Origin of the sequence: Streptomyces inusitatus, from assembly GCF_014651115.1 — a bacterium.
Classification (GTDB): domain Bacteria; phylum Actinomycetota; class Actinomycetes; order Streptomycetales; family Streptomycetaceae; genus Streptomyces; species Streptomyces amakusaensis.
In genome coordinates this window covers 1-55,257 of the sequence record NZ_BMWG01000014.1, presented here as the reverse complement: position 1 = coordinate 55,257, position 55,257 = coordinate 1, and the positions used below count along the sequence as shown (strand labels likewise).

General features: G+C 70.9%; 44 protein-coding genes, 1 tRNA gene and 1 pseudogene. 21 read left to right on the top strand and 25 right to left on the bottom strand.

Going from position 1 to position 55,257, the window contains the following annotated elements; genetic code table 11:
• Window positions 1–110: 110 nt before the first annotated feature.
• The gene (gene uvrA, locus IE247_RS20865) at window positions 111–3,200 is read right to left on the bottom strand and encodes an excinuclease ABC subunit UvrA (protein ID WP_190124729.1); all 3,090 of its coding nucleotides are present in this window, start codon (window positions 3,198–3,200) and stop codon (window positions 111–113) included.
• 255 nt (window positions 3,201–3,455) lie between these two features.
• On the opposite strand from uvrA, the gene IE247_RS20860 reads away from it, so the two are divergent.
• The 3 genes from IE247_RS20860 (at window position 3,456) to IE247_RS20850 (ending at window position 5,358) form a co-directional block, all read left to right on the top strand.
• Window positions 3,456–4,157, top strand: coding sequence for a maleylpyruvate isomerase family mycothiol-dependent enzyme (locus tag IE247_RS20860; protein WP_190124728.1), 702 nt, complete (start codon window positions 3,456–3,458; stop codon window positions 4,155–4,157).
• Between the two features lie 9 nt (window positions 4,158–4,166).
• Window positions 4,167–4,823, top strand: a complete 657-nt coding sequence (locus IE247_RS20855; RefSeq protein ID WP_190124727.1) for an MBL fold metallo-hydrolase — start codon at window positions 4,167–4,169, stop codon at window positions 4,821–4,823.
• A 142-nt stretch (window positions 4,824–4,965) separates the two neighbouring features.
• Window positions 4,966–5,358: a hypothetical protein gene (locus IE247_RS20850; RefSeq protein ID WP_190124726.1), complete on the top strand. Its 393-nt coding sequence runs from the start codon at window positions 4,966–4,968 to the stop codon at window positions 5,356–5,358.
• Window positions 5,359–5,441: 83 nt separating this feature from the next.
• Here the strand turns inward: IE247_RS20850 and IE247_RS20845 are convergent, their stop codons facing one another.
• The 4 genes from IE247_RS20845 to IE247_RS20830 form a co-directional block, all read right to left on the bottom strand.
• Window positions 5,442–6,473, bottom strand: coding sequence for a TerC family protein (locus tag IE247_RS20845; RefSeq protein ID WP_190124725.1), 1,032 nt, complete (start codon window positions 6,471–6,473; stop codon window positions 5,442–5,444).
• Window positions 6,474–6,887: 414 nt separating this feature from the next.
• The gene (locus IE247_RS20840) at window positions 6,888–7,505 is read right to left on the bottom strand and encodes a TerD family protein (RefSeq protein WP_190124724.1); all 618 of its coding nucleotides are present in this window, start codon (window positions 7,503–7,505) and stop codon (window positions 6,888–6,890) included.
• 61 nt (window positions 7,506–7,566) lie between these two features.
• Entirely contained in the window at window positions 7,567–9,690 is a 2,124-nt protein-coding gene (gene uvrB, locus IE247_RS20835) for an excinuclease ABC subunit UvrB (protein ID WP_190124723.1), read from the bottom strand.
• Window positions 9,691–9,813: 123 nt separating this feature from the next.
• On the bottom strand, window positions 9,814–10,782 hold the full coding sequence (locus IE247_RS20830; protein WP_190124722.1) for an MHYT domain-containing protein: 969 nt from the start codon (window positions 10,780–10,782) through the stop codon (window positions 9,814–9,816).
• A 262-nt stretch (window positions 10,783–11,044) separates the two neighbouring features.
• On the opposite strand from IE247_RS20830, the gene IE247_RS20825 reads away from it, so the two are divergent.
• From IE247_RS20825 to IE247_RS20805, 5 genes are all read left to right on the top strand, one after another.
• The gene (locus IE247_RS20825) at window positions 11,045–11,929 is read left to right on the top strand and encodes a glycerophosphodiester phosphodiesterase (RefSeq protein ID WP_190124721.1); all 885 of its coding nucleotides are present in this window, start codon (window positions 11,045–11,047) and stop codon (window positions 11,927–11,929) included.
• Window positions 11,930–11,988: 59 nt separating this feature from the next.
• Entirely contained in the window at window positions 11,989–12,519 is a 531-nt protein-coding gene (locus IE247_RS20820; protein WP_190124720.1) for a methylated-DNA--[protein]-cysteine S-methyltransferase, read from the top strand.
• 191 nt (window positions 12,520–12,710) lie between these two features.
• The gene (locus IE247_RS20815; protein WP_373305590.1) at window positions 12,711–14,012 is read left to right on the top strand and encodes an MFS transporter; all 1,302 of its coding nucleotides are present in this window, start codon (window positions 12,711–12,713) and stop codon (window positions 14,010–14,012) included.
• Window positions 14,013–14,126: 114 nt separating this feature from the next.
• Window positions 14,127–15,029: a pseudouridine-5'-phosphate glycosidase gene (locus IE247_RS20810; protein ID WP_190124719.1), complete on the top strand. Its 903-nt coding sequence runs from the start codon at window positions 14,127–14,129 to the stop codon at window positions 15,027–15,029.
• Between the two features lie 11 nt (window positions 15,030–15,040).
• Entirely contained in the window at window positions 15,041–16,093 is a 1,053-nt protein-coding gene (locus tag IE247_RS20805) for a carbohydrate kinase family protein (RefSeq protein WP_190124718.1), read from the top strand.
• Here the strand turns inward: IE247_RS20805 and IE247_RS20800 are convergent.
• The gene (locus IE247_RS20800; protein ID WP_190124717.1) at window positions 16,027–16,461 is read right to left on the bottom strand and encodes a cupin domain-containing protein; all 435 of its coding nucleotides are present in this window, start codon (window positions 16,459–16,461) and stop codon (window positions 16,027–16,029) included. The genes IE247_RS20805 and IE247_RS20800 overlap by 67 nt on opposite strands.
• 501 nt (window positions 16,462–16,962) lie before the next feature.
• Between IE247_RS20800 and kilB the strand changes: the two genes are divergently transcribed.
• Window positions 16,963–17,421, top strand: coding sequence for a plasmid transfer protein KilB (gene kilB, locus IE247_RS20795; RefSeq protein WP_190124716.1), 459 nt, complete (start codon window positions 16,963–16,965; stop codon window positions 17,419–17,421).
• Between the two features lie 26 nt (window positions 17,422–17,447).
• On the opposite strand, the gene IE247_RS34895 is transcribed toward kilB, so the two are convergent.
• The 5 genes and pseudogenes from IE247_RS34895 to IE247_RS20770 all read right to left on the bottom strand — a co-directional run.
• Window positions 17,448–18,215, bottom strand: a complete 768-nt coding sequence (locus tag IE247_RS34895) for a chaplin (protein WP_190124715.1) — start codon at window positions 18,213–18,215, stop codon at window positions 17,448–17,450.
• A gap of 305 nt (window positions 18,216–18,520) precedes the next feature.
• Entirely contained in the window at window positions 18,521–19,837 is a 1,317-nt protein-coding gene (locus tag IE247_RS20785; RefSeq protein ID WP_190124714.1) for an SWIM zinc finger family protein, read from the bottom strand.
• Window positions 19,834–22,734, bottom strand: coding sequence for an SCO1167/SCO6262 family helicase (locus tag IE247_RS20780; protein WP_190124713.1), 2,901 nt, complete (start codon window positions 22,732–22,734; stop codon window positions 19,834–19,836). The genes IE247_RS20785 and IE247_RS20780 overlap by 4 nt, the downstream gene beginning before the upstream one ends.
• 162 nt (window positions 22,735–22,896) lie before the next feature.
• Entirely contained in the window at window positions 22,897–23,916 is a 1,020-nt protein-coding gene (locus IE247_RS20775) for a slipin family protein (protein WP_190124845.1), read from the bottom strand.
• A 164-nt stretch (window positions 23,917–24,080) separates the two neighbouring features.
• A pseudogene (locus tag IE247_RS20770) lies at window positions 24,081–24,434 on the bottom strand (class I SAM-dependent methyltransferase); the annotation flags it as partial.
• Between the two features lie 120 nt (window positions 24,435–24,554).
• On the opposite strand from IE247_RS20770, the gene IE247_RS20765 reads away from it, so the two are divergent.
• Window positions 24,555–24,866, top strand: coding sequence for a DUF6343 family protein (locus IE247_RS20765; RefSeq protein ID WP_190124712.1), 312 nt, complete (start codon window positions 24,555–24,557; stop codon window positions 24,864–24,866).
• A 36-nt stretch (window positions 24,867–24,902) separates the two neighbouring features.
• Here IE247_RS20765 and IE247_RS20760 read toward each other — a convergent pair whose 3' ends face one another.
• From IE247_RS20760 to rpsA, 5 genes are all read right to left on the bottom strand, one after another.
• Entirely contained in the window at window positions 24,903–25,271 is a 369-nt protein-coding gene (locus tag IE247_RS20760) for a tetratricopeptide repeat protein (RefSeq protein WP_190124711.1), read from the bottom strand.
• Between the two features lie 117 nt (window positions 25,272–25,388).
• Window positions 25,389–25,757 (bottom strand): DUF3592 domain-containing protein, encoded by a 369-nt coding sequence (locus IE247_RS20755; RefSeq protein WP_190124710.1) that lies wholly within the window; start codon window positions 25,755–25,757, stop codon window positions 25,389–25,391.
• Between the two features lie 108 nt (window positions 25,758–25,865).
• On the bottom strand, window positions 25,866–26,465 hold the full coding sequence (coaE, locus tag IE247_RS20750; RefSeq protein WP_190124709.1) for a dephospho-CoA kinase: 600 nt from the start codon (window positions 26,463–26,465) through the stop codon (window positions 25,866–25,868).
• A 50-nt stretch (window positions 26,466–26,515) separates the two neighbouring features.
• A complete protein-coding gene (locus IE247_RS20745) occupies window positions 26,516–27,454 on the bottom strand; it encodes a PAC2 family protein (protein WP_190124708.1) in 939 nt (312 codons plus the stop codon).
• Between the two features lie 181 nt (window positions 27,455–27,635).
• A complete protein-coding gene (rpsA, locus tag IE247_RS20740) occupies window positions 27,636–29,126 on the bottom strand; it encodes a 30S ribosomal protein S1 (RefSeq protein WP_190124707.1) in 1,491 nt (496 codons plus the stop codon).
• Between the two features lie 370 nt (window positions 29,127–29,496).
• Here rpsA and IE247_RS20735 point away from each other — a divergent pair, with 370 nt between their 5' ends.
• Window positions 29,497–30,309, top strand: a complete 813-nt coding sequence (locus tag IE247_RS20735) for a class I SAM-dependent methyltransferase (RefSeq protein WP_190124843.1) — start codon at window positions 29,497–29,499, stop codon at window positions 30,307–30,309.
• Window positions 30,310–30,429: 120 nt separating this feature from the next.
• On the top strand, window positions 30,430–33,057 hold the full coding sequence (gene hrpB, locus IE247_RS20730; protein WP_190124706.1) for an ATP-dependent helicase HrpB: 2,628 nt from the start codon (window positions 30,430–30,432) through the stop codon (window positions 33,055–33,057).
• 51 nt (window positions 33,058–33,108) lie between these two features.
• Here hrpB and pgfA read toward each other — a convergent pair whose 3' ends face one another.
• From pgfA to IE247_RS20715, 3 genes are all read right to left on the bottom strand, one after another.
• Window positions 33,109–34,095 (bottom strand): cell envelope lipid trafficking protein PgfA, encoded by a 987-nt coding sequence (gene pgfA / locus IE247_RS20725; protein ID WP_190124705.1) that lies wholly within the window; start codon window positions 34,093–34,095, stop codon window positions 33,109–33,111.
• 12 nt (window positions 34,096–34,107) lie between these two features.
• Window positions 34,108–34,245: an SPW_0924 family protein gene (locus IE247_RS20720; RefSeq protein WP_190124704.1), complete on the bottom strand. Its 138-nt coding sequence runs from the start codon at window positions 34,243–34,245 to the stop codon at window positions 34,108–34,110.
• 150 nt (window positions 34,246–34,395) lie between these two features.
• A complete protein-coding gene (locus IE247_RS20715; RefSeq protein WP_190124703.1) occupies window positions 34,396–36,192 on the bottom strand; it encodes a lytic transglycosylase domain-containing protein in 1,797 nt (598 codons plus the stop codon).
• A gap of 267 nt (window positions 36,193–36,459) precedes the next feature.
• Here IE247_RS20715 and IE247_RS20710 point away from each other — a divergent pair, with 267 nt between their 5' ends.
• Window positions 36,460–37,257: a DUF4184 family protein gene (locus IE247_RS20710; RefSeq protein ID WP_190124702.1), complete on the top strand. Its 798-nt coding sequence runs from the start codon at window positions 36,460–36,462 to the stop codon at window positions 37,255–37,257.
• A gap of 72 nt (window positions 37,258–37,329) precedes the next feature.
• On the opposite strand, the gene polA is transcribed toward IE247_RS20710, so the two are convergent.
• On the bottom strand, window positions 37,330–39,984 hold the full coding sequence (gene polA, locus IE247_RS20705; RefSeq protein WP_190124701.1) for a DNA polymerase I: 2,655 nt from the start codon (window positions 39,982–39,984) through the stop codon (window positions 37,330–37,332).
• A gap of 206 nt (window positions 39,985–40,190) precedes the next feature.
• Here polA and IE247_RS20700 point away from each other — a divergent pair, with 206 nt between their 5' ends.
• A complete protein-coding gene (locus tag IE247_RS20700; RefSeq protein WP_190124700.1) occupies window positions 40,191–42,533 on the top strand; it encodes an FdhF/YdeP family oxidoreductase in 2,343 nt (780 codons plus the stop codon).
• Window positions 42,534–42,666: 133 nt separating this feature from the next.
• Entirely contained in the window at window positions 42,667–43,155 is a 489-nt protein-coding gene (locus IE247_RS20695; protein WP_190124699.1) for a PaaI family thioesterase, read from the top strand.
• 5 nt (window positions 43,156–43,160) lie between these two features.
• Here IE247_RS20695 and IE247_RS20690 read toward each other — a convergent pair whose 3' ends face one another.
• Window positions 43,161–43,748 carry a MauE/DoxX family redox-associated membrane protein gene (locus IE247_RS20690; RefSeq protein ID WP_190124698.1) on the bottom strand — a complete coding sequence of 196 codons (588 nt, stop codon included), beginning with the start codon at window positions 43,746–43,748 and terminating at the stop codon, window positions 43,161–43,163.
• A gap of 824 nt (window positions 43,749–44,572) precedes the next feature.
• On the opposite strand from IE247_RS20690, the gene IE247_RS20685 reads away from it, so the two are divergent.
• From IE247_RS20685 to IE247_RS20665, 5 genes are all read left to right on the top strand, one after another.
• Window positions 44,573–45,805, top strand: a complete 1,233-nt coding sequence (locus IE247_RS20685) for a branched-chain amino acid ABC transporter substrate-binding protein (protein ID WP_190124697.1) — start codon at window positions 44,573–44,575, stop codon at window positions 45,803–45,805.
• A gap of 103 nt (window positions 45,806–45,908) precedes the next feature.
• Window positions 45,909–46,841 (top strand): branched-chain amino acid ABC transporter permease, encoded by a 933-nt coding sequence (locus IE247_RS20680; RefSeq protein WP_190124696.1) that lies wholly within the window; start codon window positions 45,909–45,911, stop codon window positions 46,839–46,841.
• 5 nt (window positions 46,842–46,846) lie between these two features.
• Entirely contained in the window at window positions 46,847–48,598 is a 1,752-nt protein-coding gene (locus IE247_RS20675; protein WP_190124695.1) for a branched-chain amino acid ABC transporter permease, read from the top strand.
• A gap of 5 nt (window positions 48,599–48,603) precedes the next feature.
• Window positions 48,604–49,503: an ABC transporter ATP-binding protein gene (locus IE247_RS20670; protein WP_190124694.1), complete on the top strand. Its 900-nt coding sequence runs from the start codon at window positions 48,604–48,606 to the stop codon at window positions 49,501–49,503.
• Window positions 49,500–50,216, top strand: coding sequence for an ABC transporter ATP-binding protein (locus IE247_RS20665; RefSeq protein WP_190124693.1), 717 nt, complete (start codon window positions 49,500–49,502; stop codon window positions 50,214–50,216). The genes IE247_RS20670 and IE247_RS20665 overlap by 4 nt, the downstream gene beginning before the upstream one ends.
• A 77-nt stretch (window positions 50,217–50,293) precedes the next feature.
• On the opposite strand, the gene IE247_RS20660 is transcribed toward IE247_RS20665, so the two are convergent.
• Window positions 50,294–50,968, bottom strand: a complete 675-nt coding sequence (locus IE247_RS20660; RefSeq protein ID WP_190124692.1) for an ANTAR domain-containing response regulator — start codon at window positions 50,966–50,968, stop codon at window positions 50,294–50,296.
• 99 nt (window positions 50,969–51,067) lie between these two features.
• Between IE247_RS20660 and IE247_RS20655 the strand changes: the two genes are divergently transcribed.
• A tRNA-Leu gene (locus tag IE247_RS20655) sits at window positions 51,068–51,140 on the top strand.
• Between the two features lie 59 nt (window positions 51,141–51,199).
• On the opposite strand, the gene pyk is transcribed toward IE247_RS20655, so the two are convergent.
• The 3 genes from pyk to IE247_RS20640 form a co-directional block, all read right to left on the bottom strand.
• Window positions 51,200–52,633, bottom strand: a complete 1,434-nt coding sequence (gene pyk, locus IE247_RS20650) for a pyruvate kinase (RefSeq protein ID WP_190124691.1) — start codon at window positions 52,631–52,633, stop codon at window positions 51,200–51,202.
• A gap of 167 nt (window positions 52,634–52,800) precedes the next feature.
• The gene (locus IE247_RS20645) at window positions 52,801–53,532 is read right to left on the bottom strand and encodes an SIMPL domain-containing protein (protein WP_190124690.1); all 732 of its coding nucleotides are present in this window, start codon (window positions 53,530–53,532) and stop codon (window positions 52,801–52,803) included.
• Between the two features lie 64 nt (window positions 53,533–53,596).
• Window positions 53,597–55,003 carry a lysine N(6)-hydroxylase/L-ornithine N(5)-oxygenase family protein gene (locus IE247_RS20640; protein WP_190124689.1) on the bottom strand — a complete coding sequence of 469 codons (1,407 nt, stop codon included), beginning with the start codon at window positions 55,001–55,003 and terminating at the stop codon, window positions 53,597–53,599.
• Between the last annotated feature and the right edge of the window lie 254 nt (window positions 55,004–55,257).

Below are 55,257 nucleotides of genomic sequence, written 5' to 3'. Positions count from 1 at the left end.
CCGCGCAGGGCTCGGGCGCCAGGGCCCCCGGCCCCCGGGGTCGCCCCCCCCGGCCCCCGCCCCCGGAGCGGGGCCGGAGGGGGGCGGGGGAGCCGGGGAGAGGCCCGGTCTCAGGCCTTGCGGGTGCGCGCCGCCGCCGTCTTCTTGGCGGCGGCCGTCTTCCGTACGGCGGTCTTCCTGGCGGCCGCCTTCTTGACGGGCGTGTCGTTCACGGCGGTCTCGGCCGCGGCGGTCTTCTTCGCCGCCTTCTTCGCCGTCGCCGTGCCCGCCGCCGCCGCTGTCTTGCGGGCGGCGGTCTTGCGCGGGGCGGTCTTCCCCGCGGCCCGGCGGGAGGGGCCGGTGGCGTCGCTGACCCGCTCCGGGTCCAGGACGTCCCGCAGGAACTTCCCGGTGTGGCTGGCCGGGACCCCGGCGACCTCCTCGGGGGTGCCCTCGGCGATGACCAGACCACCGCCGCTGCCGCCCTCGGGACCCATGTCCACGACCCAGTCCGCGGTCTTGATCACATCGAGATTGTGCTCGATAACGATCACCGTGTTGCCCTTGTCGACCAGGCCGGAGAGCACCGTGATCAGCTTGCTGATGTCCTCGAAGTGCAGACCGGTCGTCGGCTCGTCCAGCACATAGACCGTGCGGCCGGTGGAGCGCTTCTGAAGCTCGCTCGCGAGCTTCACCCGCTGCGCCTCACCGCCGGAGAGCGTCGGGGCGGACTGGCCGAGACGGACATAGCCGAGGCCGACCTCGTTGAGCGTCCTGAGATGACGGGCGATCGTGGGGACGGCCTCGAAGAACGCCAGGCCCTCCTCGATCGGCATGTCCAGCACCTCGGCGATGGACTTGCCCTTGTAGTGGACCTCCAGGGTCTCCCGGTTGTAGCGCGCGCCGTGGCAGACCTCGCACGGGACGTACACATCCGGCAGGAAGTTCATCTCGATCTTGATGGTGCCGTCGCCGGAGCAGTTCTCGCAGCGGCCGCCCTTCACATTGAAGGAGAACCGGCCGGGGAGATAGCCGCGGACCTTGGCCTCCATCGTCTCCGCGAAGAGCTTGCGGACATGATCGAAGACGCCGGTGTAGGTGGCGGGGTTGGAGCGCGGGGTGCGGCCGATGGGCGACTGGTCGACATGGACGACCTTGTCGACCAGGTCGTCGCCGTCGACCCGGGTGTGCCGGCCGGGCACCGACTTCGCGCCGTTCAGCTCACGGGCGAGGTGGGTGTAGAGGATGTCGTTGACCAGCGTCGACTTTCCGGAGCCGGAGACCCCGGTGACGGCGGTGAGCACTCCGAGCGGGAAGGAGACGTCGATGTCCCGCAGATTGTTCTCCCGGGCGCCGTGGACGGTGAGCAGCCGGCCGGGGTCGGCGGGCCGCCGGAGCTCGGGCGTCGGGATGGACTTCTTTCCGGAGAGGTACTGCCCGGTCATCGACTCCTCGTTGGTGAGCAGCTCCTTCAAGGGGCCCGAGTGGACCACCTTGCCGCCGTGCTCGCCCGCGCCGGGGCCGATGTCCACGACCCAGTCGGCGATCTTGATGGTGTCCTCGTCGTGCTCCACGACGATGAGCGTGTTGCCCATGTCCCGGAGGCGTACGAGGGTCTCGATGAGCCGGTGGTTGTCGCGCTGGTGCAGTCCGATGGACGGCTCGTCCAGGACGTAGAGCACGCCGACGAGACCGGAGCCGATCTGGGTGGCGAGCCGGATGCGCTGGGCCTCGCCGCCGGAGAGGGTGCCGGCCGCGCGGTTGAGCGAGAGATAGTCCAGGCCGACGTCGACCAGGAACCTCAGCCGCTCGTTGACCTCCTTGAGCACCCGCTCGGCGATCTTCTTGTCACGGGCGTTGAGCTTCAGCCGGCCGAGGAACTCGGCGCACTCGCTGATGGACATGGCGGAGACATCGGCGATGGACCTGTCCATCACCGTGACCGCGAGGACGATGGGCTTGAGCCGGCTGCCCTGGCAGGTGGGGCAGGGCACCTCGCGCATATAGCCCTCGAAGCGCTCCCTGCTGGAGTCGCTCTCGGCCTCCTGGTGCCGCCTGCGGACGAACTGGACGGCTCCTTCGAAGGCGGGGGTGGTGTAGGCCCGCTCCCTGCCGTACCGATTGCGGTAGCGGACCTCGACCTGGGTCTTGTGGCCGTACAGCAGGGCCTTCCGGGCGCGCTGGGGCAGTCCGGCCCAGGCCATGTCGGTGGAGAAGCCGAGCGCCTGGGCGAGCCCGCCGATCAGCCGCCCGAAGTACTCCTTGGTGTGTCCGTGGGACCAGGGGTGGATCGCGCCCTCGTCGAGGGACTTCTCCTCGTCGGGCACGATCAGCTCGGCGTCGACCTCCATCCGGGTGCCGATGCCGGTGCAGTCGGGGCAGGCTCCGAAGGGCGAGTTGAAGGAGAAGGAGCGGGGCTCCAGCTCCTCGAAGGAGAGATCGTCGTAGGGGCAGTAGAGATGCTCCGAGTACATCCGCTCGCGCTCGGGGTCGTCCTCGGGGAGATCCACGAAGTCGAGCACGACCATGCCGCCGGAGAGGCCGAGCGCGGTCTCGACCGAGTCGGTCAGCCTGCGCTTGGCGCCGCTCTTGACGGTGAGGCGGTCGACGACCACCTCGATGGTGTGCTTCTCCTGCTTCTTCAGTGCGGGCGGCTCGGCGAGCTGGATGGTCTGCCCGTCCACCCGTGCCCGGCTGTACCCCTTGGTCTGGAGGTCGGCGAAGAGATCGACGAACTCTCCCTTGCGCTCGCGCACCAGCGGCGAGAGCACCTGGAAGCGGCTGCCCTCGGGCAGCTCCAGCACCTTGTCCACGATCGCCTGGGGCGACTGGCGGGAGATCGGACGGCGGCACTCGGGGCAGTGCGGCTTGCCGATCCGGGCGAAGAGGAGCCTGAGGTAGTCGTACACCTCGGTGATGGTGCCGACCGTGGAGCGCGGGTTGCGCGAGGTCGACTTCTGGTCGATGGAGACGGCCGGGGAGAGGCCCTCGATGAAGTCGACGTCCGGCTTGTCCATCTGCCCCAGGAACTGGCGGGCGTACGAGGACAGCGATTCCACATAACGGCGCTGGCCCTCGGCGAAGATCGTGTCGAAGGCGAGCGAGGACTTGCCCGACCCGGAGAGCCCCGTGAACACGATGAGCGAGTCACGGGGGAGGTCGAGCGAGACGTTCTTGAGATTGTGCTCACGAGCGCCACGAACGATGAGACGGTCGGCCACGCCGGGTCCGCACCTTTCTTTCAGATTCTTGAGGGAGTGAGGACCCTGTTGAAGTCTGAGGGTCGGGTCCTGACAGTCCTGGGATTCCTGCGGTTCTGCGGTTCTGGAGTCCTGCGTCCTGAAGACGGCTGGGCTTGGCGGGGAGAGGCCCCGACAACCAAGGATGCCTCGCTCCAGGCTATAGCACGTACATTCGAATTACGGCGATCGGCAACCACCTTCACCCGAACGTGTGGCGCGACTATCGTCGGCCGCATGATCGACCACCAGCGTGACCTGGCCTCACTGCACAAGGCCACCGAACGGCTGCTCACCGCGGTCGCTTCCCTTGACAACGCACGGCTGGCCGCGCCGTCACGGCTCCCGGGCTGGTCCCGGGGACATGTGCTGGCCCATCTCTCCCGTAACGCCGACGCGCTCGCGAATGTTCTCCAGGGCCGCCCGATGTATCCGAGCGCCGAGGCGCGCGACGAGGACATCGAGCGCGGCGCGGGCCGCCCGCTCGACGTCCAGCTCGCCGATCTGCGCGACAGCGACGCCCGGCTCCGGGCCGTGGCCGCCCTGCCCGCCGACTGGAGCCGCGCGGTCGCCCTGCGCAACGGGGTCACCGACACGGCGGCCCGTCTCCCGTTCCGCAGACTCGTGGAGATCGAGCTGCACCATGTCGACCTGGACATCGGCTACGAGCTGGAGGACCTCCCCCAGGACTTTCTGCTGCGCGAGATCGACTTCCTGGCCCAGCGGTTCGCCGGGCACGCCGGCACCCCGCCGACCAGCCTCGTCGCCGACGGCGGTCTCGGCCGCTGGTCCACCGGCGGCGACCGGGGCACGCCCCTGACGGTCGGCGGCCCCGCGCCCGAGCTGGTCGGCTGGCTCGCCGGCCGCCGCCCGGGGACGGATCTGCTGGTCCGCGCCGAGGCCCCGGAACCCCTGCTGCCCACGCTGCCGCCGCTATAGGCTTCCCCCATGACGTACAGCGGAGTGGTGACCACCGGCGGCCCCGCGGACGCGCACGAGCTGACCGACCTGATCATCTCCAAGGTCTCGGTCGGCCCGATGGACAACAACGCCTATCTGCTGCGCTGCCGGGCCACCGGTGAGCAGCTGCTGATCGACGCGGCCAACGACGCGCCGACACTGCTGACCCTGATCGGCGCGGACTCCGTCGCCTCCGTCGTCACCACCCACCGCCACGGCGACCACTGGCAGGCGCTCGCCGAAGTGGTCGCCGCCACCGGCGCGCGCACCTACGCGGGGGCGTACGACGCCGAGGGCATTCCGGTGCCGACGGATGTGCCGGTCCACGACGGCGATGTGATCCGGGTGGGCCGGGTGGAGCTGACCGCGCGCCGTCTCGTGGGCCACACCCCCGGCTCGATCGTGCTGATCTTCGACGATCCTCACGGTCACCCCCATGTCTTCACCGGCGACTGTCTCTTTCCGGGCGGGGTCGGCAACACCCACGCCGACCCCGTGGCCTTCGCCGAGCTGATCGGCGGCGTGCAGACCAAGCTCTTCGACGCCCTGCCGGACGAGACCTGGGTCTACCCCGGACACGGCAAGGACACCACCCTGGGCGCCGAGCGCCCGCAGCTGCCCGAATGGCGCGCCCGCGGCTGGTGACCGCCGCCCTCCGCGCCGGAGCCGCCGGGGAGCGCCGCCGAGGCGCCCCCCGGTTCCATGGAAACCACGCGGAAACCACTCACTGCGTTGCATCACTCCCGAGCGGCCGGAATCCCACCGGCCCCGCGAGGAGAAGACGACGATGCGCATACGCACCCGTACCGCCCTGACGGCGCTGCCGCTGACGCTGACGGCAGCTTTGACCGTGACCCTGACCGGCTGCGGAGCCGACGGCGGCGAACAGGAGAAGCCCGCCCCGGCCACCGGGCGCACGGAACCCGGAGGGAAGAGTTCCGGGAGCGCGCGGGCCGGCGCGGAGCCGAGCCGGGATCCTCAGGAGATGGCCGTGCTGTTCGCCCGGTGCATGCGGGAGCACGGGGTGGAGGTGGCGGACCCGGTGAAGGGCCGGGTGACGATCAAGCAGCGGAAGCGGGCCGGCGGCCGGAGCGCCCTGGAGAAGGCCATGAAGGCGTGCCGTGAGCACCGGCCTCGGGGTGTCGGCCCGCAGTCCTCCGCAGGGGCCGGGAAGCCATGACCGTGCCGGGGCGGGGCGGGGCGCGAAAGAGGGCGGGGGCGGACGGCAAGTGCCGTCCGCCCCCGCCCGGGGAACGCGGTGCGTCAGGCTTCGACGCTGTCCTTGTCCTTGGGAGTGTCGCCGGGGCCCTCGCCGCCGTCGCCGCTCTCAGCCGCCTCGGCGGCTTCGCGCTGCGCCTGCTTCTTGGAGGCGATGAGGCTGGTGATCGTGGTGATGACCAGAACACCGCCGATGACCGAGAGCGAGAACGGAATCGAGATCTCGGGGACGCTGACCCCGCTCTCGTGCAGTGCGTGCAGCACCAGCTTGACGCCGATGAAGCCGAGGATGACCGAGAGGCCGTAGCTGAGGTGGACCAGCTTCTTGAGCAGTCCGCCGATGAGGAAGTACAGCTGACGCAGACCCATCAGGGCGAAGGCGTTGGCCGTGAAGACGATGTACGGGTCCTGGGTGAGGCCGAAGATCGCCGGGATGGAGTCCAGCGCGAACAGCACATCGGTGGTGCCGATGGCGAGCATGACCACCATCAGCGGGGTCATGATGCGCTTGCCGTTCTTCTGGATGAACAGCTTGGTGCCGTGGTACTGGTCGGCGACGCCGAACTTCTTCTCGACGGACTTGAGGAGACGGTTCTCCTCCCAGTCGTCCTCCTCGTCGCCGGCGCGCGCCTCCTGGACGAGCTTCCAGGCGGTGTAGATCAGGAACGCGCCGAAGATGTAGAAGACCCACGAGAAGTTGGCGATGATCGCCGCGCCGGCCGCGATGAAGATGGCCCGCAGGACCAGGGCGATCAGCACACCGATCAGCAGCACCCGCTGCTGAAGGTGGGAGGGCACCGAGAACTTCGCCATGATCAGAACGAAGACGAAGAGATTGTCCACGCTGAGTGACTTCTCGGTGATGAAGCCCGCGAAGAACTCTCCGGATGCCTGGCTGGTGCCGAAGACCGCCAGGCCGATGCCGAAGAGCACGGCCAGCACGATCCAGACGATCGTCCAGATTCCGGCTTCCTTGATCGACACATCATGGGGCTTCCGCCCGATGAAGAAGTCGGCTCCGATGAGGGCGCTCAAACCGAGAATGGTGAGCACCCAAAGGGTCAATGAAACGTCCACTGCGCCTCCGGCGTCGTACGGCTCTTTGATCAGCGTCGTCGCTGCCGGAGGTCTCTTCCACCCGGGCGGTCCTAGCCGCTCGGGCCGACGCCCCGGGACCAATGGTGGTCCGTACTGACGAGTACGTCGCAGTCGGGAATACTCCCCTCCGCTGTGGTGAGCGTACAGGAGGACCCAAGCAAAGATAAAGAGCTTGGCAAAGAGATATTCAAATCTCCTGGTCAACCGAGCTTTTTAGGGCCTCTCAAGCGTTGACGCCGGAGCGGGTCTCAGACCCTCAAGCGCCCCGGGCACGCCGGGCGGCGGCGACCCGGGACAGCGGCATCGCCGGGCGGCGCGGCGCCCGGCGGCATCGGCGGGGGCCGATACCTCCACGCGTGGCGCACCCGGGGTCGGCCGGGCGTGAGCGGTGGCCTACAGATGCGGCAGGATCGACGGGATGAGGTCCTGGAAGGTGCGGCCCTTGGCGGGGATGCCGAGGGCGGTCATCCGCCAGCCGCCGGGGCTGGGCTCCTTGCTGTAGCCCCGCGGCTCGCCGTCCATGCCCCGGTGCACCTTGGCCATGATCTGCGCGGTGCAGTCGCCGCCGCCGTCGAGCGTGTAGCGAGCCGTCTCCTGGCCGGTGGTCTCGTCGACGATGCGGCAGAAGGCGTTCTTGACCTGCTGGAACGTCTGGCCGGTGAAGGAGTTCACGGTAAAGACGATCTGGTCGACATGGGAGGGCACCCGGGAGAGGTCCACGAGGATCGCCTCGTCGTCGCCGCCCGAGCCGGCCCCGCCGACCAGATTGTCGCCGGTGTGCTTCACCGAGCCGTCGTCGCTGACGAGGTGGCGGAAGAAGACCACGTCGACCGGCTGCTCGCCTGCGAAGAGCACCGCCGAGGCGTCGAGGTCGATCTGCCTGGCGCGCCGGCCGAACAGACCCCGGCGGGTCGCCGCCTGCCAGCCGAGCCCCATCCGTACGGCCGTGAGGGTGTTCCCGTCGCTCTTCCGCAGGCTGATGGCCTGGCCCTTGGTCATATTGACCGTCACGCACTGTCCCCTTACGTCTTCATCTTCATCGCTGAGGTGCCGCCGCCCGCCGGGGAGGGCCTCAGGCGAGGCCCGCCTCCTTCATCTGCCGCAGTTCCTTCTTGAGTTCGCCGACCTCGTCCCGGAGGCGTGCGGCGACCTCGAACTGGAGATCAGCGGCGGCGGCCCGCATCCGCGCGGTCATCTCCTCGATGATCGCGGCCAGTTCGGCGGCGGGGCGGTCGGTCGGTTCGGCCCCCTCGCCCCGGCGGGCCTTGCCGCCCAGCGCGGGCACCGGCGCCTTGCCGCCCTTGCCGGGCTTCTCCGCTTTCGGCTTGCGGTAGTCGGTGCCGAGCAGCTCCTCGGTGTCGATCTCCTCGCGCGCGATGGTGGCGACGATGTCGTTGATCTTCTTACGGAGGGGCTGGGGGTCGATGCCCCTCTCCGTGTTGTAGGCGATCTGCTTCTCGCGGCGGCGGTTGGTCTCCTCGATCGCCTTCTCCATCGCCGCGGTGATCTTGTCCGCGTACATATGGACCTGGCCGGAGACGTTTCGCGCGGCACGGCCGATGGTCTGGATCAGGGAGGTGCCCGAGCGGAGGAACCCCTCCTTGTCGGCGTCGAGGATCGCCACCAGGGACACCTCGGGCAGGTCGAGGCCCTCTCGCAGCAGGTTGATGCCGACCAGGACGTCGTACTCGCCGGCGCGCAGCTCCCTCAGCAGCTCGATCCGGCGCAGGGTGTCGACGTCGCTGTGGAGATAGCGGACCTGGATGCCCAGCTCAAGGAAGTAGTCGGTGAGATCCTCGGCCATCTTCTTGGTGAGGGTGGTGACGAGCACCCGCTCGTCCTTCTCGGTGCGCAGCCGGATCTCGTGCACCAGGTCGTCGATCTGCCCCTCGGTGGGCTTGACGACGACCTCGGGGTCGACCAGGCCGGTGGGGCGGATGATCTGCTCCACGAAACCGTCGCCCCGGGACAGCTCGTACTTCCCCGGAGTGGCGGACAGATAGACCGTCTGTCCGATCCTCTCGGTGAACTCCTCCCACTTCAGCGGCCGGTTGTCGAGTGCGGACGGCAGCCGGAAGCCGTGGTCGACCAGGGTCCGCTTGCGCGAGGCGTCGCCTTCGTACATCGCGCCGATCTGCGGGACGGTGACATGGGACTCGTCGATGACCAGCAGGAAGTCCTCGGGGAAGTAGTCGAGGAGAGTGTTCGGGGGCGAGCCGGGGTCGCGGTCGTCGAAGTGCATGGAGTAGTTCTCGATGCCGGAGCAGGAGCCGATCTGCCGCATCATCTCGATGTCGTACGTGGTGCGCATCCGCAGCCGCTGGGACTCCAGGAGCTTGCCCTGCTTGTCCAGCTCGGCCAGGCGCTGCTCCAGCTCCGCCTCGATGCCGTTGACCGCCTTCTCCAGGCGCTCCGGGCCGGCGACGTAATGGCTGGCGGGGAAGACGTACAGCGACTGGTCCTCGCTCAGGATCTCGCCGGTGAGGGGATGGAGGGTGGAGAGGGCCTCGATCTCGTCGCCGAACATCTCGATGCGGACGGCCAGCTCCTCGTAGACCGGGAAGATCTCGATGGTGTCGCCGCGGACCCGGAAGGTGCCGCGTGAGAACGCCGTGTCATTGCGGGTGTACTGGATGTCGACGAAGCGGCGCAGCAGCTGGTCGCGGTCGATCTCGTCGCCGACCTTGAGCGGCACCATCCGGTCGACGTACTCCTGGGGGGTGCCCAGTCCGTAGATGCAGGAGACGGAGGCGACCACGATCACATCGCGCCGGGTCAGCAGGGAGTTCGTCGCGGAGTGGCGCAGCCGCTCGACCTCCTCGTTGATCGAGGAGTCCTTCTCGATGTAGGTGTCGGACTGCGGGACATACGCCTCGGGCTGGTAGTAGTCGTAGTACGAGACGAAGTACTCGACGGCGTTGTTGGGCAGCAGCTCGCGGAACTCGTTGGCCAGCTGCGCGGCGAGGGTCTTGTTCGGCGCCATGACCAGGGTGGGGCGCTGGAGCTTCTCGATCATCCAGGCGGTGGTCGCCGACTTTCCGGTGCCGGTCGCGCCGAGCAGGACCACGTCCTTCTCGCCCGCGCGGATGCGCCGCTCCAGGTCGGCGATGGCCGTGGGCTGATCGCCGCTGGGCTGGTAGGAGCTGACGACCTCGAAAGGCGCCACCGTACGTTCGATCTTGGAAACGGGCCGCATGGAACCACCGTACGACCCCGCACTGACAACCGTGCGCCGCACGGGTTCGAAGGCCGTGCCCCCAGAGCGGACCAGGCCCGCCGCCGGTTGGCATCGGGCCTGGTCAGAGGGGGAGGGGTGGGGTTACCAGCCGTCGGAATAGGGCTGGTCGCGGCGCGGGGGCGGCTCGGGGAACCAGTCCGCGGACTGCTGCCCGTGGCCTCCGGGCCGCTGCCCGTACAGCGGAGCCTGCTGTCCGTACAGCGGGGCCTGCTGTCCATAGAGCGGGGCCGCCTGGGGCTGCTGCCCGTACAGCGGGCCCTGCTGGGCCGGGATGCCGGGCTGCGGGGGTGTGGCGTGGCCGGTCTTCTCCCACTCGGGCTCGCCCATCACCAGCAGCGGGTCGAACATGACCACCACTCCGGCGAGCAGCATGAAGACGGTGGGGCCGAGCAGCATCGGCGCGAGCAGGCTGGTCGGCGAGTCGCCGCCGCCGAAGCCGACGGTGCCGTGCAGATGGACGCTGACCGAGGCCATGCCGGTGTAGTGCATTCCGGTCACCGCGACGCCCATCACCAGGCTCGCGCCGAGACTGGCGAGGAAGCCGTGGATGGAGACGGCCGCCCAGAGCGCGGCGGTGGCGGCGACGACGGCGATCACCACGGAGAGGATGACGATCGGGGTGCTGTAGTCGACGCGGCCCTGGAAGCGCATCCCGGCCATGCCGAGGTAGTGCATGGAGGCGACGCCGAGGCCCGTGATGGTGCCGCCGGTGCCGAGCGCCATCATGGTGGCGCCCCGGTAGCCCACGATGAAGATTCCGATGCCGACCATGACGATCGCGACGCCGAGGCTGGCGAAGGTGATCGGCCGGTCGTAGGTGATGGGGGCCTCGTTGATGCTGAACCCCATCATGGCGATGAAGTGCATCGTCCAGATGCCCGAGCCGATCGAGATCGCGCCGAGGGCCAGCCAGCCGGGCTTGAACGAACCGGTGGTCCGTACCGATCTCGTGGTGCAGCGGAGGCCGAGGGCCGCGCCCAGACACGCCATCACAAAGGCCGCCACCGGGGTGACAAGGCCGTAGGTGAAGCCGTCGAGGGTTCCTTGCATGCCGTACGTCCTTCGTCCCGTGATCCTGCGGTCCCCTGGCGGTGACACCGTTGACCGCTGGTGGAACGTCTGTTCAGTGGGCGAGAGTACGACCTGCACACGATTTGTCAAAGATTTGGCCGACGCTCTATCTATGCAGAAACCATCACCTGAGGCGATCTGGTGTGATCTGTGCGTATTTTGACGACAGTTTCCGCAGGCATTCGACTCATCAGAAATGTCACTCTCACCACATCTTCGGCCGAAAAGGCCCCGAGGAGTCATGGTGTACGCACATCCTCTCGCGGCGGCCGCCACCGCTCTCGGAGCCGCTGTCGCGCTGCTGTCGGGCCCCTCCGTCCAGGCCTCCGAACGGCCTCCCGGCGCGGTGAGAACCACCCCCGTGGTGATCGCCCACCGGGGCGCGTCCGGCTACGCGCCCGAGAACACCCTCGCGGCCGCCGACCTCGCCGACCGGATGGGCTTCACCTGGGTCGAGACCGACGTCCAGCGCACCAGCGACGGCGAACTGGTCGTCGTCCACGACGAGACCCTGGCGCGCACCACCGATGCCGAACAGCGCTTCCCGGAACGCGCGCCCTGGCGGGTCGGGGACTTCACGGCGGCCGAGATCGCCACCCTGGACGCGGGCGGTTGGTTCGGCCCCCGCTGGGCCGGCGAGCGGGTGCCGACCCTCCGGCGGTATCTGAGCCGGGTCGAGCGCAACGGCCAGCGGCTGCTCCTGGAGATCAAGCGCCCGGAGCTGTACCCGGGCATCGAGAGGGACACCCTGCTGACTTTGGACGAGGAGGGCTGGCTCGACCGCTCCCACACCCGGCGCAGACTGGTCGTCCAGAGCTTCGGGGCGGACAGCGTACGGGCCGTGCACCGGCAGCGCCCGGACGTCGTCACCGGTCTCCTGGGGAATCCGGCGGTCGCGGAACTGCCCTCGTACGCGGCGTTCACCGATCAGATCAACCCCTCGCACACCAGGATCACCGCCGACTACGTGGCCGCGGTGCGACGGCTCAGGGGGGCGCACGGCAAACCGCTCCGGGTGCACGTCTGGACCGTCAACGACGCGGCGGGCGCGCAGCGCGCCGAGAGGTTCGGCGTGGACGGGATCATCACCGACAGACCCGATGTGGTGCGCGACGCCGTGCGCTGAACCCGCGGGGCGGCCCCGCGCGCGGGGTGTTGTCAGTGCCCGGCCGTACGCTGGTTCACATGAACAGCTTCGTGTGGACCGTCGTGCCCGCGGATGTCGGGCCGCTGTTTCTCGCCGCCACCGACAAGGGCCTGGTCACCGTCGCCTTCCACGCCGAACCGGCCGTCCGGGACAGAGAGCTGCGCCGGCTCGCCGAGCGCCTCGGCGGCGAGGGCGCGCGGGACGCGTCCGGCCCGCTCGCCGAGCCGATACGCCAGCTCGCGGCGTATTTCGAGGGCGAGCTGCGCGATTTCACGCTGCCGCTCGACTGGTCGCTGTCGGGCGGGTTCAACCGCGAGGTGCTCCGGGAGCTGGCCGCCACGGTGCCGTACGGCACCCTGGTGGGATACGGCGATCTGGCGGCCCGCGTGGGCCGGCCGGGCGCGGCACAGGCCGTGGGGGCGGCGATGGGCGCCAACCCCCTGCCGGTGGTGGTGCCGTGCCATCGCGTGGTGGAGACGGGCGGAAAGCTGGGGGGTTTCAGCAGTGGACTGGACACCAAGCGGAAGCTGCTGGCGCTGGAGGGGGTGCTTCCGGAGCCACTGTTCTGAGCCGTCCGCGCCGTCCCCGCCGTCCCTGCCCTGCCCGCCGTCAGGTCGGTCCGCCTGGGGCTCACGGGGCGGACGAGACCGGCACGGGTCGAGTCGGGACGGGGTCGGGGCGGGTCGGGGAAAGCGCTTTGGCCCAGGTGCCCGAGCTGAGACAGACTGCGCGAGTGAGCATCAGATCCGAGCCGACCGGTATACCCGACGCCCGCGAGGCGGACGGCCCTTCGACCCCGGCCCGGGGGCCGGCCGGGCCGGCCCCGACCGGGACACCGGCGGCCGGAGACGAACTGTCCGCGCTGCGCCGCCGTGTCACCGCGGTCCTCGTGGTGAGCCAGATCCTCGGCGGACTGGGGGTCGCGATCGGCATCGCGCTGGCCGCCGTGCTGGCGGAGCGGGTCAGCGGTTCGGCGGGGCTGTCCGGGCTCGCGCCCACCGCGATGGTCACCGGCACGGCCCTGCTCAGCGTGCCGCTCGCCTCGGTGATGAACACTCGCGGCCGGCGTCCCGGGCTGGTGCTCGCCTATCTGATCGGGGCGCTGGGAGCGGCCCTGGTGGTGTTCGGGGCCGTCGTCGAGAGCTTTCCCCTGCTGCTCGCGGGCATGGCCGCGTTCGGCGCCGGTTCCCTGGCGACCCTTCAGGCGCGGTTCGCCGCCGCCGATCTCGCCGTGCCCGAGCGGCGTGGTCGGACGATCTCGCTGGTCGTCTGGGCGACCACCATCGGTGCCGTGCTCGGACCCAATATCGCCGCTCCGGCCGGCCGTACCGTCTCCGGTCTGGGCGTTCCGACGGAGGCCGGGCCGTTCGTCTGGGCGGCCGGAGTCTTCCTGGTCTCCGCCGCGGTGGTGCAGTCGCTGCTGCGTCCCGACCCGCTGATCACTGCCCGCGCCCTGGCCCCCGGCGACCACCGCCCCGAGGGCCGCTCACTGCGGGCCGGGGCACGGGCCGTGCGCGCGTCGCCGATGGCCCGGCTCGCGGTGGTCACCCTCGCCGTGTCGCACGCCGCGATGGTGGCCATCATGTCGATGACCCCGCTGGCGCTCAGTCACCACGGCGCGGGCATCGAGCTGATCGGCCTGGTCATCAGCGGCCATATCGCCGGCATGTACGCGTTCTCGCCACTGATGGGATGGCTGGCGGACCGGATCGGGCGACTGGCGGTGATCGGGCTCGCGGCGGGGCTGCTCTCGGTGTCCGCGCTGCTCGCCGGTACGGCGGGGCCCAGCCACGCCCAGGTCGCCGCCGGGCTGTTTCTGCTGGGGCTCGGCTGGTCGGCCGGGGTGGTGGCCGGTTCGGCGCTGCTCACCGACTCGGTGCCGCCGCCCGCCCGCGCCGCCGCGCAGGGCCTGTCCGACCTGGCCATGAACACGGCGGCAGGCGTCGGCGGCGTACTGGCCGGGCTGATCGTCGCCCAGGCGGGTTATGGCTGGCTCAATCTGGCCGGTGCTCTGCTTCTGCTGCCGATGGCCGCGCTCACGGTCCGCCGGGCGGTGGGCTGACCCGGCGAGGCCCGTCCGAAGGGGCCGCCGCACGGCCGGGCCGGGCCGACCGGTCTCCGCCACAGCCGTGGGAAGCGGGGTTTGGGCGTCCCGCCGCCGTGCCAAGGATGGGACATGCCGCTCACCGAGGTGTCCGAGGAAGTACGGGAGGCGCTCGCCGCGCACCGGCCCGTCGTGGCCCTGGAGTCGACGATCATCGCCCACGGTCTGCCGCGCCCCCGCAATCTGACCGTCGCGCTGGAGCTGGAGGGGTGCGTACGGTCCAACGGCGCGGTGCCCGCCACGATCGCCGTCCTCGACGGCCGGGTCCGCATCGGCCTGGAAAGACGGCAGCTGGAGCGGATCGCCGAGGACGCGGGCGTACGGAAGCTCGGCCGTCGTGACCTCGCCCCAGCGCTGGCGCAGCGGGTGAGCGGGGCGACGACCGTGTCGGCGACCGCCTTCCTCGCGGCACGGGCCGGGATCCGGGTCTTCGCGACCGGCGGAATCGGCGGAGTCCATCGGGAGTGGACCCATGAACAGGACGAGTCGGCCGATCTCCGGGTGCTGGCGGAGACCGGGATCACGGTGGTGTGCGCGGGGGTGAAGTCGGTCCTGGACGTCCCCGCGACACTGCAACGCCTGGAGACGCTGGGGGTGGGAGTCGTCGGATACCGGACGGACCGCTTCCCCGGTTTCTATCTGACCTCGTCCGGGGAGTCCGTGGACTGGACGGCGCACAGCCCGGAGGAGGTGGCCGAGATGATCCGCGCCCGGGAGGCGCTGGGCCCTCCGGAGTCGGCGCTGATCGTCGCCCTGCCGGTGCCGGAGTCGGAGCAGCTCGCCCCGGAGCTGCACGACCGGGTGCTCGGCGAGGCGCTGGACGAGTGCCGTGAGCGGGGCATCACGGGGCAGTCCGTGACCCCGTTCCTGCTGGAGTCGCTGACCCGGCGGACCGGAGGAGCCTCGCTGGAAGCGAATGTGGCGGCGGTGCGCGGCAACGCCCGCCTCGCGGCGCGGGTCGCGGCCGCGCTGTGAGTGGCGGGACGGTGAACGGCAGGCTCCCGAACCGGGTTTCGGCCACCGGGGCGGAGGCCGGGGCGGGGCGGGAGGGAGGCCCGGCCGCGCTGCTCGTCATCGGTGAGGTGGTGACCGATGTGATCGCCCGGCACACGGCTCCGCCGGTCCGGGGCACCGACACCCCCGCCCGGATCCGGATCCTCCCCGGCGGAGCCGGTGCCAACGCGGCCTGCTGGGCCGCCCGCCGGGGGACGGCGGACGTACGCCTCCTGGCGCGGGTCGGCGCGGCGGACGCCGGATGGCACGAGGAGCGGCTGAGGGCGGCCGGGGTGCGCCCGGTGCTCGTCGTCGACGACACGGCCCCGACGTCGACCGTCATCGTCCTGGTCGACGCCGCCGCCGAGCGCACCTTCCTCGCCGACGGCGGCGCCGCCTCCCGCGCCGGTCCCGCCGACTGGTCGCCCTCACTGCTGGCCGGGGTGGGCCATCTCCATCTCTCCGGCTATCTGTTCTTCTCCGGCGGCGGGCGCGCGCTGGCCCGGCGCGCCACGCGGGCGGCACGGGCGCGCGGTGTTCCGGTGAGCGCCGACCCCGCCTCCGCCGGATTCATCGGCGCCCTCGGCACCGACCGGCTGATGGCCGAGTACGAGGCGGTGGACGTCCTGTTGCCCAACGCCGACGAGGCACGGCTTCTCACCGGCCGGTCCGATCCGGCCGAAGCGGCTGTCGACCTCGGCCGACGGGTGCCACTGGTCGTCGTCACCCTCGGCGCGGACGGCGCGCTGGTGGCGGAGTCCGGTGCGCCGCCGGTCCATGTGACCGCTCCCACCGCGCGTCCGGTGGACTCGACGGGTGCGGGCGACGCCTTCACCGGGGCATTCCTGGCCGCCCGGCTCGCGGGCGAGGACGCCGCGGCCGCCGCGGCCGAAGGCTGCCGGGCGGGTGCGGAGGCGGTCGCCCTGACCGGCGGCAGGCCGGTCCCGCCCGCCGGGGGCCGCCACGCTCCGGACGCCGGTCACTCCCCCGCGCAGGACGGTGCGTCCACGTTCACGGAGAGCGGGCTGCCCTTCGGCAGCACATAGGTCAGATAGAGCACCACCGGCTCGGTCCCGAGATTGCGCCCGTTGTGCCGGTGCTCCGGACCGGCCGGCTCCACGAAGGCCGTGCCGGCCGGGGTCACCTCGACCGAGCAGTCCTCCAGGGTCCGGGTCAGCGTCCCGGACTGTACGAGGACGAGAAGCTGGCCGTCGTGGTAGTGCCAGCCGGTGGAACCGCCGGGGTCGATGGTGATCGTCCGAACGATGACCTCGGTGGGCCCCTTGGCCTTCAGCTTCAATTTCTTCTCCGAGACGCCCTGTGCGAGCACCGTGCCGGTGACGCCGCTTCCGGGGGTGGCATTGGCGACGGACGGTGCCGTCGCTATCAGCCCGAGACAGGCGGCCAGAAGCATCGCTCCCCATATGCGCCTCAGACGCCCCGCTCTTCCCAGCCTGCTCTTGAGCCCCATGAAATCCTCCAACTCTCCGGCATGGGGCGGGAGTTCCCCTGCGAACGCCCGCCGGTGGCCCCGCCGAAGACGGGCACGCTACCGAAGGCGCGACCGGCCGGAAAGAGATCCGGCCAGACGGAGAACGCCCGGCGGGTTCGGCGCACGGGGAAACCGGAGGGCTGGCGACGGGATCGACCCGCGCGAGGCGTCCGGGCGGGTACGGGCACGAAGAGCAGGTGGGGGCGGATCGGGCCGGCGGAAACCTCGGCGGGCGGCCGTCAGGTTGGGGTGCGCCATGGCCTTGACGGACTTCGCCACTGCGATGATCTGATGGGTCTCGCCACGCGATCAAGCCGGTAGGACCGTCCGCCCGTCCGAACGATCGCTCAGAGCTCCCGCGCAGCGCGGGCGGCTCGGCGCTTCCGTCCGCTCAGCCCTTCAATCCCCTGGGAAGTAAGCACCATGGAGACAGCCGTCATCGCGGTCATAGGCACACTGCTCGGCGCGGTGGTCACCCATGTGTTCCAACGCCGGACGACCGAGCGCACGGCGGTGCTCACCCGCGCCGAACAGCTGCGCCAGGAGCGGATCTCCGCGTACAGCGCCTTCGCGGGGGCCCTGGTGGACTATCGGCGCGGTCAGAACGACCGCTGGTACCGGGCTCAGCGGTCGCCCGGCAGCACCGAGGCGGAGGAGGCCCGGATCGACTCCTACCGGCTGCGCTCCAGCGCGCATCAGGCGCTGATCCGGGTTCAGTTGGTGTGCGAAGAGCCTCAGACGCTGGCTCTGGCCTCCGCCGCCTTCGAAGTGACCAACTGTATGCACGAGGCCTCGGACGAGGACGATCGTTCACAGCGGTCCGAGCAGGCGCGCGAGACCCTGTCGGAGTTCATCGGGACGGCGGCCCCGAGCGTCCGATGACCCCGGGTGCCGCCGCCCTGCCGGGCTCAGCCCTCGGCACGCCGGATACGACGGCCCCGGTGGTAGAGCGCCACACCGCCCAGCAGCAGAGCCGCGCCCGCCGGAACGGCGTAGCCGACTGGTCCCGCTCCGGTGGCCGCGAGCACCTTGGTCGGCCCGGACGCCGGTGACGGACCCGAGTTGATCGGAGTGACGGACGGCGGGTCCTGCGGCTTCGCCGGAGTCACGGGCTTCGCCGGGGTCACGGGCTTGGGCGGCGTGACCGGCTTCGGCGGGGTCACGGGCTTCGGCGGCGTCACGGGCGTGGGCGGGGTGACCGGCTTCGGCGGCGTCACGGGCGTGGGCAGCGGGGGCGGCTCGGAGATGTTCGCCGAGCTGTTCCCGAAGGCCGGGTTGAGCAGTCCGACCACATTGGCCGAGTTGCCGGTGGCATTGACCGGCACGTCGATCGGCAGCTGCACTCCATTGCCGGAGACGACTCCCGGGGAGCCCGCCGCGCCGCCCTGGGCGATCGCCCCACCACCGTTCGAGCTGCCGCCGTTCCCGCCGCCCTGTGAGATGTTTTCGCAGGTGTTCCCGAAGGCCGGGTTGAGCAGCGCGATGACGTTCACCGTGTTCCCGCACACATTGAGCGGGAGGTGCACCGGGACTTGAACCGCATTGCCCGCGATCACTCCGGGGGAACCGGCCGTGCCGCCGTTCGCGACCGAGTCGGCATGTGCCTGACCCGCCATCGCGAGCGCGCCACCCGTGAGCATCACGGCGGCCAGTCCCCTTCGGTGAAGTTGCCTCATGGGTTTCCTGCTTTCCGGAGATCTGCGCGAGCTACCCGCCCGCACTCCGGACAACGAGTTCCACCACCCCTTCGGCCCACGCCGATGCCCTCTTTCACCCCATCGAGTGCTTGATGCCTCCAACGCACCTGGCACACCCGTACGCGCGTTCACCGTCGCCCCACCCGCCCGGGAGTCCGGCGGTCCCCGGAAGGCGAGAGGCGAATGGCCGGATCCAGTCGTTGAAACCCGTCTCGACGGCCATGTCCTCGACGGTTCCGTGCGGCACGGTCACCGCCACAGCGGTTTCCGGCCGAGACGGACGGTCATCCGCCGATGAGGGCGGTGAGCGCCCCGACCGGGTCGGCGTCCGGTGTGCCGCGGGGCCACCAGTCCTCGCGTCCGGCGTCCGACTCGTACCCGTACCAGAGTCCGTCACGGCCGAAGCGGAGCTGGAGCGAGCGGGTGGAGAGATGGTTGCGCCAGGGGCGGAAGTCGGGGAAGTCGGCGGCCGTCAGGGCAGGTCGCGCCCGGTCGAAGGGGCCCGCCGGCGGATCCCAGGACTCCTCCAGTACGTCGAGGGCGGCCATGCCTCCCTGCCGCCAGGCGGCGACGGCGCGGGCCAGATCGGTGGGGGTGCGGCCCGTCGCCCCGGCGAGATCGCGATAGAGGGCGCGGGTCGAGGCGGTGAGCCCGGAGCCGGGGTGGGCGGCCGCCAGGCGCACGGCGTCCTGCCAGACGGTGAGTTCCGCGACGGGGTCGGCGCCGGTGGCGAGGAGTGCGTGGGCGCGGGCTGCCGCCTCGGTGGCGAGGAGATCCAGCGCGAGCGGATCCGGCGCGGCCGCCGCGTGGGGGTAGGCGGGCGGCCGGCCCGGGTGGGCGGGGGCCGGGAACGGGGGCGGCAGAACAGGGAGCCGGCGAGGGGCGAGTGCCTCGTGGGCCGGAATCGTGGGCAGCGGTGCGGTGGCGGTCCGCTCGGCCGCCGACCGGGTGGCGTTGCGGTGGGCGAGGTCGGCCAGGATCTCGCGCTCGCCCCTGCCACGCATCAGGAAGAGGACGAACGGATCCTCGTCCAGCAGCCGCGCGGTCTGGTAGCAGAGCGCGGCGGCGTGCTTGCAGGGGTAGCCGTCGTCGGGGCAGGAGCAGTCGGGGATCAGGTCCCCGGCCTCCGGCAGCAGCCGCGCCGTGTCCACGAGGGCGTGGGGCACATCCTTGTCGAGCAGGGCGGCGATGTGGTCGGGGCGGGCCGCGGCGGCGTCGAGGAAGTCGTCCCAGTCCTCGTCGGAAAGCGTGCGGAGACGGATCTCCGTACGGTACGGGCGCGGTCTGGTGCCGTGGACGTACGCCGTGACCCGGCCGGGGGTGACGGTGATCGCGTCCACCTGGCCGCGTCCCGCGTAGGCCCTGCCGCGGGCGAGTCTCGCGGGGTCGAGGGCGGTCTCCTCCAGCGCCTCCACCCACGCGTTTCCCCACCAGCTGGACGCGGCCCCGGAGCGCGGGAGGGGCTCCAGGGCGGGGAAGGTGCGACGGCGGTCATCGGTACGGGCGGACGGGGAGCCGGTGCGGCGGCCGCGCCGGGAGGCATCGCGGCGCGGGCGCGGCGGAGCGCCCGCAGACTCGGATCCGGGGTCCCTGGGTGTCATGAGGGCCTCCGCAGGGAGACGAGATCGGCCAGCTCACGGTCGGTCAGCTCGGTGAGCGCGGCCTCCCCCGAGCCGAGGACGGCATCGGCCAGGGCCCGTTTGGCGGCGAGCATCTCGGCGATCCGGTCCTCCACGGTGCCCTCGGCGATCAGCCGGTGCACCTGGACGGGCTGGGTCTGGCCGATGCGGTAGGCACGGTCCGTCGCCTGTTCCTCGACCGCGGGATTCCACCAGCGGTCGTAGTGGACGACATGGCCCGCCCGGGTCAGGTTCAGTCCGGTGCCCGCCGCCTTGAGGGACAGGATGAAGACCGGCGCACCGCCGGACTGGAACCGGTCCACCATGCGTTCGCGCTCCGCGACCGGGGTGCCTCCGTGGAGAAGCTGGGACGGGATCGCCCGGGAGGTGAGGTGGGCCGACAGGAGCCGGGCCATGGAGACGTACTGAGTGAAGATCAGGACCGAGCCCTCCTCGGCGAGGATGGTCTCCAGCAGCTCGTCGAGGAGGGCGAGCTTGCCCGAGCGCCCGGCGAGCCGGAGGCCCGTGCCGCCGCCCGCCGGCCGGCCGTACTCCTTCAGGAACTGCGCGGGGTGGTTGCAGATCTGCTTGAGGTCGGTCAGGAGTTTCATCACCAGTCCCCGGCGCGCGATGCCCTCCGCGCCTCCGATGGCGGCCATCATCTCCCGTACGACCGCCTCGTACAGCGATGTCTGCTCGCGGGTGAGGGCGACCGGGTGGTCGGACTCGGTCTTGGGCGGCAGCTCGGGGACGATGCCGGGGTCGGACTTCTTGCGCCGCAGCAGAAAGGGCCGGACCAGCCGGGACAGCCGCTCGACCGCCTCCTCGTCCTCGCCCAGCTCCACCACCCGGGCGTGCCGGGCGCGGAACGCCTTGAGCGGGCCCAGCAGCCCCGGGGTCGTCCAGTCGAGCAGGGCCCAGAGTTCGGAGAGGTTGTTCTCCACGGGGGTGCCGGTGAGCGCGACCCTGGCCGGCGCGGGGATGGTGCGCAGGGCCTTGGCGGTGGCGGAGAACGGATTCTTGACGTGCTGTGCCTCGTCGGCGACGACCATGCCCCAGCTCTGTCCGGCGAGGCGCTCCGCGCTGGTGCGCATCGTGCCGTAGGTGGTGAGCACGAAGCCGCCGTCGGCGGCTCCCGGCAGTGTCCGGTCCAGGCCGTGGAAGCGGTGGACCGGGACGGACGGCGCGAAGCGGTTGATCTCGCGCTGCCAGTTGCCGAGGAGGGAGGCGGGACAGACGACGAGCGTCGGGGCCGGGCGGTTCCGGTGGAGGTGGAGCGCGATCACGGTGACCGTCTTGCCGAGGCCCATGTCGTCGGCGAGGCAGCCGCCGAGGCCCAGCGAGGTCATCAGGTCCAGCCAGGCCAGCCCGCGCAGCTGGTAGTCGCGCAGAGTGGCGGTGAGGCCCTCGGGGGCAGGGACGGGGGCAGCTCCCGCGACGAGCCGGTCGCGCAGGAGGGCCAGGGCTCCGGTGGGGACGGCGTCCACCGTCTCGCCGTCGACCTCGGCGGTGCCGGAGAGCGCCACCGCGAGCGCGTCCACCGGCTGGAGCAGGCCCAGCTCCCGCTTGCGCGCCTTGCGCACGAGATCGGGGTCGATCACCACCCACTGGTCGCGCAGCCGCACGATCGGGCGGTGGGACTCGGCCAGCGCGTCCATCTCGCCCTCGGTCAGCGGATCTCCGTCGAGCGCGAGACGCCAGTTGAACTTGAGGAGTTCCCCGCTGTCGAAGAAGGGGGTGCCGTCGGTGGCCGAGCCGGGTGCGGGCTGGTGGACGACCGCGGTGGCCGAGAGCGAGCGCGCCAGCTCCCTGGGCCAGTGGACGACGACTCCGGCGGCGGCCAGCCGGGCGGCTCCGGGGCCCAGCAGCTCGTACAGCTCGTCCTCGGTCAGGGGCAGCACATCGGGCACATCGCGCTCCAGCAGCCCGGCGAGCGGCGGCCAGACCCGGGCGGCGCGGCGCAGCGCGAGCACCGCGTCGATGCGGGCGCGCGGGCCGAAGCTCTCGTCACCCTCCCCGGACCACAGTCGGGCGGCGTCGACGACGAGCGTCGGATCGGCGAGGCTATGCACCTGGACGACGGCGGCGCCGGCGGCGCGCACGGCGGTCCTGTCCGCGCCCTCGGCCTCCTCCCCCGCCGTGGAGGCGTCGAAGAGCTGGAAGGCCGAGAGGTCCAGGCGCAGGGAGACGCGCACCCCGGCGTCCATGCCCGCCGCCGCCTCGGCGGCCCATTCCCGCGCCCCGGGCAGCCGCTGGGGCGCGCTCGCCGCGAAGGGCCGGCCCGCCGCCAGGGCCGCGGCGGGGGTGCGGGGCAGGGTGTCGGCCACCGCGTCGAAGAAGGCCCGTACCAGCGTCTCCGGGTCGGGCAGAAGCACTGTCGCCCGCTCCCGCTCCTGGCCCGGCTCCGGCTCCACGGGCGTGGCGTACGCCTCGTACGGCATGGCGGCGGCGATCGCCCGCAGCTGGGCGATGTCGTCGGCGTCCAGCGGGCCCGCGCGCCAGGCGTCGTGGTCGGTCGCGGTCAGTCCGGGCAGGAGTCTGCCGCGCGCCACGAGATGGACGGCGTGCAGCGCCGCCGCGCCCCAGCAGGCCGTGGCGGGATGCGCGGCCGGGTGGTGCCGGGCGCGCATCAGCAGCGGCAGGGCCTCGGCGACGGGGAGAAGCAGGGCCGGGACGGTGTGGCCGGTGATGTCCCCGGCGGGGTCGGCGCCCGGGATGCTCCCCGAAGGCGCACCGCGGACGACGGTGATCTCGCCGGTGGCGTCGTCCGACGGCTCACCGTCCGGGTCCCAGAAGGCGATCCGGCCCTCACGCGGCAGCGCCGCGGGCAGGAAGACAGCCGCACGAGTGTGCGGTGTACGCGATGTCTCCGCTGTCATCCGGGGGCCTCCCATCCGTCGTTCGTCTGCCGGTCACTGGAGCGGTACGACTCTACGGGTGGGGTCTGACAATGCCGCCGCTCGGCGGTGTTCTGCCTGGTCGGGGGCTGTCTCGTCGAGGGCTGCCCGGCGGGCCGCCGGGGCGCGGGCCCGGCGGGTGCTCTATGCCGCCGGGGGAGGTCGCCGATCGTTTCGCGGTCGTCCCGGCTCCGCCGTCCGGCCGCCGGAGGCGGGTGCGAGGCCGGGGACCGGTCGTCCCCGCTCCTCCGGCTCGGAAGCATCCAGGGCGCGATTCGGCTCGTCCGTTTCGGAGGCCTCCAAGGCCGGGTCCGGAGCTGGATCCGGGTCCGGCTCCGGGTCCGGTGTGTCGGGGACGTCGAGCCGCTGGAGCGGTTCGTCCGGCGGCCGCGGAGGCCGCGCGGGCTGCTGAGCGCGTTCCAGGAAGCGGAGCAGCTCCACCGGGAAGGGCAGTACCAGTGTGGAGTTCTTCTCCGCGGCGACCGCCACCACGGTCTGGAGCAGCCGCAGTTGGAGCGCCGCCGGCTCCTGTGACATCACCCCGGCCGCCTGGGCCAGTTTCTTCGACGCCTGAAGCTCCGCGTCCGCGTTGATCACCCGGGCCCTGCGCTCCCGGTCGGCCTCGGCCTGCCGTGCCATCGACCGCTTCATGGCCTCGGGCAGCGAGACATCCTTGATCTCCACCCGGTCGATCTGCACTCCCCAGCCGATCGCCGGGCTGTCGATCATCAGCTCCAGCCCTTGATTGAGCTTCTCGCGGTTGGAGAGCAGATCGTCCAGGTCACTCTTGCCGATGATCGAGCGCAGCGATGTCTGCGCCATCTGCGAGACCGCGAAACGGTAGTCCTCGACCTGAATGATCGCGTCCGCCGCCTCGACCACCCGGAAGTAGACCACCGCGTCGACGCGGACCGTGACATTGTCCCGGGTGATGCCTTCCTGGGCGGGCACCGGCATCGTCACTATCTGCATATTGACCTTGCGGAGCCGGTCCACGGCGGGAAGGATCATGGTGAATCCGGGGCCTCGGATTCCGCCGTGGAGCCTTCCCAGTCGGAACACCACGCCCCGCTCGTACTGTTTGATCACCCGGGCCGCCGTCGCCGCGTACACCAGGGCGCAGCACGCCAGCGCGACAGCCACGATCACCAGCGATTCGAGCATCAGGGCACCCCCTTCAGTCGAGCTGGACACCCAATACCACGGTATGCCCGGTATGGCGGATGAGGCCAGAGTCCGACCGGCAGGGGCGGGAGCGGGCCCGGTCGTCCCGGGGCCGCCGCTCGGGGCGACCGGCTCTATGCCATCGGCCGCGCCCTCACCCATGTGGGATCGCTGGTGTGGATGAGGAACGACGCGAGCGTCACCACGTCGAACTCCTCCCCCAGTGCGAGCCGCTCGATCGGGGCGGCCACCGTGCGCCGCGCACCGCGGACTCTCTCCAGCATCTCCGGCGACTCGTCCACCGCGGTGACGGCGAACCCTCGCTCCACCAGCGGATGGGTCACCCGGCCCGCCCCGCTGCCCAGTTCGAGTATGGTCGCTCCGGCCGGAACGGCCGCCGTGATGATGTCCGGCTCCGGGCCCACGCCCAGCCGGTCGTACAACTCGACCGCGCAGCCGTCAGGGGTGATGATCCCGGGCCCGGTACCACGGTGCCCTTCGCGCATCGGTCCGCTCATGTCCCGTTGAACGAGCGGCGCGGGGCCGCCGTTCCCGAAGGAGCGGTACGGGTGCGGACCGTCCCCGGCGAGGCCCGGTTCCGGCCACCGTCGCATCCTGGAAGGGAGGAGGAGACGCGCATGCGCACAGGAAGTGAGCCGGTGACCGCACGCAGTGCTCTGCGGATGCGGTTCTGGCTGAGCGTATGGGGGCTGATCTGGAGCACGGCCGGGACGGTGGGCTTCGCTCTCGCGGGCTATCCGGGCTGGGCCGCGGTGTGCGGTGCGGTGCTGCTGATCGTGATCGTGGATCTGGTGATCGTCATTCGGCACATCCGGCAGGGCCCTCACTATCAGCCCGGCCGGGACATCCCTCCGTACGAGCCGGTCCACGAGGGCCGGCCGCGCCGCCGCACGCCGCCGCGCCACCCCGGGCCGCGGTCCGGTGACTAGGGTCAGCACGGAGCCCGGATCGGAGCACGTCGAGGGTCAGGCCTCCGGGTCGAAGCGGGCGGCCCGCAGATACTCCGGTTTGGGGTCGAGCGCGGCCGCCAGGCGGAAGTGACGCCGCGCCTGCTCGGGGCGGCCGGCCCGCTCGAAGGTGCGGGCGAGTGCGAAGTGCGCGAAGGCGTTGTCCGGTTCACGCTCCAGGACCAGTTCGAATTCCAGCTCCGCGGGGCGGAGCTGGGCCGCCGCGAAGAAGGCGCGGGCGCGCAACAGCCGGGCCGCCGTGTTCTCCGGATGGGCCGCGATGACCGAGTCCAGCAGCTTCACGGCACCACGCGGATCCTTCGCGGCGAGCAGCCGCTCGGCCGCGCGGAAGTCGATGACGTGTGTCTCCGGGTTGCTCTTGGGCACGGCTCGATCCTTCCCCTCGCTGCACGGTTCCAACACAGGTACGGGCAGGGGTATTCCACTCGGTCGCGGCCCGGGGTCGCCGGACGCCGCGGGGCGGGGCGGTCCTCCGGGGGCGATTCAGCCCCCGGAGATCGCCAGCGCGGCCCCGATCAGGGTGAGCAGCAGCCCCGCGATCACGAACCCCCGGTCGACGGCGGCCCGGTGGTGGCCGTCGACCACCACGTCCCGGGGGTCTTCGGGGTCGTACGAGAGCCGGACGCTGCCGCCCTCGGGCAGGGGCACCGGGGAGACGATCTCCACGACGCGGCCGTCCGCGGTCTCGTACTGGAGCAGACCCCGCCCGGCCCCGGGCGGCGCGGGTTTGACCAGGGCGATGGCGAGGCAGCCGGCGCTCACGATACGGCGGGTCTGCCTGCGGGCGTACGCGCCGACGAGCACGGCGACCAGCCCGGCCAGCGCGGTGAAGGCGGCGAAGACGATCTGCACCGCATCGATGCTAGTGCCGCGGTGCCCGGACGGGCGGTGGCTTGACGGATGCCTGACACAGACGGCCGCCCGGCGCGGTGCGCCGGGGCGGGCCGGAGGCAGGGGCGGTCATCCCGCCGCCCGCCGCCTCAGCTCCGCCCATACGGCACGGACCTGGGGTTCGAGACTCTCCAGCGGACCGTCGTTGTCGATGATCAGATCGGCGATGGCGCGGCGCTGCTCCCTGGTGGCTTGCGCGGCCATCCGGGCCCTGGCATCGGACTCCGTCATTCCGCGCCGTCCGACCAGCCGCTCCAGCTGGGTCCCGGGGGCGGCGTCCACGACGACGACCAGGTCGTACCGTTTCGCGAGGTCGTTCTCCGTCAGCAGCGGGACGTCATGGACGACGACCGAGCCCGGCCCCGCCGACCGCTCCAGCTCCTGGGAGCGCGCCCCGACCAATGGGTGCACGATCGCGTTGAGTTCGGCGAGCCGCGCCGGGTCCGAGAAGACGATGGCCCCCAGCTTGGGCCGGTCCAGCGAGCCGTCGGGAGCCAGGATGCCCGGCCCGAAGCGTGCCACGACGGCCGTGAGCCCTGGCGTGCCGGGCTCGACGACCTCGCGGGCGATCCTGTCGGCGTCGATCAGGACCGCTCCGTACGACTGGAGCAGCCGGGACACTTCGCTCTTGCCGGCGCCGATTCCACCGGTCAGGCCTACGGACAGCATGAGCGGCAGCTTAGCCTCAGGCTCCGGTGCGAAGGGGGCGGGTCCCGAGGTCAGGAATCGCCTTCGCGCTCGGCGAGGAATCGCTCGAACTCCAGGCCGATCTCATCGGCGGACGGCAGATCCACCGGCTCCGCGACCAGACTGCCCCGGGTCTCGGCCCCCGCCATCGCGTCGTACTGGTGCTCAAGCCCCTGGACCAGTCCGACGAGCTCCTCGTCGCCCTCGCCGATCTGGCGCTCGATCTCATTCTGGGTGCGGTGCGCCTCGGTACGCAGCGAGTGCGCGACGCTGGGCAGAACGAGACCGGTCGCGGCCGTGACCGCCTCCAGCGCGGTCAGCGCCGCGTCCGGGTAGGAGGAACGCGCCACGTAGTGGGGCACATGGGCGGCCACTCCGAGGACGTCGTGGCCGCCCTCCATCAGACGGAACTCGACCAGCGATTCGGCGCTGCCCGGCACCTGTGCCTCGTCGAAGGGGCTGCGGTGCCCCGGCATGAGGTCGGTGCGGTTGCCGTGCGGGGTGATGCCGACCGGGCGGGTGTGCGGCACGCCCATGGGGATGCCGTGGAAGTTCACCGACAGGCGGACGCCGAGACGCTCCACGATCTCGGCGACGGCCGCCGCGAAACGCTCCCACTCGACGTCGGGCTCGGGGCCCGACAGCAGCAGGAAGGGGGCTCCGGTGGCGTCCTGGACGACACGGACCTCGATGCCCGGGGTCTCGTACGACGCCCAGCGGTCACGTCTGAAGGTCAGCAGTGGGCGGCGGGCGCGGTAGTCGACCAGTCTGTCGTGGTCGAACCGGGCCACTACCTGATGCGGCAGCGTGTCGAGCAGACTGCTGACGATCTGCTCGCCGGTCTCGCCCGCGTCGATGTATCCGTCGAAGTGGTACAGCATGACCAGGCCTGCCGACTCCTGCGCGAGCGCCATGTCGACGACTGCGAGGCCCTTCGGCTCCCATTCGTACAATCCCTGCGGATCAAGCACGATTACCGCTCCTCCTCGTGTTCACAGGCGACAACACGCGGTGACACAGGGGCATTCCCCTCTCCCGTACGAGCTTCGGGGCCACACGCTCGCGGGCGGGGACAGCGGTAAAAAAAGTAAGGCCCGCTCCCCAGGGGGAGCGGGCCTTACTTCTCAGCTATCCGTCAACCGGTGCAGAGCGTCAGCTCTGGCCGCCGGCCAGCTTCTCGCGGAGGGCGGCAAGCGCCTCGTCCGACGCCAGGGCGCCGGAGTTGTCGTCCGACTCCGAGGAGTACGAACCGCCGGTGGGCGCGGCGGCCGGAGCGGCGGTGCCACCCTCGGCAGCAGCGGCCTCGTCGGCCTCGCGGGACTTGATGACCTGAGCCTGGTGCTGCTCGAAGCGCGTCTGCGCCTCGGCGTACTGGGTCTCCCAGGCCTCGCGCTGGGTCTCGAAGCCGGAGAGCCAGTCGTTGGTCTCCGGGTCGAAGCCCTCGGGGTAGATGTAGTTGCCCTGGTCGTCGTAGGACGCGGCCATGCCGTACAGGGTCGGGTCGAACTCGACCGAGGCCGGGTCGGCACCGAAGGACTCGTTGGCCTGCTTCAGCGAGAGGCTGATGCGACGACGCTCAAGGTCGATGTCGATGACCTTGACGAAGATCTCGTCGTTGACCTGGACGACCTGCTCCGGGATCTCCACGTGGCGCTCGGCCAGCTCGGAGATGTGGACCAGACCCTCGATGCCCTCGTCCACACGGACGAACGCGCCGAACGGAACCAGCTTGGTGACCTTGCCGGGAACGACCTGGCCGATCTGGTGCGTACGGGCGAACTGCTGCCACGGGTCTTCCTGGGTCGCCTTCAGCGACAGGGAGACACGCTCGCGGTCCATGTCGACGTCGAGGACCTCGACGGTGACTTCCTGACCGACCTCGACAACCTCGGACGGGTGGTCGATGTGCTTCCAGGACAGCTCGGAGACGTGAACGAGTCCGTCGACGCCACCCAGGTCCACGAAGGCACCGAAGTTGACGATCGAGGACACGACGCCCGAACGGACCTGGCCCTTCTGGAGGGTGGTGAGGAACGTCTGGCGGACCTCGGACTGGGTCTGCTCCAGCCAGGCACGGCGGGACAGGACCACGTTGTTGCGGTTCTTGTCCAGCTCGATGATCTTGGCCTCGAGCTCCTTGCCCACGTAGGGCTGGAGGTCGCGGACACGACGCATCTCGACCAGGGAGGCGGGCAGGAAGCCGCGCAGGCCGATGTCGAGGATGAGGCCGCCCTTGACGACCTCGATGACGGTACCGGTGACGATGCCGTCTTCTTCCTTGATCTTCTCGATGGTGCCCCAGGCACGCTCGTACTGGGCGCGCTTCTTCGAGAGGATCAGGCGGCCTTCCTTGTCCTCCTTCTGAAGAACAAGGGCCTCGATCTCGTCGCCGACCTTGACGACCTCGTTCGGGTCGACGTCGTGCTTGATCGAGAGCTCGCGGCTCGGGATGACACCTTCGGTCTTGTAACCGATGTCGAGCAGGACCTCGTCCCGGTCGACCTTCACGATGACGCCGTCGACGATGTCGCCGTCGTTGAAGTACTTGATCGTCTCGTCGATCGCGGCGAGGAAGGCTTCCTCGTTACCGATGTCGTTGACCGCTACCTGCGGAGTGGCGGTGGTCTCGGTGCTGCTCGTCATGTGGGAAAGGGCTCCGGTACGGACATTGAAGTCGTAGGTACTGCTACGCCGAGAGCCCGTATCGCAGCTGTACAAGCCGGACAGTCGCGGAGACACCGGCCAGACATCGCTTCCGAGGATCCGGAAACACACCGCCTGGAGGCACCTCGTGAACCGAGGGGACATACATACAGTTGCAAGCGCGACCTGCTCTGTCTGAGGCGCGCAGGCCCGCAGCGCAACTTGTAGCATACGGGGGCAGCCGGAGACGGTCAATGCGCGAAGGCGCACACCCGGGGCAGAACGTCGCATACCCGGCACAATTCGTGTTTGCGGAGGCCACTACGGCTGTCCCTGCCCGGGCTGAACGCAAACTACAACGACGGTGAAGATGAGCCAATACATCGAGGAAGCCGGACCCGAGGCCACCCGCCGTGAGGCGGACGAGACGGAGAGCAGCCGGGCGAGCCGCGGCTGGTGGGACCGGAACGCCGATGAGTACCAGAGCGAGCACGGCGCGTTCCTGGGCGACGAGCGATTCGTCTGGGGGCCGGAGGGGCTGGACGAGGCGGACGCGGAGCTGCTGGGCCCGAGGGAGTCCCTCAAGGGGCTGGACGTGCTGGAGATCGGGGCGGGCGCGGCCCAGTGCTCGCGCTGGCTCGCCGAGCAGGGCGCGCGGCCGGTCGCGCTCGACCTCTCGCACCGCCAGCTCCAGCACGCGCTGCGGATCGGCGACGGCCTGCCGCTGGTGGAGGCCGACGCCACGGCGCTGCCGTTCCGGGACGGATCCTTCGACCTCGCCTGCTCCGCCTATGGGGCGGTGCCCTTCGTGGCGGATCCGGTGACGGTGTTCACCGAGGTCCACCGGGTGCTGCGGCCGGGCGGACGCTGGGTCTTCTCGGTGACCCACCCCGTCCGCTGGGCATTCCCCGACGAGCCGGGGCCCGAGGGGCTGAGCGTGTCCGGCTCCTACTTCGACCGCACTCCTTATGTGGAGCAGGACGAGCGGGGGCGCGCCGTGTACGTGGAGCACCACCGGACCGTCGGGGACCGGGTGCGGGACGTGGTGGCCGGCGGTTTCCGGCTGGTGGACCTGGTCGAGCCGGAGTGGCCCGCCTGGAACAGCCAGGAGTGGGGCGGCTGGTCCCCGCTGCGGGGGAATCTGATCCCGGGGACCGCGATCTTCGTGTGTGTACGTGACTGAGGTGACGGCGGTGCGGGTCGGGTGACGGGACTCCTCCCGTGCGGTCATATGAACCGATGGGCATATCGGTGCTGTGGATGACCGGCCGCGGGCCGTGCCGGGCCGTACGACACTGAGTGCATGATCCAGACCGAAGCGCTCGACCGTCTCCCGGTGCGCGACTCCGTGCCCGGCCTGCTCGCCGCCCTGGACGAGCGCGGTACGGCGGTGCTGTACGCGCCACCGGGCACCGGCAAGACGACACTCGTCCCGCTGGCCCTGGCCGGCCTGGTCGGTGCGGGACCCCGGCGGCGGGTGCTGGTCGCCGAGCCGCGCAGGATGGCGGTCCGGGCGGCCGCCCGCCGGATGGCCTGGCTGCTGGGCCAGGAGACCGGTGGGGCGGTCGGTTACACGGTGCGCGGCGAGCGGCGGGTGGGGCCCGCGACACGGGTGGAGGTGGTCACCACCGGGGTGCTCCTCCAGCGGCTTCAGCGCGATCCCGAGCTGGCCGGCGTGGATGTGGTGCTGCTGGACGAGTGCCATGAGCGCCATCTCGACGCCGACACGGCGATGGCCTTCCTGGTGGATGTGCGGGCCACCCTGCGGCCGGAGCTGAAACTGATAGCCGCCTCGGCGACGAGCGACGCCGAGGCGTGGGCGGATCTGCTGACGGTGCTGGAGGGATCGGGGCCCGCGCCCGTGATCCGGGGCGCGGGCGAGGGGCACGGCTCACAGTTCTTCTTCGCCCCGCCGCCCGGGGGGATCCGCCCCGCCCATGGGACCTGGGTGGACCCGGCGCTGCTGCGGCATGTCGCGGCGACGGTACGGCTGGCGCTCGACCGGCACGAGGGCGATGTCCTGTGCTTTCTGCCGGGCACGGGGGAGATCGCGCGAACGGCGGGACTGCTGGCCGGCGTGGAGGCGGAGGTGCTCCAGCTGCACGGGCGGGCTCCGGCGGCGGTGCAGGACTCGGTGTTGAGGGGCGGCTCCGGGCGGCGGCGGGTGGTGCTGGCCACCTCGGTGGCGGAGTCCAGTCTGACGGTGCCCGGGGTGCGTGTGGTGGTCGATTCGGGACTGGCGCGTGAGCCGCGCACGGACCATGCGCGGGGGCTCGGCTCACTGGCGACCGTGCCGGTCTCGGCGGCGGGGGCGACCCAGCGGCTGGGGCGGGCCGGCCGGGAGGCGTTCGGCACGGTGTACCGCTGCTGGGCGGCGGCCGATGACACGCGCCGCCCGCGTTTCCCCTCGCCCGAGATCAAGATCGCCGATCTCTCCGCGTTCGCCCTGCGGGTCGCCTGCTGGGGGGATCCGTCGGCGGCGGGGCTGGCGCTGCTGGACGCGCCGCCCGCCGGGGCGATGGCCGCCGCGCGTTCGGTGCTGGCCTCGATCGGCGCGGTGGACCGGGACGGCCGGGCCACGGAGCGGGGGGTACGGATGTCCCGCCTCGGGCTCCATCCCCGGCTGGCCCGGGCCCTGATCGACGGCGCCCCCGAGGTCGGCGTCCGCGCCGCCGCCGAGACGGTCGCCCTGCTCAGCGAGGAGCCCCCGAGGGAGTACGGCGACGATCTCGCGGGGGCCTGGCGCACGGCCCGGCGGGGCGGGGACGCCTACGCGGCCCGGTGGCGCACGGAGGCTCGGCGGCTGGCGTCCTCTCTTCCCTCGGCCGCGGACGGGCGGACGGACGGCCCGGAAGGAACGGCGGACGGGGGTACCGCCCCGGGGCGGGAGGCTCGGGAAGGACGGGGTCGGGGTTCCGGCGATGACGCCGTGACCGGCCTGATCACCGCGCTGGCTTTTCCGGAGCGGGTGGCCAGGGCCCGGGGGGAGGGCGCCTTCCTCATGGTGTCCGGGACCGGGGCCGAGGTGGGGGCCGGATCGGGGCTCCGGGGCGCGCCCTGGCTGGCGGTCGCCGTGGCGGACCGGCCGGTGACGGCCGCCTCCGCGCGGGTCCGGCTGGCGGCCGTGATCGGCGAGGAGACCGCGCGCACGGCCGCCGCGCATCTGCTCGAATCGGGTGAGGAGGTCCATTGGGAGGGCGGGGATGTCGTCGCCCGGGAGGTGCGGCGGCTGGGGGCCGTCGAGCTGTCGGCGCGGGCGCTGCGGAATCCGGACCCGGCGCTGGTGCGGGAGGCGCTCCTCGAAGGGCTGCGGAGCGCCGGGCCGGAGCTGCTGCACTGGACGCGTGAGGGCCGGGGGCTCCGGGAGCGGCTCGCCTTCCTCCATCGGGTGGTGGGCCCGCCCTGGCCCGATGTGAGCGACGCGGCGCTGCTGGAGCGGACGGACGACTGGCTCGAACCGGAGCTGTCGCGCGCCGGGCGGCGGGCCGATCTGGCCAGGATCCCGGCGGGGCAGGCGTTGCAGCGGCTGCTGCCGTGGGCGAGCGGTGCGGCGGCGCGGCTGGACGAGCTGGCTCCGGAGCGGATCGCCGTGCCGAGCGGCTCACGGATACGGGTGGAGTACGGCGGGGAGCAGCCGGTGCTGGCGGTGAAGCTCCAGGAGCTGTTCGGGCTGCGGGAGACGCCTCGGGTGGCGGGCGTGCCGGTGGTGGTGCATCTGCTGTCGCCGGCCGGGCGGCCGGCGGCGGTGACCGCCGATCTGGCCTCGTTCTGGAGGGATGGATATCGGTCGGTCCGGGCGGAGTTGCGGGGCAGATATCCGCGTCATCCCTGGCCGGAGGACCCGTCGTCGGCGGAGGCGACCAAATACACCAAGGCCCGCCAGGAGGGGGCCCGGGGTGGTGGGCGGGCCGCCGGGGCGGGCCAGGGGTGACGGTCGGCACGTCTGGGTGAGGAGTACGGGGAAGGGCGGGGCGGGGTGCGTTCAGAGGGGTGCGGGGGCGGTTTCGGCGCCCGCGGCGAGGGTGCGGGGGCGGGCGCGGGCCTCCAGGAGGAGGGAGAGTGCCAGCAGGCCGCCGCCCAGGGCGAGGAAGGTTCGGGGCAGCCAGGAGGTGAGCAGCAGGATCAGCGGGCGCTGGGACTTCACCAGCTCGACGGTGTGGTCCACATAGTCGGGGCGCATCTTCACATGCCCCGCGAAGGCGGTGACCCTGTCCCGGCCGCCGAGGAGGGTGCCGCCGCGCAGCTCTTCCCGGTGGATCTCCTCGCCGTTGACCGGGGCTCCGGTGGCGGGGTCGACCCAGAACATCCGCCGGGTGGTGTACCAGCGGGTGGTGCCGGTCGTCTTCTCCAGGGTGCTCGCGTCGATCCCGGGGATGGGCATCTTCTTCGGAAACGGGACCTTGGTCCAGGGGATCGTCTGTTCAAAGTAGTAGACGTCGAGGCCTCGGAAGGCGCGGACGCCCCGGTAGTGGATGGGGGCGGCGGTGCGGGTCTGGGCGTCGAAGTAGGAGTAGTCCCGTCTCTCGGTGAGGAAGGGCCATTTGAACTGGATGCCGTCGCGCCGGACCGGGGTGCCGTCGACCGTTTCCCCGGGGGCGTGGACGGGGGCCTGGCTGTGGGCGTCGAAGATGTAGCGCTCGGGGATCTGGGAGACCATGGCGCCGTCGGGGCCCTGGACGTGGGAGAGCGAGTCCCAGACGACGACATCGCGGCCGGTGCCGCGTTCGATCTTCTCGGACTCCTCGACGTTGCCCTTGAGGGTCTGGACGATGGTGAGCCTTTCGACCCGCTCGGCGCGCAGGGTGGAGTAGTCGAGGAGGGTCGCGGGCTTCGCCTCCATCACGACCTCCTGGTACTGGCCCGGCGGAACCTTCGCCAGCCGGGGGAAGGCGTACCAGCGCAGCAGGGGAGAGAGAGCGGCGAAGAAGACGGCGAGGGCGAGGAGTACGAGACTCGCGCGGCGGCGCACGGTCCGGCCCTCCTACTTCTTGGGGCCGGGGACGGTGGTCAGCAGCGGCTCGGGGGAGGTCTCGCCCGCTGGTGTGCCGACGGCGGTGACGATGAGGACGAGGGCTGTGGCGGCGGCCAGCCCGATGGCGGCGGCGGTGAGGGCGCGCATGCTCGGCCTCCCGGGGGTGGGACCCATCTGGATCTGACAGGGCGTCAGGGGGTGGGCACCGTAGCAACCGGACGGCGAGATGAGAACAGGGAGCGCCGTTCCCCCACCCGGGAGGGCGGGGGAACGGCGCGGCTAAAGAGGGGGTGGGGATCAGCCGGCGGGCGTCTGCTGCGGGGTGGCGGACTGCTCGTCCGGCTCGGTGACCGTGAGTTCGACGGGCACGGGCTTTCCGCCGAAGGGGGTGATGCTGAGCAGATAGGTGCCGGGCTGTTCGTCCGCGAAGAGCTTCGGGAGGGTGACGACCCCGTCGGCGTCGGTGATGAGGTCGGAGATCACGCGGACCGGCTTGCCGTCGGCCCCCTTGAAGTAGGGGCCCTTGTCGTTGACCGCCGCGCCGTCGGCGCTCTTGAGCAGTGTGGCGGTGACCCCGACGCCGGAGGCGACGGCTCCCTTGTAGGTGGCCCTGAACTCCAGGATCTCCGCGAAGTCGGTGCCTGCGACGGCGACGGCCGTCAGGGGCTTGTCGTCGGTCCGGGTGAGCTTGTCGGCCGCGCGGGGGGTGACCTTGGCGCCGAAGTCGACGGCGGGCAGCTTGCGGTCGGCGACGGTGGCGCGGACGACGAATGCCCCGACCTTGTCGCCCGCGGTGAGCACGGGAGCGGTGACCTCGCCGTTCGCGCCGGTGGTGAGGACCACGGCCTTCCGGCCGCCCTGGAAGCGGGTGTCGGTGCCGCCGAGGATCTCGAAGCGCACCTTCTGGCGCTCGACGCCCTTGCCCTGGGAGTTCTCCACCCGGACGGTGACCTTCTCGGTGAAGTCGAGTCCGGCCATGGCCGTCAGTTCGCCGGTGCCCGCGTTCTCGATGCGGGCGACGGGCGACAGCTCCGGCGGGGTCGTGGGCGGAGTGGTCGGCGGCTTCGTCGGCGGCTTCGTGGGGGGCTTGGTCGGCGGCTTGGTGGTGGGCGGGGTGGGCTTGTCCGAACCGCCGCCGGGCCGGTCCGGCCGGGGCTTCTCCTCGGGGCGCGGGAAGTCCGGACTGGGGGACGGGAAGGGCGATTCGGTCTTCGGGGAGTCCGAGCCGGACCCGGAGCCGGCGTTGGAGCCCGAGTCGGGGGCGGCGGAGTCGGGGAGCGAGCCCTTGCCGTCCGGGACCTCGTGGGTGCCGTTCTTGTAGTACTCGAACCAGGAGAGGACCGTGCGGAGATACTCCCGCGACTGGTTGTACCCGAGGATCGCCCGGTCGAGATCGTCCGCCTGCCTCAGGTCGCGGTCGCCCGCGCAGAGGTAGCGGCCGGCGGCGAGGGCCGCGTCATAGATGTTGTTGGGGTCCTTGCGCCCGTCCCCGTTGGCGTCCTGGCCCCAGGTCGCCCAGGTGGTGGGGATGAACTGCATCGGACCGACCGCGCGGTCGTAGGTGGTGTCGCCGTCGTACTCGCCGTCGTCGGTGTCCGAGATGTTGGCGAAGCCGACGCCGTTCAGAGCGGGTCCGACGATCGGGGAGAAGGTGGTGCCGTTGCCGTCGACCTTTCCGCCGCGCGCCTGCCCGGACTCCACCTTGCCTATCGCCGCGAGCAGCTGCCAGGGCACATGGCAGCCCGGGTCCGAGGCCGAGATGGTCTTCTCGGCCTTCTTGTAGGCCGCGAGGACCGTGGCGGGTATGCCGGACTCCGAGGGGCCGCCGGCCGGGAGGTTGATGGACGCCCCGGGTTTGTCGGGGGTCTTCAGCGGCGGCAGGTCCGTGTAATAGGGGGAGTCGCCGGTGACGGAGGTGTCGGTCGAGAGCTGGGTGTCGGCCGCGCCCTGACCCGGGCTGTCCTCGCCGCCGCTGCCGAGCGGGGTGGAGGTGATCCCGGGCGCCTGTGACGCGGAGAGTGCCGCGACGGCGACCGCGGCCACGGCGGTGGTGGTCGCTCCCTTGCGCAGACGTCGCCCGAATTGCGCTGCCATACGTCTTTCCCCTCCCCGAAAGCGGCTGCCCGCGCTCCCCAGTGCGATAACGGCTATATCCAGGTGACCCTACGGCAACTATCGGCCCCGGAACACCTCGCCCTGACCGTTTTTCACCAGTTCGCCACCGTGCGGAGGCCAGAGTTCCGGATCAAGCCGATCGCCCATACTGGGCGAGACCGATCACCGATAGATCCATATCTGGCACAGGACCGGTCATTGACCGGCCGTCAGCCGATCAACACGGGTCACAGGGGGCCTTGAGGTATGCCGTTCACATTGAGCCATGTCGTCGCCGTCCTGCCGGGCGTCCGAAGGGACGGGACCGGTCGCGGACCGCTCGTCGCCTCGGCCCTGGTGCTGGGCTCGCTCTCCCCCGACATGACGTACTTCGCGGCCACCGCCGTGCCGGGGGCCATGGAGTTCGGCCTGTTCACCCATGCGCCGCTCGGAGTGCTCACCGTCGACGTGGCCATCACCGCCGCGCTGGCGGCGCTGTGGCTGATGATGCGGGACCCCCTGGTGGCGCTGCTGCCCGGAGGGCTGCGGGGGCCCGTGCACTCCTGGCTGCGGGGGCGGCCCGGGGCCCAGAGCCTGCGATACGCCTTCTGCTTCTATGTCTCGGCGGCGCTCGGCGCGGCCAGTCATGTCTTCTGGGACTCCTTCACCCACCACGACCGATGGGGCACCCGGCTGATACCGGTGCTCAATGAGACGGTGGCCGGGTTCGGGGTCCACAAGTTCGCGCAGTACGGATCCTCCGCGCTCTCCCTCGCGGTGATCGGATGGTTCACGCTGACGGCGCTGCGGAGGCAGCCCCCGTCCGTCCCGCCGCCGTCCGTGCCCGTCCTCGACGCCCGGGACCGCAGGCGGGCGGGCGCCCTGATCGGCGCGTGCGCGCTGATCGGCCTCGTCGACCGGTGTGTGCGGGCCGCCGACGGGATGGAATCGCTCCTCGACCTCATTCCCACCGCCTGCTTCGGGGCCGGGGCGGGACTCGCGGTCGGACTGGTGCTGTACGGCGGGGCCATGAGGCTGCGCGCACGGGCTCCCGAGCGCGTCTGACGCCGACGGCCCGCCGTGCCCCGGTGGAGACCGGGGCGCGGCGGGCCGGACGCACGGCGAAACGGCGGTCGGTCAGTGCGCGGCGGACTCCCAGTCGGTCCCGACGCCCACCGACACATCGAGGGGCGCGCTCAGCGAGGCCGCCGAGGACATCTCCCGGCGCACGATCGCCTCGACGTCCTCGCGCTCGCCCGGGGAGATCTCCAGCACGATTTCGTCATGGACCTGGAGCAGCAGCCGGGAGGAGAGCTTCGCCTCGCGCAGCGCCCCGTCCACCTTCAGCATCGCGATCTTGACGATGTCGGCGGCGGTGCCCTGGATCGGCGCGTTGAGCGCCATGCGCTCGGCGGCCTCGCGGCGCTGGCGGTTGTCGCTGTTGAGATCCGGGAGATAGCGGCGGCGGCCGAGCATCGTCGCCGTGTACCCGGTGGCCCGGGCCTCGTCCACGGCGCGGTGCAGATAGTCGCGGACCCCGCCGAACCGCTCGAAGTAGGTGTCCATCAGGGCACGGGCCTCGCCGGCCTCGATGTTCAGCTGCTGGGAGAGGCCGAACGCCGACAGGCCGTACGCCAGGCCGTAGGACATCGCCTTGATCTTGCGGCGCATCTCCGCGTCGACCGCGGAGGTCTCCACGCCGAAGACCTGGGACGCCACGGTGTTGTGCAGATCCTCGCCCGAGGTGAACGCCTCGATCAGGCCCTCGTCCTGGGAGAGATGGGCCATCACCCGCAGCTCGATCTGGCTGTAGTCGGCCGTCATCAGCGACTCGAAGCCCTCGCCGACGACGAAGCCCCGGCGGATGGCACGGCCCTCGTCGGTGCGGACCGGCACGTTCTGGAGGTTGGGGTCGGTCGAGGAGAGACGGCCGGTGGCGGCGACCGTCTGGCTGAAGGTGGTGTGGATCCGGCCGTCGGCGGCGACCGTCTTGATCAGGCCCTCGACCGTGGAGCGCAGCCGGGCCTGCTCACGGTGGCGCAGCATGATGACCGGCAGCTCGTGCTCGGTCTGGGTGGCGAGCCAGGCGAGCGCGTCGGCGTCGGTGGTGTAGCCGGTCTTGGTCTTCTTCGTCTTGGGGAGGTTCAGCTCGCCGAAGAAGACTTCCTGGAGCTGCTTGGGCGAGCCCAGGTTGAACTCGTGGCCGACGGCGGCGTGGGCCTCCTTGACGGCCTGCTGCACCGCTCCGGCGAAGAGCTGCTCCATCGCCTCCAGATGCGGGCGGTCGGCGGCGATGCCGTGGCGCTCCATCCGGGCCAGCAGCAGGGAGGTGGGCAGCTCGATCTCATGGAGCAGCTCGACCGCGCCGACCTCGGTCAGCCTCTCGCCGAAGGCGTCGCCGAGGTCGAGCACGGCGCGGGCCTGGGCCATCAGGGCGTCGGCCTCGGCGTGCTCGTCGACGCCGAAGGCCAGCTGACCGTCGGCGGCGGCCGGGGCCAGCTCGCGGTGGAGGTACTCGATGGAGAGGGTGTCGAGCGCGAAGGAGCGGCGGCCGGGCTTGACGAGATAGGCGGCGAGCGCGGTGTCCATCGTGATGCCGTCGATGTGCCAGCCGTGCTCGGGGAAGACCCGCAGCGCGTCCTTGGCGTTGTGCATGACCTTCGGCCGGGCCGGGTCGGCGAGCCAGGCGGCGAAGGCCCGGTCGTCGGTCTCGTCGAGCCGGGTGGTGTCGAACCAGGCGGCGCTTCCGTCGGCGGCGGCGAGGGCGACCTCGGCGACCTGGCCCACGCCCAGGGCCCAGGTGGCGACCGTGGCGACGCCGAGGGGCTGCCCGGCGTGCCGCTCCAGCCAGGGGGCCAGCTCACCGGTGGCGAGCGCGGCGCCGTCCAGCTGGACTCCGGCGTCGGGCGCGGGGGCCTCCTCCTCCCGCGCCCCGGGGTCGACCGCGAGCAGCCGGTCCCTGAGGTTGGGGTTGCGGATCTCCAGGACCTCCAGGAAGCCCCGGAGCGCGCCGCGGTCGTAGGGCGCGCGCTCCAGCTCGGCGACGGAGCGGGGCAGCTCGACGTCGCGCACCAGCTCGGTCAGATGGCGGTTGAGCTTGACCGCCTCCAGATGGTCGCGGAGCGACTGTCCGACCTTGCCCTTGACCTCGTCGGCGCGCTCGACCAGCTCGGCGAAGGAGCCGAACTGGTTGATCCACTTGGTGGCCGTCTTCTCGCCGACGCCCGGGATGCCCGGGAGGTTGTCGGACGGGTCGCCGCGCAGGGCAGCGAAGTCGGGGTACTGCTGGGGGGTGAGTCCGTACTTCTCCTGGACCTTCTCCGGGGTGAACCGGGTCAGCTCGGAGACGCCCTTGGTGGGGTAGAGCACGGTGACGTGATCGCTGACGAGCTGGAAGGAGTCCCGGTCGCCGGTGACGATCAGCACGTCAAAGCCCGCGGCCTCGGCCTGGGTGGCGAGGGTGGCGATGATGTCGTCGGCCTCGAAGCCGTCGACCGCGAAGCGCTCGGCGTTCATCGTGTCGAGCAGCTCGCCGATCAGCTCGACCTGGCCCTTGAACTCGTCGGGGGTCGCCGATCGGTTCGCCTTGTACTCGGGGAAGTCCTTGGAGCGCCAGGTCTTGCGGGACACGTCGAAGGCCACCGCGAAATGCGTGGGGGCCTCGTCGCGCAGCGTGTTCGCCAGCATCGACGCGAAGCCGTAGATGGCGTTGGTCGTCTGACCGCTCGCGGTCGAGAAATTCTCCGCGGGCAGCGCGAAGAACGCCCGGTACGCCAGGGAGTGCCCGTCCATGAGGAGCAGGCGCGGACGGTTTTCGTCTGGGGTTCGCTTCGATGCTGTCTCAGCCACGGGGACGATCCTGCCACGGACCACTGACATCGCCGTTCACTCGCGCCGGGACGGGAGCGTTGTCAGAGGGGCGTGGCAGTATCCGTGAGTGGGTGGCGGAGGGACTCCCGCGCCGCCCGCACAGGTACTCCGCGCCGAAGGGGAGCACGATGGCAGGCAAGCCGCCCGAGGGTGATCCGGTCCAGGACGCGCCGCAGGTCTCGGCGCCCCCGCGCGCGGCGGCGGGGCTGCCCGCCGTGGCGCACACGCTGGGGGTCGCCCGGCGTCAGATGGGGGTGCGGCGCGCCGCCCGGGCCCTGCTCAAGGTCAATCAGAAGGACGGCTTCGACTGTCCGGGCTGCGCCTGGCCGGAGGAGGACCGGCGGCACACCGCGGAGTTCTGTGAGAACGGCGCGAAGGCGGTCGCCGAGGAGGCGACCCTGCGCCGGGTCACCCCCGATTTCTTCGCCGGGCACCCGCTCGCGGACCTGGCCGGGCGCAGCGGGTACTGGCTGGGGCAGCAGGGGCGGATCACCGAGCCGGTGTATCTGCCGCCGGGCGGGGACCGTTATGAACCGGTGACCTGGGAGCGGGCCTTCGAGATCATCGCCGAGGAGCTGACCGCGCTCTCCTCCCCCGACGAGGCGCTCTTCTACACCTCGGGCCGGACCAGCAATGAGGCCGCGTTCCTGTTGCAGCTCTTCGCCCGGGAGTTCGGCACCAACAATCTCCCCGACTGTTCCAACATGTGTCACGAGTCGTCCGGCTCCGCGCTCACCGAGACGCTCGGCGTCGGCAAGGGCAGTGTCTCCCTGGAGGATCTGCACCAGGCGGATCTGATCATCGTGGCGGGTCAGAATCCCGGTACCAACCATCCCCGGATGCTCTCCGCGCTGGAGAAGGCGAAAGCGGCGGGCGCGAGGATCATTTCGGTGAATCCACTGCCCGAGGCCGGCATGGAGAGGTTCAAGAACCCTCAGACGCCGCTCGGCATGATCAGGGGTGTCGCGCTCAACGACCTCTTCCTTCAGATCCGCATCGGCGGCGACCAGGCGCTGTTCCGGCTGTTGAACAAGCTGATCCTGGCCGAGGACGAGCGCGAGCACGAGAGCCCGGACGCGCCCGGGACCGCGGGGGTGCCCGGGACCGCGGGGGCCGCGGGAGGGGGCGCCGTCGACCGGGAGTTCGTACGGGAGCACACCCATGGCTTCGAGGAGTTCCGGGCCGCCGCCCGGGCCGCCGACTGGGAGGAGACGCTCGCCGCGACGGGGCTGGAGCGCTCGGACATCGAGCGGGCGCTGGCCATGGTGCTGGAGTCGAGACGGACCATCGTGTGCTGGGCGATGGGGCTCACCCAGCACAAGCATTCGGTGGCCACCATCCGCGAGGTGGTCAACTTTCTGCTGCTGCGCGGCGCGATCGGCCGGCCCGGCGCGGGCGTCTGTCCGGTGCGGGGGCACTCCAATGTGCAGGGCGACCGGACCATGGGGATCTTCGAGCGGCCCGCCCCGGCGTTCCTGGACGCCCTGGAGAAGGAGTTCGGCTTCGCGCCGCCGCGCCACCACGGCCTGGACGTCGTACGGTCCATCCGGGCGCTGCGCGACGGCGAGGCCAAGGTCTTCTTCGCCATGGGCGGGAACTTCGTCGCGGCGACCCCCGACACGGAGGTGACCGAGGCCGCGATCCGCCGGGCGCGGCTCACGGTGCACGTCTCGACCAAGCTGAACCGCTCCCACGCGGTGACGGGCCGCCGGGCGCTGATCCTGCCCACGCTGGGGCGCACCGACAAGGACGTCCAGGCGGGCGGGCGGCAGGTGGTCACGGTCGAGGACTCGATGGGGATGGTGCACGCCTCGCGCGGCAATCTCGCCCCGGCCGGTCCCTCGCTGCTCTCCGAGCCGGCGATCGTGGCACGGCTGGCGCGGGCGGTGCTCGGGCCGGCGTCGAGGACGCCGTGGGAGGAGTTCGAGCGGGACTACGGGACGATCCGCGACCGTATCTCCAGGGTGGTGCCGGGCTTTGAAGACTTCAACGCGAGGATCGCCCGCCCGGGGGGTTTCACGCTGCCGCACGCGCCGCGGGACGAGCGGCGGTTCCCCACGGCCACCGGGAAGGCGAACTTCACGGCCGCCCCCGTGGAGTATCCGAGGGTCCCCGAGGGCCGGCTGCTGCTCCAGACCCTGCGTTCGCACGATCAGTACAACACCACGATCTACGGTCTGGACGACCGCTACCGGGGCATCAAGGGGGGCCGCCGAGTGGTCCTGGTGCATCCGGAGGACGCGCGGGAGCTGGGGCTCGCGGACGGCTCGTACACCGATCTGGTCAGCGAGTGGAGGGACGGCGTGGAGCGGCGGGCCCCCGGTTTCCGGGTGGTGCACTATGCGACCGCGCGGGGCTGCGCGGCGGCGTACTACCCGGAGACCAATGTGCTGGTGCCGCTGGATTCCACCGCCGACACCAGCAACACCCCGGCGAGCAAGTCGGTGGTGGTCCGGTTCGAGCGGCCATGACCGGGTGGGCGGATCTCCGGGGCGGATCTCCGGGGCGGGCCGACGGAAAGAGACCTTGGCCTAAGCGTTCGCTCAGCCGGATGATATGACGGAGCCGACAGCACGCAAACGCAATCGGATCGGAGCCGGGCCCATGGGTGAGCAGTCAGCTGTGAAGTTCCCGCAAGAGGTCATCGATGAGTACGCGGCGCTCGGGGTGGATCTCCCCGCGCTCTTCTCGGCCGGTCATCTCGGCGACCGGATGGGGGTCGAGATCGTGGAGGCCTCGGCCGGGCGGGTCGTCGGGACCATGCCGGTGGAGGGCAACACCCAGCCGTACGGGCTGCTGCACGGCGGGGCCTCCGCCGTGCTGGCGGAGACCCTCGGGTCGATCGGGGCGATGCTGCACGGCGGCAGCACCAGGATCGCGGTCGGGGTGGACCTCAACTGCACCCACCACCGGGGCGCGCGCTCCGGTCTGGTCACGGGGGTGGCCACCCCGCTGCACCGGGGCCGGACGACGGCCACGTACGAGATCGTGATCACCGATGAGCAGGAGCGCAGGATCTGCACCGCCCGGCTCACCTGTCTGATCCGTGAGGTGTCGGCAGGCGACACCGGACGGACCCGCGAGAAGGACTGACCGGGTCAGGACGGTCCCGGGCGGCCCGTGCGCGAAGGGGCCGCCGGGGCCGGGGCGAAGAGCGCGGTCAGATCGTCGAGCCGGACCACGAGCAGCAGCACGACGGCCGCCGAGACGGCGGCGATGAGGCTTCCGCCGAGGTGCGGGGGCCAGCCGTCCGGGGCTCCGGCGGCCATGGCCGCGAGACCGCCGGTCCCGGCGAGGGCCAGCAGCAGATTGCGTACGACATGGACTGGCCCCAGCGGGGTGACCGAAGCGCCGAAGCAGCGGCAGGGCGCGCTCCGCCCCCGGCGCAGAGCGAGCACGATGCCCGCGGTGAGGGCGAGCAGCAGCAGGACCGCCAGGGCGAATCCGGCGAGTACGGTCGAGGACGGCACCAGCAGCACGACCACGGCCGCCTCCACGGCGGTCACCAGGACCGCCGCCGCCCGTGAGGCCCCGGCGGGCAGCAGCCGCAGCGCCGTGATCGAGGCGGCGAACTCCTGGAACGCCGCCCTGCCGCGCGCTTTCCCGACGAGCGCCACCGCGAAGACGCCGAAGAGCAGAATCCGGCACGCGAAGGCCGCGTAGGTCATCAGCACAGTTCCCTGCATCACAGCTCCCTGCATGGAGAAGACGTCAACAACGCGTGCGTACGGGCAGCCCGTCGACCGCCGGGCCATCACCCATGACACCCCATCACATCACCGAGCGTGATAATTCACCTCGTGCCCACAACTCCCCCACAACGCATACCCAGTTGGCCGAAGCATCCGTCACCCCCTCCCCTCACACCCCACGCCGGGGATGGCCTGAACCTCACCACTCACTCAACTCCCGGGCCCCATAAGACGCGTCCCGGCGCTCGCGACACAACCCCAGCCGCCCATCGGGCCCGCAAAGCCCCCTCTCGGCGGGCGATCGGGACGCGCCTCGCGGAGCCCCGGGAACTCCGGACACGCGACCGCCGGGCCGCCCGCCGCGAGAGCCCCGGCACCCCCGAGCCGCACCCGAGTCACACCCGAGCCGCACCCGCAAATAGTCACCTTCCGTAACCATCTCCGGTTCGGCCGATCCCGGCCCCGGACGAGCGTCCGCTCCCCGGACAGCACCCTTCCCCCTCACCCGGCACGGCGTCCGCCGTAAGCACCCAGATCTACCCAAGGCCCTTAGCGGAACTGGGAGTTCGAAGGTTTTGAACGCATGTTTAAAGCGCTTGGACGCCCGATCCGTCCCACTCCCACCGGCAACCATTGGCCTTGGCATAACAAGAGCGTCACATCCTGACGTCCGTAGTGACCCACTCCGGCGGCTGCGCCTAGAGTCACGGCCAGTCACCGCGCCGCCGGGCGCAGTCAGCACGGCCCGTGTACATCCGTACGGCCCGGCGACCAAACGGCACCTCAGGGGAGGGGCCGCGCCAGGGAAAGGACTTATCGTGCGAAACCGTTCCTTGCTCATACTCAGCGCCGTGGTCACCACGGGAGCCCTCACACTCACCGCCTGCGGATCGCGCGACGACGACAAGGGCTCCGGCGACAGCGGCGGGAAAACCACCGTGGTCATCGGCGTCGACGCCCCGCTGACGGGTTCCCTGTCCCCGCTCGGCCAGGGCATCAAGAACTCGGTGGACCTCGCGGTGAGGACCGCGAACAAGGAGAACGTGGTCCCCGGCGTCGAATTCAAGATCGAGTCCTATGACGACCAGGCCGTTCCCGCCTCGGGTCAGGCGAACGCCCAGAAGCTCGTGGGCGACAAGGAGGTGCTCGGCGTCGTCGGGCCGCTGAACTCCGGTGTCGCCCAGTCCATGCAGGGCGACTTCGCCAAGGCCAACCTCACCCAGGTCTCCCCGGCCAACACCAACCCGGCCCTCTCCCAGGGCGACAACTGGGCCAAGAACGAGAAGAAGCGGCCCTTCCCCACCTACTTCCGCACCACCACCACCGATGTGATCCAGGGCAAGTTCGCGGCCCAGTACCTGTACAACGACGCCAAGAAGCGGAAGGTCTTCGTCGTCGACGACAAGCAGACCTACGGCGCCGGCCTCGCCGCGATCTTCGCCGAGGAGTTCAAGCGCCTCGGCGGCACCGTCGTCGGCACCGACCATGTCACCGTGAAGGAGACCGACTTCTCCAGCACCGCCGACAAGGTCAAGTCCAAGGGCGCGGACTCGGTCTACTTCGGCGGCCAGCACCCCGAGGGCGGACTCCTCTCCGACCAGGTGAAGAAGGTCGGCGCGAAGGTCCCGACGATGGGCGGCGACGCACTGTACGACCCCGCGTACATCAGCGCCTCCGGCGAGTCCAACGACGGCGACATCTCGACCTCCGTCGGCTTCCCGATCGAGAAGCTCGACACCGCCAAGAAGTTCATCTCGGACTACGCGGCCCAGAACTACAAGGACCCGTACGGGGCGTACGGCGGCTACGCCTACGACGGCGCGTGGGCGATCGTCCAGGCCGTCAAGAACGTCGTCACGGAGAACGGCGGCAAGGTCCCGAGCGACGCCCGCGCCAAGGTCACCGAGGCCATGGGCAAGGTGACCTTCTCCGGTGTGACCGGCCAGGTCGGCTTCGACGAGTTCGGCGACACCACGAACAAGCAGCTCACCGTCAACACCGTGACGGCGGGCAAGTGGAAGGACGTCAAGAGCTCGACCTTCGAGGACTGACGACCGGCGGCCCCGGCCGCACAACTTCCGCACCAGCCGCGCGAGGGCGCAAACAGCGCCCTCGCGCGGAGTCATATCCGACACGCTCATCGGAGGCTCTGCGGTGAACGAACTGCCGCAACAGCTGGCGAACGGCCTCGCTCTTGGTGCCCTCTACGGTCTCATCGCCATCGGGTACACCATGGTCTACGGCATCGTGCAGCTCATCAACTTCGCCCACGGCGAGATATTCATGATCGGGGGCTTCGGCGCCCTCACCATCTATCTGTGGCTCCCCGGCGGAACCTCGCTGCTGCTGGCGATACCAGCAATGATCGTCGGCGGTGCCATCGCCTCCGTCGCCGTGGCGACCGCGGCGGAACGGTTCGCCTACCGGCCCCTGCGAGGGGCCCCCAGACTCGCCCCGCTGATCACCGCGATCGGTCTCTCCATCGTTCTCCAGCAGCTCGTCTGGAGCTTCTACCCCGACGCCACGAAGGCGAGGAGCTTCCCGGAGTTCACCGGCGAGTCCTTCCGGATCACCGATGATCTGATCCTCCAGCGCGCCGACGCCTTCGTGCTGGTGCTGGCCCCGCTGTGCATGCTGATCCTGGGCGTCTTCGTCTCCAAGAGCCGCAGCGGACGCGCCATGCAGGCCACCGCCCAGGACCCGGACACCGCCAAGCTGATGGGCATCAACACCGACCGGATCATCGTGATGGCCTTCGCCATCGGCGCGGCCTTCGCCGCCGTCGCGGCCGTCGCGTACGGACTGGACAAGGGCCAGATCAACTTCGAGATGGGCTTCATCCTCGGGCTGAAGGCGTTCACCGCCGCGGTCCTCGGAGGCATCGGCAACATCTACGGGGCCATGGTCGGCGGGGTCGTCCTGGGCCTCGCGGAGTCGCTGTCGATCGCCTACATCGAGGAGATCCCCGGCATGCAGCAGCTCGGCGGCGGGGCCTGGTCCAACGTGTGGGCATTCGTACTTCTCATCGTCGTGCTCCTCGTCAGGCCGCAGGGTCTGCTCGGCGAGCGCGTCGCGGATCGGGCGTGATCAGGATGACCACGGATCTCAGCAAGGACACCAAGGACACCTCGGCCGCCCCGGCGGCGGACCGCTCCTCCCGCACCACCGCGCTGCTCCGGCTGATCGCGGCCGGCGGCCTCGCCACCGTCGTGAGCACCTTTCTGGCCTGGACCTACACCAGCGAGTTCCCCGGCGATCTGACCGTCTACGGCTACCCCGCGGGACTCCAGGTGCTGACCCTGGTGGCGGGCGCGCTGGTGGCCCTGTACGCGCTGGCCGCACTGGGGCTCAAGGGCCTGCGAGGGCTCGCCCCCGCCGGGGCCGCCAAGGCGCTGCGGCTGCTGGCGCTCGGCGCGTTCGGCACCGTCTGGTACACCGTCCTCGCGATCGCCGTCCAGCTCGGCGGGCTGGTCAACCTCGAACCCGGCGGCTTCGTCGCGGCGGCGGCCTCGGCCGTCCCCCTGGCCGCCTTCCTCCTCCCCGACGACACCCGTCAGGCCCCGCGCGCGCGGGAACTCCCCTCCTGGGCCGAGATCCTGATCATCGTGGCGGTCTTCGGCATCGGCATGTACGCGATCACCTACGGCATCGACACCGAGGACCCCGAACTCTTCATCGGGTATCTGATCACCGCGGGGTTCGCCGTGGGCGGGCTCATCAGGGCGGGTGCGATCGCCCGGCTGTCGGCGCTCACCGCCAAGCACCGCCAGGTCACGGTCGTCGCCGCCTTCGCGGCCGCCGCGGCCTTCCCGTTCACCCAGAACACCGACACGTACACGCTCATCGCGGTCAACATCCTCATCTTCGCGACCGTCGCCCTGGGTCTGAACATCGTCGTCGGCCTGGCCGGGCTGCTGGACCTCGGGTACGTCGCCTTCCTCGGCGTCGGCGCGTACACCGCCGCGCTGGTCTCCGGGTCGACGGCCTCCGCCTTCGACGTGCGGTTCCCGTTCTGGGCCTCCGTGCTCACCGGCGCGGTGGTCTCGCTGATCTTCGGGGTGGTCATCGGGGCGCCGACCCTGCGGCTGCGCGGCGACTATCTCGCCATCGTCACACTCGGCTTTGGAGAGATCTTCCGGATCGCGATGGGCAATCTCGACGGTGTCTCCGGGCCTCGGGTCACCAACGGCCCCAACGGCATCCCCAACATCCCCGATCTGGAGTTCTTCGGCTACGACTTCGGGGAATCGCACACCGTCCTCGGCATCGAGCTGGGCAGTTACGCCAACTACTACCTGCTGATGCTGCTGGCGATGGTCCTGGTCGTGGTGGTCTTCAGCCGGGCGGGCAGCTCCCGGATCGGCCGCGCCTGGGTCGCCATCCGCGAGGACGAGACCGCGGCGACCGCGATGGGCATCAACGGCTTCCGGGTCAAGCTGATCGCCTTCGCCCTCGGGGCGACGCTGGCCGGTCTCGCCGGAACCGTACAGGCGCATGTCCAGCACACCGTGGTACCCGAGATGTACCAGTTCGCCGGGCCGGTCCCGCCCAACTCGGCCTTCCTGCTGGCGGCCGTGATCCTCGGCGGCATGGGCACGGTCAGCGGTCCGCTGCTGGGCGCGACGCTGCTGTACATGATCCCGGCGAAGCTCCAGTTCCTCCAGGACTACCAGCTCCTGGGCTTCGGCATCGCACTGATCCTGCTGATGCGGTTCCGCCCCGAGGGGCTGATCGCCAACCGCCGCGCACAGCTGGAGTACCACGAGTCCGATCAGTCCGACGCGCCGGACAAGGGGCTGTCCGGGTCCGGCGTCGGCGTCGGCGTCACCAAGGCGGGGGCGTGAACACCATGACGACGACGACCACCATCGGCGGTACGGCGTCCGCCGTGCCCGTGCTGGAGGCCACCGGGGTCACCATGAGGTTCGGCGGACTGGTCGCCGTACGCTCGGTGGATCTCACGGTGGGGGCGGGCGAGATCGTCGGTCTCATCGGCCCCAACGGCGCCGGCAAGACCACCTTCTTCAACTGCCTCACCGGCCTCTATGTCCCCACCGAGGGCAGGGTCAGCTACCGGGGCGGGGTGCTGCCGCCCAAGCCGCATCTGGTCACCCGGGCGGGAGTGGCCCGTACCTTCCAGAACATCCGGCTCTTCCCCAATATGACGGTCCTGGAGAACGTCCTGGTGGGACGGCACACCCGGACCAAGGAGGGGCTCTGGTCGGCGCTGGTGCGCGGCCCCGGCTTCAAACGGGCCGAGGCCACCTCGCACGAACGCGCCATGGAGCTGCTGGAATTCATCGGACTGGCGCACAAGGCCGACCATCTCTCCCGCAATCTGCCCTACGGCGAGCAGCGCAAGCTGGAGATCGCGCGGGCGCTGGCGAGCGACCCGGGGCTGCTGCTGCTGGACGAGCCGACGGCCGGGATGAATCCGCAGGAGACCCGGGCCGCCGAGGAACTGATCTTCGCCATCCGGGACCAGGGCATCGCGATCCTGGTCATCGAGCACGACATGCGCTTCATCTTCAATCTCTGCGACCGGGTGGCCTGTCTGGTCCAGGGCGAGAAGCTGGTCGAGGGGACCCCCGAGGCGGTCCAGGGCGACGAGCGGGTCGTCGCGGCCTATCTCGGCACCCCCTTCGAGGGCGCGCCGGGCGCGGAGGAGGTCGCCGAGGTCGAGGCGGCCGAAGCACACAGCGCCACCGGGACCGGCGGCACCACCAGCCCGGAGGGGGAAGCTCAGTGAGCGCACTGCTGGAGGTCGAGGACCTCAGGGTCGCGTACGGCAAGATCGAGGCCGTGAAGGGCATCTCCTTCCAGGTCGAGGCGGGTCAGGTGGTGACCCTGATCGGCACCAACGGCGCGGGGAAGACCACCACCCTGCGTACGCTCTCGGGGCTGCTGAAGCCCTCCGCCGGGCGGATCGTCTTCGACGGCAGGCCGCTCGGCTCCGTACCCGCGCACAAGATCGTGGCGCTGGGGCTGGCGCACTCCCCCGAGGGCCGGCATATCTTCCCCCGGCTGACGATCACCGAGAATCTCCAGCTCGGGGCGTTTCTCCGGTCCGACAAGGCGGGGATCGCCAAGGACATCCAGCGGGCTTACGAGCTGTTCCCGATTCTGGGCGAGCGCAGCCGTCAGGCGGCGGGCACCCTCTCCGGCGGTGAGCAGCAGATGCTGGCCATGGGGCGGGCGCTGATGTCCCGGCCGAAGCTGCTGATGCTGGACGAGCCCTCGATGGGGCTCTCCCCGATCATGATGCAGAAGATCATGTCGACCATCGGCGAGCTGCGGTCGCAGGGCACCACGATTCTGCTGGTCGAGCAGAACGCGCAGGCCGCGCTCTCGCTCGCCGATCAGGGGCATGTGATGGAGGTGGGCAGCATCGTGCTGTCCGGCGCGGGCCGGGATCTGCTGGTGGACGAGTCGGTCCGCAAGGCCTATCTCGGCGAGGACTGATCCGTACCCCGTCTTACGCACGGCAGGGCCCGCGTTCCCGAGGGGGCGCGGGCCCTGCCGTGTGTAAGGGGAAAGAGCTACTGGCCCTTGGCCGCCTTCTTCTCCTCGGCGTCCTGGATGACCGCCTCGGCGACCTGCTGCATGGAGAGCCGGCGGTCCATCGAGGTCTTCTGGATCCAGCGGAACGCGGCCGGCTCGTTGAGCCCGTACTCGGTCTGGAGGATGGACTTGGCCCTGTCCACCAGCTTGCGGGTCTCCAGCCGCTGGGAGAGGTCGGCGACCTCCTTCTCCAGGGCCTTCAGCTCGGTGAAGCGGGAGACGGCCATCTCGATGGCGGGCACCACGTCGCTCTTGCTGAACGGCTTCACCAGGTAGGCCATCGCGCCGGCGTCCCGGGCCCGCTCGACCAGATCGCGCTGGGAGAAGGCGGTCAGCATCAGCACAGGCGCGATGGACTCCTCGGCGATCTTCTCGGCCGCGGAGATGCCGTCGAGTACGGGCATCTTCACATCGAGGATCACCAGATCGGGGCGGTGCTCACGGGCGAGTTCGACGGCCCGCTGGCCGTCTCCGGCCTCGCCGACGACCGCGTACCCCTCCTCCTCCAGCATCTCTTTGAGATCGAGCCTGATGAGGGCCTCGTCCTCCGCGATCACCACACGGGTCGTCAGCGGAGGAATGTGCGACGTGTCCTTGTCGACATGCGACGGGTCGTCGTCGGAGGCGGGCTGGGGCGAGTCGGGGGCGCTCACGGGACTCCTCATTCCAAGGCAGGGTGCTCCCCATGAGACTACCCAGCTCCTGTATGGTTGGGGCACGAAGGGTGCCCGCCACCCTTCGTTTCCAAGGGCACCCCGGTAGCCCAGCGGTAGAGGCAGTGGTCTCAAACACCATCCAGCGTGGGTTCGAATCCCACCCGGGGTACTTTACCTGGATTTCCAAGGTCACGACGGAGGCCCCTCTTTCGAGGGGCCTCAGCGCATTCATCCGGGCAGTTCGTCCTCGCCGATGTGATGCACCCGGACCAGATTGGTGGAGCCGGCCACTCCGGGCGGGGAGCCCGCCGTGATCACCACGATGTCGCCCGGCTCGCAGCGGCCGATCCTCAGCAGCTCCTCGTCCACCTGGGCCACCATGGCGTCGGTGGACTCCACCCTCGGCCCGAGGAAGGTCTCGACGCCCCAGGTCAGATTGAGCTGGGAGCGGGTGGCCGGGTCCGGGGTGAAGGCCAGCAGCGGGATCGGCGAGCGATAGCGGGAGAGCCGCTTGACGGTGTCTCCGGACTGGGTGAAGGCCACCAGGAACTTCGCGCCCAGGAAGTCGCCCATGTCCGCCGCCGCCCTGGCCACCGCGCCGCCCTGGGTACGGGGCTTGTTCCGCTCGTTCAGCGGGGGCAGGCCCTTGGCGAGCACGTCCTCCTCCGCGGCCGTCACGATCCGGCTCATCGTGCGCACCGTCTCCACCGGGTACTTGCCGACGCTGGTCTCGCCGGAGAGCATCACCGCGTCGGTGCCGTCGATGACCGCGTTGGCCACGTCCGAGGCCTCGGCGCGGGTGGGCCGGGAGTTCTCGATCATCGAGTCCAGCATCTGGGTGGCGACGATGACCGGCTTGGCGTTGCGCCGGGCGAGCTTGATCGCCCGCTTCTGGACGATCGGCACCTGCTCCAGCGGCATCTCCACCCCGAGATCCCCCCGGGCGACCATGATGCCGTCGAACGCGGCCACGATGTCGTCGATGTTCTCGACGGCCTGCGGCTTCTCGACCTTGGCGATGACCGGGACGCGCCGGCCCTCCTCGTCCATCACACGGTGGACGTCCTCGATGTCCCGGCCGCTGCGGACGAAGGAGAGCGCGATGACGTCCGCGCCGATGCGCAGCGCCCAGCGGAGGTCCTGGATGTCCTTCTCCGACAGGGCGGGCACGGAGACCGCGACGCCGGGGAGGTTCAGCCCCTTGTGGTCGGAGACCATCCCGCCCTCGACGACGGTGGTGCGCACCCGGGGGCCGTCGACCGAGGTCACCTCAAGGGTGACCTTGCCGTCGTCCACGAGGATGCGCTCCCCCTCGGTGACATCGCCGGCCAGACCCGGGTAGGTGGTGCCGCAGAGACCCCGGTCGCCCTCGACGTCCTCGACGGTGATGACGAACTCGTCGCCGCGTTCAAGGAGTACGGGGCCTTCGCTGAATCGGCCGAGCCGAATCTTCGGGCCTTGAAGGTCGGCCAGTACGCCGACGCTGCGACCGGTCTCGTCGGACGCCTTGCGCACACGGTGGTAGCGCTCTTCGTGATCCGCGTACGAGCCGTGGCTGAGATTGAATCGGGCCACATCCATTCCGGCCTCGACCAATGCCTTGATCTGGTCGTATGAGTCGGTGGCTGGGCCCAGGGTACAGACGATTTTCGCTCGGCGCATGAACCGAGACTATGCCTTACCAGCCGGTAGGGAATTGGCAACGCATGACTACTCAACAACCTCTGAATGAAAGGTTGTTGACAAGTGTTGAATTGTGCGCAAGGCCGCTCCGATGAGCAATTCTCCTGCCGGGAAACCCCCGTGCCCGGGGATGCCGCCGGTATGTCTCACAGCTCCGGCGGGGTCATCGTGAAGCGCGCGGTGACCTGTGCGTGGACCGTCTGCCGCTGCGGTTCGAGATCGAGGGCGGGGGCGGACTTGACGGACTCCGTCCCCGCGTAGGCGGCCATGCGCATCGTCCCGCCCCTCGGGACGCCGTACGGCGTCCCGTTCTCCGCGCCGAGATCCGCCAGCTCCACCAGGGCGGCCAGCCGCGCCCCCAGCGCCCCGGCGTACTCACGGGCCCGCCGCACGGCCTCCCGTACCGCCGTGCGACGGGCCTCGCCATGGGCCGGCGAGTCCGGGCGCAGCGCCCACCAGGGGCCTTCGACCGAGGTCAGCTCCAGATCGGCGAGCCGGGTGGTGAGTTCGCCGAGCGCGGTGAAGTCGCCCAGCTCGGCGGTGACGCGGACACTGCCGTGGTACGCCCTCACCCGCTCGCCCCGCCCGTGCCGGGTCAGCTGGGGGCTGATGGAGAACGCTCCGGTCTCCAGCCTCTCCACCGCCTCGCCATAGGACTTGATCAGGTCCAGTACGGCCGCGTTGCGGCGGGTGAGGTCCTCCAGCGCCCCCCGCCGGTCCACACCGCGCGCGCTGACGACGACGCCGAGCCGGGCGATCTCCGGGTCGACCTCCAGCCGGGCTTCTCCGATGACCGCCACCCTGGGCGTCTCGGGGGTGCCGTACGGCGCGGCGGGTGTTCCGTGCGGGGCTGCGGGGGCGGATGCGTCGATGGTCACGGAAGGCTCCCTCGTACGGTGTGGGTGTACGCACACTGTCGCATCCCGCACGGGCGAAGTGGCCTCAGGTGGTGCGGGCGAGGCGGGCGGGGGGCCGGTCGGGGAGTTCCGGGCCGACGGGGCGGTTCATGCCGAAGCTGGTGAAGGCGGTGCGGCGCGGCATCGGGTAGGGGGCCTTGCCGGTGAGCGAGTTGAGGATGGCGGCGGCGCGCCAGGCGGTGAGGCCGAGGTCGGGGGCGCCGACGCCGTGGGTGTGGGTCTCCGCGTTCTGCACATAGACGGATCCGGTCACCTCGCTGTCGAGGATCAGCCGGTAGTCGCTGTCGACGCGGAGGCGGCCGGAGGAGTCGTGGCGCAGATACGGGGTGAGTCCGGCGAGCAGCGGGCCCGGCGGGCGGTCGCGGTAGCCGGTGGCGAGGACGACGGCGTCGGTGGTGAGGCAGGAGCGGGCGGACTGCTGGCGGTGCTCCAGATGGAGTTCGACCTTGGTGGTGGCGATCCGTCCGGCGGTGCGGACGGTGACACCGGGGGTGATCACGGCGTCGGGCCAGCCGCCGTGCAGGGTGTGCCGGTACAGCTCGTCGTGGATGGCGGCGATGGTGCCCGCGTCGATGCCCTTGTGGAGCTGCCACTGCCGGGGGACGAGTTCGTCGCGGGTCTGTTCGGGCAGGGCGTGGAAGTAGCGGGTGTAGTCGGGGGTGAAGTGCTCCAGGCCGAGTTTCGAGTACTCCATCGGCGCGAAGGACTCGGTCCGGGAGAGCCAGTGGATCGCCTCGGCCCCCGGGGTGCGGCGGCGGAGCAGATCGAGGAAGACCTCGGCTCCCGACTGCCCGGATCCGATGACGGTGACATGTTCGCAGGCGAGCACCCGGTCGCGGCTGTCGAGATAGTCGCTGGAGTGGACGACCGCCACGGAGGGGGAGCTGACCAGGGGTCTGAGCGCTTCGGGGACATACGGTTCGCTGCCGACGCCGAGGACGACGTTACGTGCGTGGGCGCGGCCCGCGGTCTCCGGTTCGCCGTCGAGGCCGAGTTGGGTGAAGTCGACCTCGAACAGTTCGGTCCCGGGGTTCCAGCGCACCGCGTCGACCCGGTGGCCGAAGTGGAGACCGGGGAGGTTGTCGCTGACCCAGCGGCAGTAGGCGTCGTACTCGGCGCGGTGGATGTGGAAGTTCTGGGCGAAGTAGAAGGGGTAGAGGCGTTCGCGGGAGCGCAGATAGCGCAGAAAGCTCCAGGGGCTGGCGGGGTCGGCGAGGGTGACCAGGTCGGCGAGGAAGGGGACCTGGAGGGTCGCTCCGTCGATCAGCAGGCCGGAGTGCCAGCTGAAGTTCCGGCGCTGCTCGAAGAAGGCGGTGGCGAGCCCTCCCGGGACGCCGTCGGCGAGCGCGGCGAGGGAGAGGTTGGCCGGGCCGACGCCGATGCCGACGAGGTCATGGGGCTGGTCGAGTTCGGTTGCGGGCATGGCGGTCATGGGGGGTGCTGCCTTCCACGAGTTCGATCAGTTGTGCGGGGGCGCCCCGGGGGACCCCGGGACGCCTTCAGCCGCGGCCGGGCGCGTGACGGCGCCGCACGGCGCTGCACGGCACTGCCCTCGGGGGCGGGGAGTGCGGGGGTGGGGGGGCTCCTCGTTGGACGCGGGGGGGGGTTCCTCCTGGGGGTGGAGGGGGGCGTGTGTGGGGTTCAACGAGTGGGGGGTGCGGGGGGGATCGGGGGATTTCGCCCCTT

Bases quoted from the DNA above. Each gene is read 5' to 3' on its own strand.
- IE247_RS20860 (WP_190124728.1), top strand. From the start codon at position 3,456: ATGATCGACCACCAGCGTGACCTGGCCTCACTGCACAAGGCCACCGAA.
- IE247_RS20855 (WP_190124727.1), top strand. From the start codon at position 4,167: ATGACGTACAGCGGAGTGGTGACCACCGGCGGCCCCGCGGACGCGCAC.
- IE247_RS20850 (WP_190124726.1), top strand. From the start codon at position 4,966: ATGCGCATACGCACCCGTACCGCCCTGACGGCGCTGCCGCTGACGCTG.
- uvrB (WP_190124723.1), bottom strand. From the start codon at position 9,690: ATGCGGCCCGTTTCCAAGATCGAACGTACGGTGGCGCCTTTCGAGGTC.
- IE247_RS20830 (WP_190124722.1), bottom strand. From the start codon at position 10,782: ATGCAAGGAACCCTCGACGGCTTCACCTACGGCCTTGTCACCCCGGTG.
- IE247_RS20825 (WP_190124721.1), top strand. From the start codon at position 11,045: ATGGTGTACGCACATCCTCTCGCGGCGGCCGCCACCGCTCTCGGAGCC.
- IE247_RS20820 (WP_190124720.1), top strand. From the start codon at position 11,989: ATGAACAGCTTCGTGTGGACCGTCGTGCCCGCGGATGTCGGGCCGCTG.
- IE247_RS20810 (WP_190124719.1), top strand. From the start codon at position 14,127: ATGCCGCTCACCGAGGTGTCCGAGGAAGTACGGGAGGCGCTCGCCGCG.
- IE247_RS20800 (WP_190124717.1), bottom strand. From the start codon at position 16,461: ATGCTTCTGGCCGCCTGTCTCGGGCTGATAGCGACGGCACCGTCCGTC.
- kilB (WP_190124716.1), top strand. From the start codon at position 16,963: ATGGAGACAGCCGTCATCGCGGTCATAGGCACACTGCTCGGCGCGGTG.
- IE247_RS34895 (WP_190124715.1), bottom strand. From the start codon at position 18,215: ATGAGGCAACTTCACCGAAGGGGACTGGCCGCCGTGATGCTCACGGGT.
- IE247_RS20785 (WP_190124714.1), bottom strand. From the start codon at position 19,837: ATGACACCCAGGGACCCCGGATCCGAGTCTGCGGGCGCTCCGCCGCGC.
- IE247_RS20780 (WP_190124713.1), bottom strand. From the start codon at position 22,734: ATGACAGCGGAGACATCGCGTACACCGCACACTCGTGCGGCTGTCTTC.
- IE247_RS20775 (WP_190124845.1), bottom strand. From the start codon at position 23,916: ATGCTCGAATCGCTGGTGATCGTGGCTGTCGCGCTGGCGTGCTGCGCC.
- IE247_RS20765 (WP_190124712.1), top strand. From the start codon at position 24,555: ATGCGCACAGGAAGTGAGCCGGTGACCGCACGCAGTGCTCTGCGGATG.
- coaE (WP_190124709.1), bottom strand. From the start codon at position 26,465: ATGCTGTCCGTAGGCCTGACCGGTGGAATCGGCGCCGGCAAGAGCGAA.
- rpsA (WP_190124707.1), bottom strand. From the start codon at position 29,126: ATGACGAGCAGCACCGAGACCACCGCCACTCCGCAGGTAGCGGTCAAC.
- IE247_RS20735 (WP_190124843.1), top strand. From the start codon at position 29,497: ATGAGCCAATACATCGAGGAAGCCGGACCCGAGGCCACCCGCCGTGAG.
- hrpB (WP_190124706.1), top strand. From the start codon at position 30,430: ATGATCCAGACCGAAGCGCTCGACCGTCTCCCGGTGCGCGACTCCGTG.
- IE247_RS20720 (WP_190124704.1), bottom strand. From the start codon at position 34,245: ATGCGCGCCCTCACCGCCGCCGCCATCGGGCTGGCCGCCGCCACAGCC.
- IE247_RS20715 (WP_190124703.1), bottom strand. From the start codon at position 36,192: ATGGCAGCGCAATTCGGGCGACGTCTGCGCAAGGGAGCGACCACCACC.
- IE247_RS20710 (WP_190124702.1), top strand. From the start codon at position 36,460: ATGCCGTTCACATTGAGCCATGTCGTCGCCGTCCTGCCGGGCGTCCGA.
- polA (WP_190124701.1), bottom strand. From the start codon at position 39,984: ATGGACGGGCACTCCCTGGCGTACCGGGCGTTCTTCGCGCTGCCCGCG.
- IE247_RS20700 (WP_190124700.1), top strand. From the start codon at position 40,191: ATGGCAGGCAAGCCGCCCGAGGGTGATCCGGTCCAGGACGCGCCGCAG.
- IE247_RS20695 (WP_190124699.1), top strand. From the start codon at position 42,667: ATGGGTGAGCAGTCAGCTGTGAAGTTCCCGCAAGAGGTCATCGATGAG.
- IE247_RS20690 (WP_190124698.1), bottom strand. From the start codon at position 43,748: ATGCAGGGAACTGTGCTGATGACCTACGCGGCCTTCGCGTGCCGGATT.
- IE247_RS20675 (WP_190124695.1), top strand. From the start codon at position 46,847: ATGACCACGGATCTCAGCAAGGACACCAAGGACACCTCGGCCGCCCCG.
- IE247_RS20670 (WP_190124694.1), top strand. From the start codon at position 48,604: ATGACGACGACGACCACCATCGGCGGTACGGCGTCCGCCGTGCCCGTG.
- pyk (WP_190124691.1), bottom strand. From the start codon at position 52,633: ATGCGCCGAGCGAAAATCGTCTGTACCCTGGGCCCAGCCACCGACTCA.
- IE247_RS20640 (WP_190124689.1), bottom strand. From the start codon at position 55,003: ATGACCGCCATGCCCGCAACCGAACTCGACCAGCCCCATGACCTCGTC.